This window comes from Enterobacter sp. MGH120 (assembly GCF_001037725.1).
Taxonomy (GTDB): domain Bacteria; phylum Pseudomonadota; class Gammaproteobacteria; order Enterobacterales; family Enterobacteriaceae; genus Enterobacter; species Enterobacter hormaechei_C.
The window spans coordinates 882,448-940,118 of sequence record NZ_KQ089940.1 but is presented as its reverse complement, the minus strand read 5'-3'; the positions used below and the strand labels follow the sequence as shown (position 1 = coordinate 940,118).

General features: G+C 54.9%; 52 protein-coding genes and 1 rRNA gene (1 of these 53 running past the window's edge). 27 read left to right on the top strand and 26 right to left on the bottom strand.

The window, feature by feature from the left end; translation table 11 throughout:
- From gltB to SK54_RS04435, 4 genes are all read left to right on the top strand, one after another.
- Window positions 1-1,208: the 3' end of a glutamate synthase large subunit gene (gene gltB / locus SK54_RS04450; protein ID WP_048246801.1), read on the top strand. 3,253 nt of this gene lie to the left of the window's left edge; the window shows 1,208 of its 4,461 coding nt (coding positions 3,254-4,461); its start codon lies off the left edge, out of view; it ends in the stop codon at window positions 1,206-1,208.
- Window positions 1,209-1,217: 9 nt separating this feature from the next.
- Window positions 1,218-2,636 (top strand): glutamate synthase subunit GltD, encoded by a 1,419-nt coding sequence (gene gltD / locus SK54_RS04445; protein ID WP_017382721.1) that lies wholly within the window; start codon window positions 1,218-1,220, stop codon window positions 2,634-2,636.
- 187 nt (window positions 2,637-2,823) lie between these two features.
- Window positions 2,824-4,074, top strand: coding sequence for a cytosine permease (codB, locus tag SK54_RS04440; protein WP_017693905.1), 1,251 nt, complete (start codon window positions 2,824-2,826; stop codon window positions 4,072-4,074).
- The gene (locus tag SK54_RS04435; RefSeq protein WP_017693904.1) at window positions 4,064-5,356 is read left to right on the top strand and encodes a cytosine deaminase; all 1,293 of its coding nucleotides are present in this window, start codon (window positions 4,064-4,066) and stop codon (window positions 5,354-5,356) included. Before codB ends, SK54_RS04435 begins: the two co-directional genes overlap by 11 nt.
- 89 nt (window positions 5,357-5,445) lie before the next feature.
- Here SK54_RS04435 and nanQ read toward each other — a convergent pair whose 3' ends face one another.
- The 10 genes from nanQ to zapE all read right to left on the bottom strand — a co-directional run bounded on the left by nanQ (window position 5,446) and on the right by zapE (window position 14,080).
- Complete coding sequence (gene nanQ, locus SK54_RS04430; RefSeq protein ID WP_023295505.1) at window positions 5,446-5,913, bottom strand: N-acetylneuraminate anomerase; 468 nt, start codon at window positions 5,911-5,913, stop codon at window positions 5,446-5,448.
- Entirely contained in the window at window positions 5,913-6,785 is an 873-nt protein-coding gene (locus SK54_RS04425; RefSeq protein ID WP_015571999.1) for an N-acetylmannosamine kinase, read from the bottom strand. The genes nanQ and SK54_RS04425 overlap by 1 nt, the downstream gene beginning before the upstream one ends.
- An 88-nt stretch (window positions 6,786-6,873) precedes the next feature.
- On the bottom strand, window positions 6,874-8,364 hold the full coding sequence (locus SK54_RS04420) for an MFS transporter (RefSeq protein WP_048246799.1): 1,491 nt from the start codon (window positions 8,362-8,364) through the stop codon (window positions 6,874-6,876).
- Window positions 8,365-8,476: 112 nt separating this feature from the next.
- Entirely contained in the window at window positions 8,477-9,370 is an 894-nt protein-coding gene (nanA, locus tag SK54_RS04415) for an N-acetylneuraminate lyase (RefSeq protein WP_017693901.1), read from the bottom strand.
- A 122-nt stretch (window positions 9,371-9,492) separates the two neighbouring features.
- Complete coding sequence (gene nanR / locus SK54_RS04410) at window positions 9,493-10,275, bottom strand: transcriptional regulator NanR (RefSeq protein WP_017382717.1); 783 nt, start codon at window positions 10,273-10,275, stop codon at window positions 9,493-9,495.
- A gap of 102 nt (window positions 10,276-10,377) precedes the next feature.
- Window positions 10,378-10,875 carry a ClpXP protease specificity-enhancing factor gene (gene sspB / locus SK54_RS04405; RefSeq protein WP_026080566.1) on the bottom strand — a complete coding sequence of 166 codons (498 nt, stop codon included), beginning with the start codon at window positions 10,873-10,875 and terminating at the stop codon, window positions 10,378-10,380.
- A gap of 5 nt (window positions 10,876-10,880) precedes the next feature.
- Window positions 10,881-11,519: a stringent starvation protein SspA gene (gene sspA / locus SK54_RS04400; RefSeq protein WP_003860438.1), complete on the bottom strand. Its 639-nt coding sequence runs from the start codon at window positions 11,517-11,519 to the stop codon at window positions 10,881-10,883.
- A gap of 307 nt (window positions 11,520-11,826) precedes the next feature.
- The gene (rpsI, locus tag SK54_RS04390; protein ID WP_003860436.1) at window positions 11,827-12,219 is read right to left on the bottom strand and encodes a 30S ribosomal protein S9; all 393 of its coding nucleotides are present in this window, start codon (window positions 12,217-12,219) and stop codon (window positions 11,827-11,829) included.
- A gap of 15 nt (window positions 12,220-12,234) precedes the next feature.
- Window positions 12,235-12,663 (bottom strand): 50S ribosomal protein L13, encoded by a 429-nt coding sequence (rplM, locus tag SK54_RS04385; protein ID WP_003860434.1) that lies wholly within the window; start codon window positions 12,661-12,663, stop codon window positions 12,235-12,237.
- Window positions 12,664-12,955: 292 nt separating this feature from the next.
- Window positions 12,956-14,080, bottom strand: a complete 1,125-nt coding sequence (zapE, locus tag SK54_RS04380) for a cell division protein ZapE (protein ID WP_048246797.1) — start codon at window positions 14,078-14,080, stop codon at window positions 12,956-12,958.
- 189 nt (window positions 14,081-14,269) lie between these two features.
- On the opposite strand from zapE, the gene zapG reads away from it, so the two are divergent.
- The 3 genes from zapG to degS all read left to right on the top strand — a co-directional run bounded on the left by zapG (window position 14,270) and on the right by degS (window position 17,366).
- Window positions 14,270-14,668: a Z-ring associated protein ZapG gene (zapG, locus tag SK54_RS04375; RefSeq protein ID WP_003860432.1), complete on the top strand. Its 399-nt coding sequence runs from the start codon at window positions 14,270-14,272 to the stop codon at window positions 14,666-14,668.
- A gap of 170 nt (window positions 14,669-14,838) precedes the next feature.
- The gene (gene degQ / locus SK54_RS04370; protein ID WP_023295506.1) at window positions 14,839-16,206 is read left to right on the top strand and encodes a serine endoprotease DegQ; all 1,368 of its coding nucleotides are present in this window, start codon (window positions 14,839-14,841) and stop codon (window positions 16,204-16,206) included.
- A gap of 92 nt (window positions 16,207-16,298) precedes the next feature.
- Window positions 16,299-17,366 carry an outer membrane-stress sensor serine endopeptidase DegS gene (gene degS, locus SK54_RS04365; RefSeq protein ID WP_003860430.1) on the top strand — a complete coding sequence of 356 codons (1,068 nt, stop codon included), beginning with the start codon at window positions 16,299-16,301 and terminating at the stop codon, window positions 17,364-17,366.
- Between the two features lie 51 nt (window positions 17,367-17,417).
- Here the strand turns inward: degS and mdh are convergent, their stop codons facing one another.
- Window positions 17,418-18,356, bottom strand: coding sequence for a malate dehydrogenase (mdh, locus tag SK54_RS04360; RefSeq protein ID WP_003860429.1), 939 nt, complete (start codon window positions 18,354-18,356; stop codon window positions 17,418-17,420).
- Window positions 18,357-18,753: 397 nt separating this feature from the next.
- On the opposite strand from mdh, the gene argR reads away from it, so the two are divergent.
- Both argR and yhcN read left to right on the top strand, forming a co-directional pair.
- Window positions 18,754-19,224: a transcriptional regulator ArgR gene (gene argR, locus SK54_RS04355; RefSeq protein ID WP_003860428.1), complete on the top strand. Its 471-nt coding sequence runs from the start codon at window positions 18,754-18,756 to the stop codon at window positions 19,222-19,224.
- 378 nt (window positions 19,225-19,602) lie between these two features.
- Window positions 19,603-19,866, top strand: coding sequence for a peroxide/acid stress response protein YhcN (gene yhcN, locus SK54_RS04350; RefSeq protein WP_006812160.1), 264 nt, complete (start codon window positions 19,603-19,605; stop codon window positions 19,864-19,866).
- 59 nt (window positions 19,867-19,925) lie between these two features.
- Here yhcN and SK54_RS04345 read toward each other — a convergent pair whose 3' ends face one another.
- The 5 genes from SK54_RS04345 to aaeX all read right to left on the bottom strand — a co-directional run bounded on the left by SK54_RS04345 (window position 19,926) and on the right by aaeX (window position 24,901).
- Entirely contained in the window at window positions 19,926-20,198 is a 273-nt protein-coding gene (locus SK54_RS04345) for a barstar family protein (protein ID WP_048246795.1), read from the bottom strand.
- Window positions 20,199-20,243: 45 nt separating this feature from the next.
- Window positions 20,244-21,698 carry an NAD-dependent succinate-semialdehyde dehydrogenase gene (locus SK54_RS04340; protein ID WP_017382714.1) on the bottom strand — a complete coding sequence of 485 codons (1,455 nt, stop codon included), beginning with the start codon at window positions 21,696-21,698 and terminating at the stop codon, window positions 20,244-20,246.
- 86 nt (window positions 21,699-21,784) lie between these two features.
- Window positions 21,785-23,752, bottom strand: coding sequence for a p-hydroxybenzoic acid efflux pump subunit AaeB (gene aaeB / locus SK54_RS04335; RefSeq protein WP_048246793.1), 1,968 nt, complete (start codon window positions 23,750-23,752; stop codon window positions 21,785-21,787).
- Window positions 23,753-23,757: 5 nt separating this feature from the next.
- Entirely contained in the window at window positions 23,758-24,690 is a 933-nt protein-coding gene (gene aaeA / locus SK54_RS04330) for a p-hydroxybenzoic acid efflux pump subunit AaeA (RefSeq protein ID WP_017382713.1), read from the bottom strand.
- 7 nt (window positions 24,691-24,697) lie between these two features.
- Window positions 24,698-24,901, bottom strand: a complete 204-nt coding sequence (aaeX, locus tag SK54_RS04325) for a p-hydroxybenzoic acid efflux pump operon protein AaeX (RefSeq protein ID WP_003860416.1) — start codon at window positions 24,899-24,901, stop codon at window positions 24,698-24,700.
- A gap of 179 nt (window positions 24,902-25,080) precedes the next feature.
- Here aaeX and aaeR point away from each other — a divergent pair, with 179 nt between their 5' ends.
- A complete protein-coding gene (aaeR, locus tag SK54_RS04320; RefSeq protein ID WP_003860415.1) occupies window positions 25,081-26,007 on the top strand; it encodes an HTH-type transcriptional activator AaeR in 927 nt (308 codons plus the stop codon).
- Between the two features lie 49 nt (window positions 26,008-26,056).
- On the opposite strand, the gene tldD is transcribed toward aaeR, so the two are convergent.
- The 8 genes from tldD to csrD all read right to left on the bottom strand — a co-directional run bounded on the left by tldD (window position 26,057) and on the right by csrD (window position 38,330).
- Window positions 26,057-27,502 carry a metalloprotease TldD gene (gene tldD / locus SK54_RS04315; protein WP_017382710.1) on the bottom strand — a complete coding sequence of 482 codons (1,446 nt, stop codon included), beginning with the start codon at window positions 27,500-27,502 and terminating at the stop codon, window positions 26,057-26,059.
- An 83-nt stretch (window positions 27,503-27,585) separates the two neighbouring features.
- Window positions 27,586-31,392: an AsmA2 domain-containing protein YhdP gene (gene yhdP / locus SK54_RS04310; protein WP_048246792.1), complete on the bottom strand. Its 3,807-nt coding sequence runs from the start codon at window positions 31,390-31,392 to the stop codon at window positions 27,586-27,588.
- A gap of 42 nt (window positions 31,393-31,434) precedes the next feature.
- Window positions 31,435-32,904 (bottom strand): ribonuclease G, encoded by a 1,470-nt coding sequence (gene rng / locus SK54_RS04305; protein ID WP_003860405.1) that lies wholly within the window; start codon window positions 32,902-32,904, stop codon window positions 31,435-31,437.
- Window positions 32,894-33,487: a Maf family protein gene (locus tag SK54_RS04300; protein WP_003860403.1), complete on the bottom strand. Its 594-nt coding sequence runs from the start codon at window positions 33,485-33,487 to the stop codon at window positions 32,894-32,896. Before SK54_RS04300 ends, rng begins: the two co-directional genes overlap by 11 nt.
- A 9-nt stretch (window positions 33,488-33,496) precedes the next feature.
- Window positions 33,497-33,985 (bottom strand): rod shape-determining protein MreD, encoded by a 489-nt coding sequence (mreD, locus tag SK54_RS04295; RefSeq protein ID WP_003860402.1) that lies wholly within the window; start codon window positions 33,983-33,985, stop codon window positions 33,497-33,499.
- Window positions 33,985-35,001 carry a rod shape-determining protein MreC gene (mreC, locus tag SK54_RS04290; RefSeq protein WP_003860400.1) on the bottom strand — a complete coding sequence of 339 codons (1,017 nt, stop codon included), beginning with the start codon at window positions 34,999-35,001 and terminating at the stop codon, window positions 33,985-33,987. Before mreC ends, mreD begins: the two co-directional genes overlap by 1 nt.
- 62 nt (window positions 35,002-35,063) lie before the next feature.
- Window positions 35,064-36,107 carry a rod shape-determining protein MreB gene (gene mreB / locus SK54_RS04285; RefSeq protein WP_000913396.1) on the bottom strand — a complete coding sequence of 348 codons (1,044 nt, stop codon included), beginning with the start codon at window positions 36,105-36,107 and terminating at the stop codon, window positions 35,064-35,066.
- Window positions 36,108-36,389: 282 nt separating this feature from the next.
- Window positions 36,390-38,330, bottom strand: a complete 1,941-nt coding sequence (gene csrD, locus SK54_RS04280) for an RNase E specificity factor CsrD (RefSeq protein WP_015572014.1) — start codon at window positions 38,328-38,330, stop codon at window positions 36,390-36,392.
- A gap of 183 nt (window positions 38,331-38,513) precedes the next feature.
- On the opposite strand from csrD, the gene SK54_RS04275 reads away from it, so the two are divergent.
- The 14 genes from SK54_RS04275 (at window position 38,514) to SK54_RS04210 (ending at window position 51,448) form a co-directional block, all read left to right on the top strand.
- Window positions 38,514-39,488 (top strand): acrylyl-CoA reductase (NADPH), encoded by a 975-nt coding sequence (locus tag SK54_RS04275; protein ID WP_017382706.1) that lies wholly within the window; start codon window positions 38,514-38,516, stop codon window positions 39,486-39,488.
- A gap of 77 nt (window positions 39,489-39,565) precedes the next feature.
- Window positions 39,566-40,567, top strand: a complete 1,002-nt coding sequence (gene msrP / locus SK54_RS04270; RefSeq protein WP_015572016.1) for a protein-methionine-sulfoxide reductase catalytic subunit MsrP — start codon at window positions 39,566-39,568, stop codon at window positions 40,565-40,567.
- Window positions 40,568-41,167 carry a protein-methionine-sulfoxide reductase heme-binding subunit MsrQ gene (gene msrQ / locus SK54_RS04265; protein ID WP_048246790.1) on the top strand — a complete coding sequence of 200 codons (600 nt, stop codon included), beginning with the start codon at window positions 40,568-40,570 and terminating at the stop codon, window positions 41,165-41,167.
- A 234-nt stretch (window positions 41,168-41,401) separates the two neighbouring features.
- Window positions 41,402-41,854, top strand: coding sequence for a type II 3-dehydroquinate dehydratase (aroQ, locus tag SK54_RS04260; RefSeq protein ID WP_032649680.1), 453 nt, complete (start codon window positions 41,402-41,404; stop codon window positions 41,852-41,854).
- Between the two features lie 21 nt (window positions 41,855-41,875).
- Window positions 41,876-42,340, top strand: a complete 465-nt coding sequence (gene accB / locus SK54_RS04255) for an acetyl-CoA carboxylase biotin carboxyl carrier protein (protein ID WP_015572018.1) — start codon at window positions 41,876-41,878, stop codon at window positions 42,338-42,340.
- Window positions 42,341-42,350: 10 nt separating this feature from the next.
- Complete coding sequence (gene accC / locus SK54_RS04250) at window positions 42,351-43,700, top strand: acetyl-CoA carboxylase biotin carboxylase subunit (protein ID WP_003860388.1); 1,350 nt, start codon at window positions 42,351-42,353, stop codon at window positions 43,698-43,700.
- A 108-nt stretch (window positions 43,701-43,808) separates the two neighbouring features.
- Window positions 43,809-44,051, top strand: coding sequence for a YhdT family protein (locus SK54_RS04245; protein WP_003860385.1), 243 nt, complete (start codon window positions 43,809-43,811; stop codon window positions 44,049-44,051).
- Window positions 44,041-45,492, top strand: coding sequence for a sodium/pantothenate symporter (gene panF, locus SK54_RS04240; RefSeq protein WP_048246788.1), 1,452 nt, complete (start codon window positions 44,041-44,043; stop codon window positions 45,490-45,492). The genes SK54_RS04245 and panF overlap by 11 nt, the downstream gene beginning before the upstream one ends.
- Before the next feature lie 11 nt (window positions 45,493-45,503).
- On the top strand, window positions 45,504-46,385 hold the full coding sequence (gene prmA, locus SK54_RS04235) for a 50S ribosomal protein L11 methyltransferase (protein ID WP_015572021.1): 882 nt from the start codon (window positions 45,504-45,506) through the stop codon (window positions 46,383-46,385).
- A gap of 137 nt (window positions 46,386-46,522) precedes the next feature.
- Entirely contained in the window at window positions 46,523-47,263 is a 741-nt protein-coding gene (locus SK54_RS04230) for a carbonic anhydrase (protein WP_017382702.1), read from the top strand.
- 330 nt (window positions 47,264-47,593) lie between these two features.
- Window positions 47,594-48,559, top strand: a complete 966-nt coding sequence (dusB, locus tag SK54_RS04225; RefSeq protein WP_015572023.1) for a tRNA dihydrouridine synthase DusB — start codon at window positions 47,594-47,596, stop codon at window positions 48,557-48,559.
- 23 nt (window positions 48,560-48,582) lie between these two features.
- A complete protein-coding gene (fis, locus tag SK54_RS04220; RefSeq protein WP_000462905.1) occupies window positions 48,583-48,879 on the top strand; it encodes a DNA-binding transcriptional regulator Fis in 297 nt (98 codons plus the stop codon).
- A 178-nt stretch (window positions 48,880-49,057) separates the two neighbouring features.
- On the top strand, window positions 49,058-49,222 hold the full coding sequence (locus SK54_RS04215; protein WP_003860373.1) for a DUF2556 family protein: 165 nt from the start codon (window positions 49,058-49,060) through the stop codon (window positions 49,220-49,222).
- Window positions 49,223-49,363: 141 nt separating this feature from the next.
- Window positions 49,364-51,448 (top strand): putative bifunctional diguanylate cyclase/phosphodiesterase, encoded by a 2,085-nt coding sequence (locus SK54_RS04210; RefSeq protein WP_017693890.1) that lies wholly within the window; start codon window positions 49,364-49,366, stop codon window positions 51,446-51,448.
- Here the strand turns inward: SK54_RS04210 and envR are convergent.
- On the bottom strand, window positions 51,443-52,090 hold the full coding sequence (gene envR, locus SK54_RS04205) for an acrEF/envCD operon transcriptional regulator (protein ID WP_048246786.1): 648 nt from the start codon (window positions 52,088-52,090) through the stop codon (window positions 51,443-51,445). The two genes, SK54_RS04210 and envR, sit on opposite strands and share 6 nt — an antisense overlap.
- A gap of 396 nt (window positions 52,091-52,486) precedes the next feature.
- Here envR and SK54_RS04200 point away from each other — a divergent pair, with 396 nt between their 5' ends.
- The 3 genes from SK54_RS04200 (at window position 52,487) to SK54_RS04190 (ending at window position 57,221) form a co-directional block, all read left to right on the top strand.
- A complete protein-coding gene (locus SK54_RS04200; protein WP_015572026.1) occupies window positions 52,487-53,626 on the top strand; it encodes an efflux RND transporter periplasmic adaptor subunit in 1,140 nt (379 codons plus the stop codon).
- A gap of 11 nt (window positions 53,627-53,637) precedes the next feature.
- Window positions 53,638-56,751 (top strand): efflux RND transporter permease subunit, encoded by a 3,114-nt coding sequence (locus SK54_RS04195; protein ID WP_017693888.1) that lies wholly within the window; start codon window positions 53,638-53,640, stop codon window positions 56,749-56,751.
- A 248-nt stretch (window positions 56,752-56,999) separates the two neighbouring features.
- On the top strand, window positions 57,000-57,221 hold the full coding sequence (locus tag SK54_RS04190) for a lipoprotein (RefSeq protein ID WP_003860364.1): 222 nt from the start codon (window positions 57,000-57,002) through the stop codon (window positions 57,219-57,221).
- A 335-nt stretch (window positions 57,222-57,556) separates the two neighbouring features.
- Here SK54_RS04190 and rrf read toward each other — a convergent pair.
- Window positions 57,557-57,671: ribosomal RNA gene (gene rrf / locus SK54_RS04185) — 5S ribosomal RNA — on the bottom strand.

Genomic DNA, 57,671 nt, shown 5'->3' with positions numbered 1-57,671 from the left:
TGGGAGCGGAAAGCTTCGGCTTTGGTACCGGCCCAATGGTTGCGCTCGGCTGTAAATACCTGCGTATTTGCCACCTGAACAACTGTGCAACGGGCGTTGCTACCCAGGACGAAAAGCTGCGTAAAAATCACTACCACGGCCTGCCGTTCAAAGTGACCAACTACTTTGACTTCATCGCCCGTGAAACCCGCGAGCTGATGGCGCAGCTGGGCGTGAAGCGTCTGGTAGACCTGATTGGCCGTACCGACCTGTTGAAAGAGCTTGAGGGCTTCACGGCCAAGCAGCAGAAGCTGGAGCTGTCTAAGCTGCTGGAAACCGCTCAGCCGCATCCTGGCAAAGCGGTTTACTGTACCGAGAACAACCCGCCGTTCGACAACGGCGTTCTGAACGCACAGCTGCTGCAACAGGCGAAGCCGTATGTGGATGAGAAGCAGAGCAAAACGTTCTGGTTTGATATCCGCAACACCGACCGTTCCGTGGGTGCGGCCCTCTCCGGTTACATCGCGCAAACGCACGGTGACCAGGGTCTGGCGTCGGATCCGATTACCGCGCACTTCAGCGGTACCGCGGGTCAGAGCTTCGGCGTGTGGAACGCAGGCGGAGTTGAGTTATACCTGACCGGCGATGCCAACGACTACGTCGGAAAAGGCATGGCGGGCGGTCTGCTGGCGGTGCGTCCTCCGGTTGGTTCAGCCTTCCGCAGCCATGAAGCGAGCATCATCGGCAATACCTGTCTGTACGGCGCAACCGGCGGTCGTCTGTTTGCCGCGGGCCGTGCGGGCGAACGTTTTGCGGTGCGTAACTCCGGCGCCATCACCGTGGTGGAAGGCATCGGCGATAACGGCTGTGAATACATGACGGGCGGAATTGTGTGCGTCCTGGGTAAAACCGGCGTGAACTTTGGCGCGGGCATGACGGGCGGTTTTGCCTACGTCCTGGATGAAGACGGTGAGTTCCGCAAACGCGTGAACCCGGAGCTGGTGGAAGTGCTGGACGTTGATACGCTGGCCATCCACGAAGAACACCTGCGCGGTTTAATTACCGAACACGTGCAGCATACCGGTTCTTCGCGCGGCGAAGAGATCCTGGCCAACTGGCCGGCGTTCTCTGCGAAATTCGCGCTGGTGAAGCCGAAGTCCAGCGATGTTAAAGCCCTGTTGGGTCACCGTAGTCGTAGCGCAGCAGAGCTGCGCGTGCAGGCGCAGTAAGGAATTCAGATGAGCCAGAACGTTTACCAGTTTATCGACCTTCAGCGTGTTGATCCGCCAAAGAAACCGCTGAAGATCCGTAAAATTGAATTTGTTGAAATCTATGAGCCGTTTTCAGAAGGCCAGGCCAAAGCACAGGCAGACCGCTGCCTGTCCTGCGGTAACCCTTACTGCGAATGGAAGTGTCCGGTCCATAACTACATCCCGAACTGGCTGAAGCTGGCCAACGAAGGGCGTATTTTTGAAGCCGCCGAGCTGTCTCATCAGACCAACACCCTGCCGGAAGTGTGCGGCCGCGTGTGCCCTCAGGATCGTCTGTGTGAAGGCTCCTGTACGCTGAACGACGAGTTTGGCGCGGTAACCATCGGCAACATCGAACGCTATATCAACGATAAAGCGTTCGAGATGGGCTGGCGCCCGGATATGACCGGTGTGCGTCAAACCGACAAGCGCGTAGCGATTATCGGCGCGGGCCCGGCAGGCCTGGCCTGTGCGGACGTGCTGACCCGTAACGGCGTGAAGGCGGTGGTCTTTGATCGCCACCCGGAGATTGGCGGCCTGCTGACCTTCGGTATCCCGGCCTTCAAGCTGGAGAAAGAGGTGATGACCCGCCGCCGCGAAATCTTCACCGGCATGGGCATTGAGTTCAAACTCAACACCGAAGTGGGCCGCGACGTGCAGCTCGACGACCTGCTGAAAGATTACGACGCCGTGTTCCTGGGCGTAGGCACTTATCAGTCCATGCGCGGTGGTCTGGAGAACGAAGATGCGCCAGGCGTGTACGACGCGCTGCCGTTCCTGATTGCGAATACCAAACAGCTAATGGGCTACGGCGAGACCGCCGATGAGCCGTTCGTCAGCATGGAAGGCAAACGCGTGGTGGTGCTGGGCGGCGGTGATACCGCAATGGACTGCGTGCGTACCTCCATTCGCCAGAATGCGGCGCATGTCATCTGTGCCTACCGCCGTGACGAAGAGAACATGCCGGGCTCTAAGCGCGAAGTGAAAAACGCACGTGAAGAGGGCGTCGAGTTCCAGTTCAACATCCAGCCTCTGGGTATTGAAGTGAATGCCAACGGTAAAGTGAGCGGCGTGAAGATGGCGCGCACGGAGATGGGTGCGCCAGATGCGAAAGGCCGTCGTCGCGCGGAGATCGTGGCCGGTTCTGAACACGTGATCCCGGCTGACGCCGTGGTGATGGCGTTTGGTTTCCGTCCTCACAGCATGGAGTGGCTGGCGAAGCACAGCGTAGAGCTGGACTCTCAGGGCCGCATCATTGCGCCAGAAGGCAGCGATAACGCGTTCCAGACCAGCAACCCGAAAATCTTCGCCGGTGGCGACATCGTTCGCGGCTCTGACCTGGTGGTCACGGCGATTGCCGAAGGCCGTAAAGCGGCTGACGGGATCATGAACTTCCTGGAAGTGTAAGCCCCTCTGACTCCCCGGCAGAAGCATAAAGCGGAACGCTGGGGAGCCTGTTTTCAGTAGCCTACCCTTAAGTTAATGGTGCCTTTTTAAGCAAAAAAGCAGCGTAAATCCCGACGTAAACGTTTGCTTTCGTGAAAAAAATGTATATTATGCGGCGGATTTTTTGGCCAAAATTCAAGGAGGCATTGTGTCGCAAGATAACAATTATAGCCAGGGCCCCGTCCCTCTGGCGGCGCGGAAAGGCGTGGTTCCACTCACTTTTGTGATGTTAGGGTTAACGTTTTTTTCCGCCAGTATGTGGACCGGAGGCACGCTCGGTACCGGTCTTTCCTATAATGATTTCTTCCTCGCAGTTCTCTTCGGCAATCTCCTCCTCGGTATTTACACTGCTTTTCTTGGCTACATTGGCGCAAAAACCGGCCTCTCAACCCATCTTCTTGCGCGTTACTCGTTCGGTATAAAAGGTTCCTGGCTTCCCTCCATGCTTTTAGGCGGTACGCAGGTAGGATGGTTTGGCGTCGGCGTAGCGATGTTTGCCATCCCGGTGAGTAAAGCCACGGGCATCGACGTGAACATCCTGATTGCGGTTTCCGGCCTGTTGATGACGTTAACCATTTTTTTTGGCATCTCTGCACTGACGATTTTATCCATCATCGCCGTACCCGCTATCGTCATCCTGGGTAGCTACTCCGTCTGGCTGGCGGTGGACGGCGTGGGAGGATTGGACCACCTCAAATCCATTGTGCCGCAGACGCCGCTCAACTTTTCCAGCGCGCTGGCGCTGGTTGTAGGCTCGTTTATCAGCGCAGGCACGCTGACCGCCGACTTCGTCCGCTTTGGCCGCAATGCCAAAGGTGCCGTTCTGGTGGCGATGGTGGCATTTTTCCTTGGCAACTCGCTGATGTTTATCTTCGGTGCGGCAGGCGCTGCCGCCGTAGGACAGGCCGATATTTCTGACGTGATGATCGCCCAGGGACTGCTGCTGCCGGCCATTGTCGTTCTTGGCCTGAATATCTGGACCACCAATGACAACGCGTTGTACGCCTCTGGTTTGGGTTTCGCCAATATTACTGGCCTTTCCAGCCGTACGCTGTCGGTGGTTAATGGCATTATCGGTACGCTGTGCGCGCTGTGGCTATACAACAACTTCGTTGGCTGGCTGACCTTTTTGTCGGCAGCGATTCCGCCGGTTGGCGGGGTGATTATCGCCGACTACCTGATTAATCGCCGCCGCTATGCCAGCTTCGACCACGCAAAATTTGTGTCCGTTAACTGGATTGCCATTTTCTCGGTCGCCCTGGGTGTTGCTGCCGGGCACTACATTCCGGGAATTGTCCCCGTTAACGCAGTATTGGGTGGCGTCTTCAGCTATTTGGTGTTAAACCCATTCGCCAAACGTACCCTTGCTAATCCTTCGGAGGTTTCCCATGCAGAATAATTCCCTCACTATCCGTCAGGCCCGTTTGCAGGGGCAAGAGGGTTTATGGCAAATCACGATTGAGGACGGACGCTTCAGCCGTATCGATCCTCAGGAAACCGCCTCTGCGCCAGTCGGTCAGGTGCTGGACGCCGAATGCGGGCTGGTTATCCCTCCTTTCATCGAGCCGCATATCCATCTGGATACAACGCAAACGGCGGGTGAACCGAACTGGAACCAGTCCGGCACGCTTTTCGAGGGAATCGAGCGCTGGGCCGAACGCAAGGCGATGCTTACCCACGAAGACGTTAAAACTCGCGCGATGCAGACCCTGAAGTGGCAAATCGCCAACGGCATTCAGTACGTACGTACACACGTTGACGTCTCGGACCCCACCCTTACGGCACTGAAAGCCATGCTGGAGGTGAAGCAGGAAGTCGCCCCGTGGGTCGATATGCAAATTGTGGCATTCCCGCAGGAAGGCATTCTTTCTTATCCGAACGGTGAAGAACTGCTTGAGGAAGCCGTGCGTTTAGGGGCGGATGTCATCGGCGCAATCCCCCACTTTGAATTTACGCGTGAATATGGCGTTGAGTCGCTGCATAAAACGTTTTCCCTGGCCAGAAAGTACGACCGACTGATCGATGTCCACTGTGATGAAATTGATGATGAACAATCGCGCTTCGTTGAAACCGTTGCCGCACTGGCACATCGTGACGGAATGGGTTCACGCGTGACCGCCAGCCATACCACGGCGATGCACTCCTATAATGGCGCGTATACGTCCCGACTGTTCCGCCTGTTAAAAATGTCAGGCATTAACTTCGTGGCAAACCCGCTGGTTAACACGCATTTGCAGGGCCGTTTCGATACCTATCCCAAACGCCGAGGCATCACACGCGTCAAAGAAATGCTGGAAGCGGAGATCAACGTCTGCTTTGGTCATGACGACGTTTTCGATCCGTGGTATCCGCTGGGAACCGCGAATATGCTTCAGGTTCTGCATATGGGGCTGCACGTTTGCCAACTGATGGGTTACGGGCAAATAAATGATGGGCTTAACCTGATCACTACCCACAGCGCGAAAACGCTCGATTTGCAGGACTATGGCGTGCTCGTTGGGAATACAGCAAACCTGGTGATTCTCCCGGCAGAGAATGGGTTTGATGCAGTTCGTCGCCAGACGCCGGCACGATACTCTGTTCGCCACGGCAAGGTGATTGCCGAGACGGTGCCCAGCCAGACAACCTTGCACCTGACGCAGCCGGAAGCGGTGACGTTTAAGCGCCAGAATATCGAATAACATTGCCGGATGGCGGCTGCGCCTTATCCGGCCTGCAAATTACGTTATGCCCGCAGGCCTGATAAGCGAAGCGCCATCAGGCCTATAAACTACGTATCCAGCAAGCGGGCGCGTACCTTCACCACGACTTTCTTTATCTCGCCTGGCTCAAGGATTGCGCATCCTGGCTTATGTGGCTCTCCCGGCATAAATACGGCGCACATCCCCGGCCGGAGGGTGACACACTGTTCACCTGCAATCTCACTGCACAACTGATAATCTTCTTCAGGATGAAAATCTTCACGCTGGCGTGCCGAGCCCGTCACGCCAAAGAGGATGCGCTCTTCTCCCGTCAATAACACCTGGATATCAATATATTGCTCATGCAGTTCCGCTTTCTTCTGGTCTGGAAACTGCGTGGCAAACGTCATCACGTTCATGAAGATATCCTCACCGCGAAGCTCATAACGTCCTGCCGCTTTTTCCAGCGGACGGGCAGCCAGCGCGAGGGTTAGCGCCTCCAGAAGAACGGGATGCAACCCCGTGGAGGGAAGCGTCCGAATCTCACCAAAAAACATCATCTTTCTCCCTGAGCTAACAGCGCCGCGCCCAGTAAGCCCGCATCGTGTCGATAGTGCGCGGCGGTTAATTCAACGTGATAAACAGAAGGATGCTCCTCAAGATACGCGCGGACCCGCGCCAGATACCCTCCTGCCAGCCCGATGCTGCCGCCAATCACCACGCGCTGGCAGTCCATCACCGCTTTCGTGTCGGCAATAAGCCGCGCAAGTACCTGTGCAGAACGTTGGACCAGTTCCGCCGCCTGTTTATTTCCCTCTGCCGCGCGCGCAAAAATCGTTTTTGCATCGCATCCTGCAAGCTCTCCCCTGGCTGCGGCGGCAATACCGCGACCAGACGCGATGGCTTCCACGCACCCCACGCGACCACAGCCGCATTGCGGGCCGTTTGGATCGGCGAGCGTATGCCCAAGATGCCCAGCCAGTCCGCCGCTTCCGGTCACGAGTTTCCCGTTACTGACTACGCCGCCCCCCACGCCCGTTGAAACAGTCAGGAATACCATGTCTTTAATTTCCTTCGCACTAACGTGATATTCCGCCCATGCCGCAGCCTGAGCATCATTGATCGCCAGGGTCGGCAAACCAGCAATGTCTTCGAGCGTCTGCACCAGCGGAAAATGGTGCAATCCTCCGAGATTTTGCGGGTTAATCGCCAGCAGATTGCCGTCCTGAATGATTCCGGTTGAGGCAATGGCCGCACGCGTTGCCTGGGTCTGTAACGGCTTGACCAGCTCAGCCAGCGCCTCACGCAGTGCGTCAGGCGTCTTACTGGCGGGCGTAGGGCATTCGCGTCGCGCGTGGATCTGTAAACCGTCATCCACCAGGGCGGCGGCAAGTTTAGTTCCACCTATGTCTATCGCCAGTGTCGTCATAGCACCGCCCCGCTCGGAAATGTTTTTATCCCGTTGTGACATACCTCATCCCTTACGAATGTGCCCGGTACAGGTCCGGGCAAGCGGATTAACTTTTGCTTTTCGCTAAAGCGCTTTTATCACCGCCAAACGGGACGGCTCCGCTGAAAGGTTTACCGTCAATAGCGTCATGCGTACGCAGGGCTTCTGGCCTGATCCAGCGCTGAACGCGGGAGGGCATATCCAGACCAATAAGCAAGATCACCACAAACGTCAGGCCAAAGGAGAGCGATCCCAGGGCCGTGCCCAGCGCCATATCCTGCGACAGCAGCGCGCCAATCACCGGGGCAATCGCGCCGCCCAACGCGCCAACGTTGTAGGTAAAGCCCAGACCCGCCGCACGCTGGTCGGTATCGAAATAGCCGCCGATGAGTTTGGGTAAGATCCCGGAGATCCCCTGCCCCAGCATCTGCTGGAAAAAGAGTAACAAGCCCAACACCCAGACATTGGCGCCGCCGATCGCAAAGACGGGAACAATCAGGAGCTGTGAGGCCAACAGGCTACAGACATAGGCCTTGCGGGTGCCAAGCCAGTCACCGAGAAAACCACCCACGCAGCAGCCTACCGCCGCACCGAAGCCGCTAAAGAACAGCACCTTCGCCACCGTTGACGGATCATAGGCCAGGTCGGTTTTCAGATAAGTGGGTAATAGCGCCTGAATCGGCCAGGAGTAGAGAAAGGCGAAGAGCACGACAACCATCAACGTGACGCCCGTCGGCCAGCGTTTACCGCTGCTTTGCACCATAAAGCTGATAAAGACGATGGCGCAAAGCAGGCCGAGAATAACGACCAGCCCCGCGTTGTTGAGTTCGCCTGCAAAACAGAACCACAGCGCCGTACCGGCAAACAGCGTCATCGCCATATTGATGACGCGGTATTTGCCGCGATACAGAATATCAACCATGGTGCGCACCGGGGCTTTGCCTTCGTGCTTCGCTTTCCAGTCCTCAGCTTCCGGAATATTTTTCCGCAGCCACAGGGCAAAGACGATGGGCAGAATGCCGATAAAGAACAGCGCCCGCCAGCCCCAGACGGGCACGACAAGGCTGTAGACCTGGGCCGCAGCCACGGCGCCGACGGAGAAACCGGAAATCAGAAAACCACTCGCCTTGTTGCGCAGGTGCTTTGGCCAGCTTTCAATCACATAGGTTGCGCTGGAGCCATATTCCCCCGCCATCCCCATGCCTATCACCATGCGGGCGATAAACAGGGTGACGTAACCCGGCGCAAAACCGCAGGCCAGCGTACCGCAGGAAAAGAGCACGATGCTGGTGATCATCGCCAGCTTGCGGCCATAGCGGTCGCCCATGGCGCCCAGCAGCAGGCCGCCGAACCAGCGCGATATAAAGGCCGCCGAAATCAGGCTCGCCGCTTCCACTGTCGTCAGGGCAAACTCGCTTTTTATTTCTGTCAGGACTAAGGCTATCAATACAAAATCGAAGCCATCAAGCAGATATCCCAGCCAGGCGGCGGAGAAGGCGCGCCACTGAGGACGGGTAAGATGGCGGTACCACGGGATGCTTTGGGTAGACTTACTCATTTCACTCTCCCGACGATTTCTCTGTCGTTTTGCCGGATGGCGGCTGCGCCTTATCCGGCCTACGTAGCATGTTTTTGTAGGCCGGATAAGGCGAAGCGCCCCCGGCTATGCGTTAGCGTTTTTCCGCCATTAGCTGCTCCGCCAGCGCTTTCAGCGCTGGCACGAATTTTTCATCCACAGGGGCAAACGGCTTACGGCACAGCGGCACGGATACCACGTCCATATAGTGCAGAACCGTTTTCAGACCACGGAACACCCCGGCTTTAATCAGCAGATCGATCACCGTGTTGCATTCGCTTTGCAGGCGCTGTGCGGTGGCGTTATCCCCTTCACGAACCGCTTTAGCGATCGCCTGGTAGCGCCAGCCCATAATGTTGTAGGTGCTGCCGATCCCCCCGTCCGCGCCGGCCAGCAGGCCGGAGGCGAAGATCTCGTCATAACCGTTGTAGAGCACCAGATCCGGATGTTCACGACGGATCTGCTCCATCTGGAAGAGATCGCCGGAGGTTTGCTTCAGCGCGCCGACGCCGGGCAGCGTTACCAGCGTGTTGATCTGATCCAGCGTTAACTTAACGCCGCTTAGCGCAGGGATGTTATAAACCACCATCGGCAACCCCTCCGCGGAGTCAATAATTGCACGATAGTGGTCGCAATGTTCTTCAAAGCTAAAGGGATAGTAAAACGGTGTGACGGCGGACACAGCGTCAAAACCGACGCGGGCGGCGGCCATGGCTAACTGCTGGCTTTCCGCCGTGCTGACGCAGCCAACATGGGCGATGAGCGTGATTTTCCCCTTCGCCTCTTCCGCCACAATCTCCATCACCTGCTCTCGTTCCGAAAGGCTCTGTACAAAGGCCTCTCCCGTTGAACCGCCGACGTACAGCCCATCGATACCCTGTTCAATATTGAACCGCACCAGACGGCGCAGGCTTTCTTTATCCAGCATCTGCTCAGAGTTAAACGGGGTCAGGAGTGCGGCCATTACGCCGCGTAATTGCGTTGCCATAGTTACCTCAATCGATCGTGTGTTTGTTATAACGACATACCTTTATACCTGTTATACCAGATCAATTAAGCAGCAGTAGAATACAGAACGCTTATATTGCGATCTGCTTCACTAAAGGATCGTTATTTTTTGGCTTTTGAATGCTGGCCGAAAGCGTGCCAGGTGGCGGAGACGCTGTTAAGGTGAGTTTGCAACGCCCGATCCGCTTCATCCGGATCCCGGCGGCGGATCGCATCCACAATTGCGATATGCTGGCGATAGCTGACTTCATTATGCTGATAAAGCTCTGCGTCCGGTACTTTAGGACGCGCCGCAATTAACCAGTCTAGCAGCGCAACGTGGATCGCATTGAAGATCGGATTGCCGGGGATCTCCGCCAGCACGCGGTGAAAATCGACATCGGAACGAATAAATAGCGTGTTGTCATCCAGGGACTGGCTGTTGATCTCCAGGGCTTTCGTGAGCTGCGCAATCTGATCGTCAGTGGCATATTCTGCGGCATAACGAACGAGGCTGGATTCAAAGAACAGGCGAAGCTGCTCGAAATGGGCAATACCGCCGGGCTGGGTCAGAAAGTCTTTCGCCATTCCCGACAATTCACTGATGATGGTATCGGCAGACGGCATGGTTACGCGGGCACGTTCACCGTTGTTAATCTGCACCAGCCCTTTACGCTTTAGCGCCGCCAGCGCTTCGCGCACCGAGGGGCGACCCACGTTGAAGAACTCCATCAGTTCGCGCTCGGAGGGTAACTGCTCTCCCTGGGCAAATTCCTTCCGACGGATCATCTGCTCCAGCTCTTCTTCCACCATATCAGACAGTTTTTTGCGCGCCAGCGGCCGACGGCGCAGGCTGCGACCAATGGTTTCATCAGAGTTTTCAGCTTTAAGATCAGTCGGTTTCATTGCAGTCCGGTGCCATTGAAGGAAAACAGTTCATCATAACACAGGAAATTAGAGGGGGCGAAAAGGGACGGAAAGCAAAACAGGCCCGTCGGGCCTGTTTGTTTATTTCACAACGCGCAGTGCGGGACGACCACCGCGTGGTGGTGGCTCGTCATCCGGATCGGTGTCATCATTATGATCGGGTTTATCGCCATCGATGACAGACATTACCGTGTCGCTTTCGCGTTCATCGGATGCCTCATCATCATTCAGGCTGGCAACCTCTTCATCATAAGCCGCTTCCGGCTCAAACATGGTGCCCGCACCGTTTTCACGGGCGTAGATAGCCAGCACAGCTGCCAGCGGCACGGAAACCTGACGCGGCACGCCGCCGAAGCGCGCATTAAAGCGCACTTCGTCGTTCGCCAGCTCCAGGTTACCCACTGCGCGTGGCGCAATATTCAGTACAATCTGTCCGTCGCGCGCGTATTCCATTGGAACCAGCACGCCCGGCAACGTCACATCCACAACCAGGTGCGGCGTGAGCTGGTTATCCAGCAGCCATTCATAGAAGGCGCGCAGCAGATACGGACGGCGTGGTGAAAGTTGTGACATTTCCACAGTCATTAGCCTCGGCCGAGACGCATTTCACGTTCCGGTTCAGTTAAAGATGCCAGGAAAGAGTCGCGCTCAAAGACGCGAGTCATGTAGCCTTTCAGCTCTTTCGCGCCAGGGCCGCTGAACTCTACGCCCAGGGTTGGCAGACGCCACAGCAACGGAGCCAGGTAGCAATCCACCAGGCTGAACTCGTCGCTCAGGAAGAAAGGCTTTTGACCAAATACCGGCGCAATCGCCAGCAGCTCTTCACGCAGCTGTTTACGTGCAGCATCCGCTTCAGAAGAGGAACCGTTGACGATAACGTTCATCAGCGAGTACCAGTCTTTCTCGATACGCTGCATGTACAGGCGGCTTTCACCACGCGCAACAGGATAAACAGGCATCAGCGGCGGATGCGGGAAACGCTCATCCAGGTATTCCATAATGATACGGGATTCCCACAGGGTCAGCTCGCGATCCACCAGCGTCGGTACGCTTTGGCTCGGGTTGAGATCGATCAGATCCTGAGGCGGGTTATCCTTTTCCACATGCTCGATCTCAAAACTGACACCCTTCTCGGCCAGCACGATACGAACCTGATGGCTATAAATGTCAGTAGGACCAGAAAACAGCGTCATTACCGAACGTTTGTTGGCAGCGACAGCCATGAAAACCTCCAGGTATATTCAGAATTTTTACTGCTACCAGCCCAACGGGGCCAGCCAGATGATGTATCGCCCATCCCAGAGAAGACACATTGTTCAAGAATCGAACAAAAATCGAGTATTCACCGATATTTGGGCAGAAAATTGGATGATAGTTTACCAGATTTTGATGGCTTTGTGGTGAGGGGATTCCGGAAATGTGGAAAAAGAGAAGATATATGAAATGTTACTGTGGATAACCTGCGCATTATCCATAAAAAAACCCGCCGAAGCGGGTTTTTCGCCAATCGTTCTGCGTAAGCAGAATGGATTAACGTTTGGAGAACTGTGGACGACGACGTGCTTTACGCAGACCCACTTTCTTACGTTCAACCTGACGAGCGTCACGAGTAACGAAGCCAGCTTTACGCAGTTCAGAACGCAGGGATTCGTCGTACTCCATCAGCGCGCGGGTGATACCGTGACGGATCGCACCTGCCTGACCGGAGATACCACCACCTTTAACGGTGATGTACAGATCCAGTTTTTCTACCATATCAACCAGTTCCAGCGGCTGGCGAACTACCATGCGGGCAGTTTCGCGACCGAAGTATTGTTCCAGAGAACGCTGGTTGATTACGATTTTACCACTGCCCGGTTTGATGAAAACGCGAGCTGCGGAACTTTTGCGGCGACCAGTGCCGTAGTATTGATTTTCAGCCATTGCCTATAATCCCGATTAGATGTCAAGAACTTGCGGTTGCTGTGCCGCGTGGTTGTGCTCGTTGCCTGCGTAAACTTTCAGTTTACGGAACATAGCACGACCCAGCGGGCCTTTTGGCAGCATGCCTTTAACCGCGATTTCAATCACACGCTCAGGACGGCGGGCAATCATCTCTTCAAAGGTCGCTTCTTTGATACCACCGATGTGGCCGGTGTGGTGGTAGTACATTTTGTCAGTACGCTTGTTGCCGGTAACAGCAACTTTGTCAGCGTTCAGAACGATGATGTAATCACCGGTATCAACGTGCGGAGTGTATTCCGCTTTATGCTTACCGCGCAGGCGACGAGCCAGTTCAGTAGCCAGACGGCCCAGAGTTTTACCGGTCGCGTCAACAACATACCAGTCGCGCTGTACGGTTTCTGGTTTAGCTGTAAAAGTTTTCATTAAAAGCTTACCCAAATAATAAGTTACACGTTGGTGAACACCCAAACGTTTAGTCAGTTGAGGTTCACACGACAAAGTCCGGCAAACCTACCCCTTCGAATAGCACATGCCGACACATAGAAAGTTTCGGGAAAAAAACCTTCTCGTAACGTGGGGTCGCAAGATTATAGAGAAGTTGAGGTCAAAGATCGACCCTTAAATGTGATTTGGAATGGGTTTTTCGGGGTCAGGTATTGTGCGGTCTGGTGCCCTCACCCCCAGCCCCTCTCCCACAGGGAGAGGGGAGCATTTATTACGGCATATGCTCACGCTTGAGGTACTCTTCGCTCTGCATCTCTTGCAGGCGCGACAGGCAGCGCTGGAACTCAAACTTCAGGCGCTCGCCCTGATAAACCTCATATAAAGGCACCTCGGCGCTGACCACCAGCTTAACGTGGCGCTCGTAAAACTCATCTACCAGCGCGATGAAGCGGCGCGCTTCGCTCTCCATGAGTGGGGTCATAACGGGCACATCCCACAACATAACGGTATGGAACAGACGCGAAAGTGCAATGTAGTCATGCTGGCTGCGGGCGTCCACGCAGAGCGTTGCAAACGAGACGGCCAGCGTCTGGTTTTCTACGCCAAGCGTCGGCAACGGACGATGATTAATCTCCAGCGCTGGCGCGTTACCCCGCGGCGCTCCCGCCAGCGCCAGCCACAGTTTATCCATCTCGCGGGCTGTGTCGGCGTTCAACGGCGAAAGCCACAGGTGTGCCTGCGTTAATGTGCGCAGTCGATAATCGACGCCGGCATCGACGTTCATGATGTCGCAGTGCTGTTTGATAGCATCAATGGCCGGCAGGAAACGCGCCCGCTGGAGACCATTGCGATAAAGCTCATCCGGCGGGATATTGGAGGTCGCCACCAGAGTGATCCCACGCACAAACAGCGCTTTCATGAGGCCCCCCAACAGCATGGCATCCGTAATATCGGAAACGAAGAACTCGTCGAAGCAGAGCACGTCCGTTTCCGCCTTAAAGCGATCGGCCACAATGTCCAGCGGGTCGGTTTCGCCCTGGAGCGCCGTCAGCTCTTCATGGACCCGCAGCATAAAACGGTGAAAGTGCAGGCGCTGCTTACGCGTGCCGGGCAGGCTCTGGTAGAACATGTCCATCAGCCAGGTCTTACCCCGCCCAACGCCGCCCCACATATATAAGCCACGAACCGGTGCGTTCACCGTGGGCTCTTTTTTGCCCAGTAAACGGCCGAATGCCGCCTTCAGCCCACTGCTCTGCACCGCATCGGCGGGTTTCGCCAGAAGTTCCTGATAAATCGTGTCCAGGCGGTTAACCGCTTCACGCTGGACATCATCCGGCTGGTGTGTGCCCTCGCTCAGGGCCAGTTGGTAACGCGATGAAGGGGACAGGTTTTGCATGATGTTGTTGTTATTCCTTTAGTTAAACCTCACCAGCGCGCGTGGCTGATGAAAAAAAGGCCGTTCTACACTACGCGATGATACGTCAGGATTCCACTTCTGCGGAAATAGCGGTTATAGTGGCATAATCAGGCACAGGCAGGAGCCGAGCCAACACCCTACGGAACAACAAGACAACGGGAGAAGTTCATGACCTGGGAATATGCGCTAATCGGTTTAGTCGTCGGCATCATCATTGGTGCTGTGGCCATGCGTTTCGGTAACCGCAAATTGCGTCAGCAGCAGTCACTGCAATACGAACTGGAAAAGAACAAAGCCGAACTGGAAGAATATCGCGAAGAGCTGGTCAGCCACTTTGCCCGTAGCGCTGAGCTGCTGGACAACATGGCGACAGATTATCGCCAGCTCTACCAGCACATGGCGAAAAGCTCCAGCAGCCTGCTGCCGGAAATGACCGCGGAGACCAACCCCTTCCGCAATCGTCTGGCTGATTCTGAAGCCGGTAACGATCAGGCTCCGGTTCAGATGCCACGCGACTATTCAGACGGCGCGTCCGGCCTGCTGCGCGGTGGCGTAAAACGCGATTAATCGCACAACCTGAATAAATTTTACGGGCGCACCTTATGCGCCCATCCTTTCTTCCCGTCCCCAGCTATTATTTAGTCAAACACCTCATTGTTCAGCGGTTGAAAATTCAATAACATCAAGATGTTTTTGGGGCCGTTCTTTTTCATTCCAGGATACGAGAGTCAGCATCAATGAAGAAAAAAAACCAGCTGTTGAGCGCCTTAGCGTTAAGTGTCGGGTTATCACTCTCGGCGTCCTTCCCCGCCAGTGCGGCACTGCCTTCGCAGGTGCCTGGACAAGAAGCCATTCCCAGCCTTGCGCCGATGCTTGAAAAAGTCCTGCCTGCGGTAGTCAGCGTTCAGGTGGAAGGGACGGCACGCCAAAGCCAGCGTATTCCTGAAGAGCTGAAGAAATATTTTGGCGAAGACGCGCCGGATCAGCAGGCTCAGCCATTTGAAGGCCTGGGCTCAGGGGTGATTATCGACGCGGCTAAGGGCTATATCCTGACCAATAACCACGTGATCAGCCAGGCCGATAAAATCAGCGTTCAGCTGAACGATGGTCGGGAGTTTGACGCCAAACTGATCGGCGGTGACGATCAGAGTGATATCGCCCTGCTACAGGTGCAAAACCCCAGCAACCTGACCCAGATCGCCATTGCAGATTCCGATAAGCTGCGCGTCGGTGATTTTGCCGTCGCGGTCGGTAACCCGTTCGGTTTAGGCCAGACCGCCACCTCCGGGATTGTCTCCGCCCTGGGGCGCAGCGGCCTGAATCTCGAAGGGCTGGAAAACTTCATCCAGACCGATGCCTCCATCAACCGGGGCAACTCCGGCGGTGCGCTGCTTAATCTGAACGGCGAGCTGATCGGCATCAACACCGCTATCCTCGCGCCAGGCGGCGGCAGCATCGGGATTGGTTTTGCCATTCCGAGTAACATGGCGAAAACCCTATCTCAACAGCTGATTCAGTTTGGCGAGGTTAAGCGCGGTCTGCTGGGCATCAAAGGCATGGAGATGAGCGCCGATATCGCCAAAGCCTTTAAGCTCAACGTCCAGCGCGGGGCGTTTGTCAGCGAAGTGCTGCCCAACTCAGGCTCTGCGAAAGCGGGCGTGAAATCCGGCGACATTATTGTCAGCCTGAACGATAAACCGCTGAGCAGCTTCGCTGAATTACGATCACGTATTGCCACCACGGAGCCGGGCGCTAAAGTGAAGCTGGGCCTGATCCGTGAGGGCAAACCGCTGACTGTGGAAGTGACGCTGGACAAGAGCACCTCCTCTTCCGCCAGCGCAGAACAGATCTCCCCGGCTCTACAGGGCGCTACGCTGAGCGACGGTCAGCTTAAAAACGGCACGAAAGGCATTTCTGTCACTACCGTTGAGAAGAGCAGCCCGGCCGCGCAGGCAGGTTTACATCAGGACGACGTGATCGTGGGCGTGAACCGCACTCGCGTGCAGTCTATTGCCGAAATGCGTAAGGTGCTGGAGAGTAAACCGGCGGTCATTGCCCTGCAAATTATCCGTGGCAACGACACCCTCTACATTTTACTGCGTTAACCATTTGCGACTCCGGACATCGCCGCTGCGTGTGATGTCCGGATAACTCATGTTATGCTGCAAACCGTTCCTTTTTTAACGACACACGCATCATGCTTTTAAAGCTCTTTCGTTCAATTGTCATTGGTTTGATCGTTGCCGGTCTGCTGCTGGTGGCTATGCCATCTTTACGCCAGTTCAACAAACTGTCGGCTCCTCAGTTCGACAGCACGGATGAAACGCCTGCGACGTACAATCAGGCGGTACGCCGTGCCGCCCCCGCCGTGGTTAACGTCTATAACCGCGGGCTTAACAGTTCCGCTCATAACCAGCTGGAGATCCGCACGCTCGGTTCCGGTGTGATCATGGATGACCGGGGCTACATCATCACCAATAAACACGTCATTAACGATGCCGACCAGATTATCGTCGCCTTACAGGATGGCCGCGTGTTTGAAGCCCTGCTGGTGGGGTCGGACAGCCTTACCGACCTGGCGGTGCTGAAGATCAACGCCACGGGCGGTCTGCCGACAATCCCGATTAATCGCAAACGCACGCCGCACATCGGCGATGTGGTGCTGGCGATCGGTAACCCGTACAACCTGGGCCAGACCATCACTCAGGGGATCATCAGCGCGACCGGTCGTATCGGCCTGAACCCGTCAGGGCGGCAGAACTTCCTGCAAACCGATGCCTCGATCAACCACGGTAACTCCGGCGGTGCGCTGGTGAACTCTCTGGGCGAACTGATGGGCATTAACACCCTCTCCTTCGACAAGAGCAACGACGGCGAAACGCCGGAAGGGATTGGCTTTGCCATTCCGTTCCAGCTGGCGACCAAGATCATGGACAAGCTGATCCGTGATGGCCGCGTGATCCGTGGCTACATCGGTATTGGCGGGCGTGAAATCGCGCCGATGCATACGCAGGGCGGTGGTATCGATCAGATCCAGGGGATTGTGGTCAACGAAGTGGCGCCTGGCGGCCCGGCGGCCAACGCAGGTATCCAGGTGAACGACGTTATCCTTTCCGTCAACGGTACGCCAGCGGTCTCTGCGCTGGAAACCATGGACCAGGTGGCTGAGATTCGCCCGGGCTCCATCATCCCTGTTGAAGTCATGCGTAATGACAAGAAGCTGACGATTCAGGTCACCATCCAGGAATACCCGGCCACTAACTGACGGGCATAAAAAAACGGAGCTTAACGCTCCGTTTTTTTTACCGGGATAAGATCACTTGTTAACGAATTCTTCGCCCAGCGTAATGTCTTTCTTCAGCGTATCCAGCATGCCTTCCATCGCGTTTTGCTCAAACGCGCTCAGCGTGCCGATAGACTTACGCTCTTCAACACCGTTTTTACCCAGCAGCAGCGGCTGAGAGAAGAAGCGCGCGTGTTCACCGTCGCCTTCAACATAGGCGCATTCAACAACGCCTTTTTCGCCCTGCAACGCGCGAACCAGAGACAGGCCGAAACGTGCCGCCGCCTGGCCCATAGACAGGGTTGCAGAACCGCCACCCGCCTTCGCTTCCACCACTTCGGTGCCTGCGTTCTGAATACGTTTGGTCAGGTCAGCCACTTCCTGCTCGGTGAAGCTCACGCCCGGGATCTGCGACAGCAGAGGCAGGATGGTCACGCCAGAGTGACCGCCGATAACCGGCACTTCCACTTCCGTTGGCTGCTTGCCTTTCAGCTCAGCCACGAAGGTATTGGAGCGGATGATATCCAGCGTAGTTACGCCGAACAGTTTGTTCTTGTCGTAAACGCCCGCTTTCTTCAGCACTTCTGCTGCGATAGCAACGGTGGTGTTCACCGGGTTGGTGATGATCCCGATGCACGCTTTCGGGCAGGTTTCAGCAATCTGCTGAACCAGGTTTTTCACGATGCCCGCGTTGACGTTGAACAGGTCTGAACGATCCATACCCGGTTTACGCGCAACACCCGCGGAGATCAGCACCACGTCGGCACCCTGCAACGCAGGACGCGCATCTTCACCGGAGAAGCCTTTGATTTTCACAGCTGTCGGGATGTGGCTCAGATCAACCGCCACACCTGGGGTTACCGGAGCAATATCGTACAGGGAGAGTTCTGAGCCTGAAGGCAGTTGGGTTTTCAGTAGTAGGGCAAGCGCCTGGCCGATACCACCAGCAGCGCCGAGGACTGCGACTTTCATCCTAAACTCCTTATTATGGTTAACTTAAGTATCTGTAACTCCGTTGCGGCGACCATAATTCAGCACGTCATTAATTACAATTTTCATCGCTAAAGAATTTGAGGTCGCACGTCTTTCGCCTTCACCTGAATACTATCGGGATGCAGGCAACAACGAATTAAGAGGGGGTTACAATACACCCTGCCACGCCACCAAAACAACATCATTTTGATAACATTTAATTTACTTTTAAGCTTATTTGCGCGGCGTGACCCAGGCATGTTTTCCGATAACGAAATCTGATAAAATCTCTCCCTTTCATAACATTATTTCAGCCTGGCGCCAGGTAGATAATTTGCATAAAAATTCATCCACATGCATAATAATGTTGTTTCTATCGTCATATTCCGGGTGACTTATGCGAAGCTCGTCTAAGCAAGAAGAATTAGTGAAGGCGTTTAAAGCGCTACTCAAAGAAGAGAAATTCAGTTCTCAGGGAGAAATTGTTCAGGCGTTGCAGGAACAAGGCTTCGACAACATCAACCAGTCGAAGGTCTCTCGCATGTTAACCAAGTTTGGTGCGGTGCGTACGCGCAACGCCAAAATGGAAATGGTTTATTGCCTGCCTGCTGAACTTGGCGTGCCAACGACCTCCAGCCCGCTGAAAAACCTGGTTCTGGACATCGACTATAACGATGCCGTGGTCGTGATCCACACCAGCCCGGGCGCAGCCCAGCTGATTGCCCGCCTGCTGGACTCGCTGGGTAAAGCAGAGGGGATCCTCGGGACCATCGCCGGCGATGACACCATTTTTACCACCCCGGCAAATGGTTTCTCGGTGAAAGACCTCTACGAAGCGATTCTGGTCCTGTTCGAACAGGAGCTGTAATTGTCTGCCCCGTAGCGCCTGGCTGCGGGGATCATTCTGCTTTTACCGCGTTTTACCCTGCTTTTCTCTGCCTGCTACTTTTGCAAATAGTGCTTTTTACCGCCTGTTAACATTCATTCAGTGAATGATCTGCCGCAAAATCGCACAAAAAATCAAATTAACATACCCCTTTGATTTAAATAAGAAAAAACCACAAACCTCGCATTGTGACGCCCTTTTTTATGCATTCTCGTTATAAAAAATGAATTTTTTAACGCGTAATAACAGACGAAACCATTAGTCTGGTATTAATTTTTTACGTGATTAGTGTATACTTGATTTTGTGATGAGGGTCACAGAACAAAGACCCCAGTAAAATAATTGACGAGGTAAATAATCATGAAAATTAAAACCACTGTAGCTGCCCTGAGCGTACTGTCAGTCCTGTCATTCGGTGCGTTTGCAGCCGACACCATCAATGCTGAACAGGCACAATCCCGTCAGGCTATCGGGACTGTTTCTGTTGGCGCCATCGGTACGTCTCCGATGGACATGCACGAAATGCTGAACAAAAAAGCGGAAGAACAGGGTGCGTCATCCTATCGCATCATCGAAGCGCGCAGTGGCGACCACTGGCACGCTACCGCAGAACTGTACAAATAAACCCTCGTCGTATCTCATCATACGACTTGCCCCTGACCTCCCGGTCAGGGGCTTTTTTATCACTGGCGCACGTTGAAACGCAGTTGCCCTTCCAGCTCCTCCTCCGCTTCATCAAACAGTAAAATCAATGCGCCAAAGCGTCTGCGCAGTTTTTCAGGCAGATGGGTAAATTCGATTTCCAGCGGTAACGGCAGATGATTGCCGGTAACCACATCCCACAGCATATCAAGATTGCTTACGCTGCCCCGCTCCAGGTCGAACGCCCGAATAAACTCGCGATAGAAGTCTTCCTGACTCTCAATTTCGTCAAAATCAAAGGTATAAATTTTCATTGCCAGCCACCCGGTACAGGCGGGCGGCAAATGCCGCCCTGTCTATTATAATCCCCCGATATGCAGGGTTTTGACTTCCAGAAACTCCTCCAGCCCCAGCACGGACCCTTCGCGGCCCAGCCCGGACTCTTTTACGCCCCCAAACGGACCCAGCTCGGTCGAGACCGCACATTCGTTAATTCCGATCATGCCGCTCTCAATGGCCTGTGAGACGCGGAACACGCGCGAAAGATTCTGGGTATAAAAGTAGGCTGCCAGCCCGTAAGGCGTATTGTTAGCGCGCATAACCACTTCGTCTTCCGAGGTGAAGCGGAAGCAGGCGGCAACGGGACCAAAGGTCTCCTCTTCTGCCAGCTTCATGCCTTCATGGCAGTCACCGAGTACGGTTGGCATCCAGAAGTTGCCGCCAAGTTCGTGCGGTTTACCCCCAGCCAGCACCGTGGCGCCCTTCGCTACCGCATCTTCGACGTGCTCACGGACTTTTTCGACAGCCGAAGGCTCAATCAGCGGGCCGACAACGACGCCCTCGTCCAGACCGTTACCCACCTTCAGCGCCTTCACCGCATCGGCAAGTTGATTGACAAACTTGTCATAGACCGTCTCCTGAATATAGAAACGGTTTACGCTGACGCAGACCTGCCCGGCGTTACGGAACTTATTGGCAATCGCGCCTTTGACGGCGGCCTCAATATCCGCGTCCTCGAAAACGATATATGGCGCATTACCGCCCAGCTCCATCGATACCTTTTTCATGGTCTCTGCGGAATTGCGAACCAGCGTTTTCCCGACGGCGGTTGATCCGGTAAACGAGATTTTGCGCACGTCATGGCTGGCCATAATGGCGTCACTAATTTCTGAGGTGCTCCCCGCGACCGCATTCAGCACACCATCCGGCACACCGGCCTGCTTCGCCAGCGTCAGCAGCGCAAAGGCGCTCAGCGGCGTGTTGTTTGCAGGCTTGATGACGCCGGTACATCCTGCTGCCAGCGCCGGGCCGAGCTTACGGGTGAGCATGGCCATCGGGAAATTCCATGGCGTGATAGCAGCAACCACCCCGACAGGTTCACGAGTGGCCAGAATACGGGAGCCGGGTTTAACCGGAGGAATGATTTCACCGTTGGCGCGCTTAGCCTGCTCCGCAAACCACTGAATGAAGCTGGCAGCGTAGTCCACCTCACCTTCAGCCTCTTTCAGCGGCTTGCCCTGCTCGGTAGTCATCAGCCGCCCGAGCCAGCTTTTGTTCTCGATAATCAGTTCATACCAGCGATAGAGGATCGTGGAGCGCTCTTTTGCCGTTTTTGCGCGCCATGCGGGAAAGGCCTTCGTCGCGGCCGCAATGGCCTCTTCGGTTTCGGCTTTCCCTGCTTTCGCCACTTTCGCGACCACCTCACCCGTGGCCGGGTTTAGCACATCAAACGTGGTGTCGAGTGTTTTCCAGATACCGTTAACCAGATACCCGGTCTGAAAAAGGATACTGTCCTGAAGAGCCTGGGTTGTCATGTGTCCTCCCTTCCTGAATGTTTGAACCTGCAAGAATAAGTATAGCCACAAAAAAACCGACGCTTTTGGCGTCGGTTTTCTCTTCATTAGCTGTCTGTCAGCGCATTTTGGTAGCGGTGCAGCATAAACACCAGCCGCTCTACCGGCTCGGTAACCTGCGGCGGCGCTTCCCAGATCCGCAGTTTCTCCTGGTAGATATCCAGTTCCTCCAGCAGTTGCTTAAAGTAGCGGCGACGTTTGTCATCACTCGATGCCGATATCACATGGTCCGCCGTTCGCCGTAGCTGGCGGTGGTAGGCGGACAAATCATCGTTGATCGGCACTGGCGCGTTCCGCAGACGCTGGTGCGCGATAATCATGGTTAACGCCAGGCGGAAGCGGGCGACATCGCCCGGGAATTTATTCAGCAACAGGAACAGCTGCTGATAGAGCGCCGGCAGGTGGTTCTCCTTGCGCCGCGCGGTGTTGGTAGTCAATGACGATACGGCGGCCGACACAAACTGATTCAGCAGCACACGCCCTGTCCGCGCCTGAGAGTTATCCCGCACCAGCAGGATCACCATCATCGCCAGGAAACAGCCCACCAGCTGACCTAATGCGCTATCCAGGAACTGGCTGAAATGGAAGGTCATCGGGTTATCCAGCACGATGATGTTAATCGTGCTCGCCAGCGCACCCAACGATCCCAGACGGCGTTTTTGTACCTCAATCCCGATAAAGAACGCCATCACCGCCAGGCTGATGCAGAGCAAAAGCATGCTTTGCTGCGTCGAGGGGATAATCACCAGGAAGTAGAGCGCGCCAATGGGTAACGCCGCAAAGGTGCCGTACAGAAAATCGATCGCGACCATGCGCGGGTTGGGCAGACGCATCGCCAGCGCGGTGACGACGGCAATCATCACCATCGCGCCGCTGCCGGACGTCCAGCCGGTCCACAGCCAGAACAGCGTGCCGAGTATACAGGCCAGGGTGGTACGCCAGAAATTAACCATCGCATGGTGGCGCTCGGCGGACTCCGGTTTGATCACCACTTCGCCCTGCAATACCTCTTCTTCCGCCGCACTGATTTTGGTGTTGCTAATCACGCCGCGTTTCAGGAGCAGGTAGCGCGTTGCGGCGCCAACCCAGGTATAAATGGTGACTGGCGTATCCCGTTCTCCTGTCCAGGCAATCACACGACGCATGCGTTTAAGCTGTCGATGCACGTCCTGCACCGTCTCCACGGGCTCATCAAACAGTTCGCGGAAAGTATCCGTTACCACTTCGGGGCGGGTGTTCTGAATCAGGTAGGTTTCACACGCCTGGGTGATCAGCGTTAACGAGACGGTATTGATCGCTTTCAGACGACGATTGGCCCGCTCCCAGCGGGAAGACTCCATGTTGAGATTACTGCGCATCCCTTCCAGCGCCTGCGTGCGGCGCACCAGCGCGCTCCAGGCCTTGTCGACCTCTTCGCTGTCGCCGTGCTTAATGCACAGCTGCATAAGCTGGTACTGAGCAACAATCAGCGCGTCCAGCTCACGATCGACTTCCTGCTTGATGGATCGCGGAGAGAAGAGCAGATCTGCGACAATCGCGCAGACGATACCAATGACAATCTCGCTACAACGTTCCACGGCGAACTGCGGAGCAAGCAGCGGTTCACTCTGAATGGTGATGATAATAATCAGCGCGGTATACCCCGCCAGACCCCAGGCGTACGAGTTCTCCACCTTCACCAGCGAAGAGACCCAGGTGCAAAAACCCGCCCAGATACAGCACACAATCAGCATCAGCAGCGGCGTGCGGATCATCAGGATGATAATGGTCAGGGCGGCGATACAGCCGATAAAGGTGCCGATAATACGCAGCATCCCGCGATAGCGAATTGCCCCGGAGTAAGGTTCGCCACCCGCCGCGAAGGCTGGACCGGCGGCGACGATCGCGGCGGTCAGAACGGCCCAGCGCGGCGTTTCAAGCTGGAAATGGAAGCCAACAAACAGCGCCAGCACAATGGCGCATGCCAGCTTCACGGCGAAGCGGATGTGCTGGCTGGCGATGGAAAAAATGCCCATAGCGATCAACCAAACTCGCGCAGGCGATGGGCGATTTGACGGAAGATAGAATCCTGGCTGGCATCACGGTCTTTTTCACCCGTGATCACCACCGTCGCGGTGGTGCCTGCGGGCCAGAGGTTGCTCTGCTGCTCATCCAGACGAATGCGTACCGGTACGCGCTGCGCCAGGCGAACCCACTCGAGGTTAGAATCGACGGTCGCCATCCCTTTTGTATCATTGGTACTGCTGGAGTTGGTCACCCCCGCGGCCACGCTGTCCACGGTTCCCTTCAGGACCCGGTTGCTGCCGAGCGGCGTGATTTCGGCGCGATAGCCCGGACGCACGCCTTCCAGCTTGGTCTCTTCCATATAGGCGAGGACGTAGAAGGAGTTCTGTTTCACCAGCGCCACGGCAGTAGAGCCGCGCGTGATAAACTCACCCGCATAGACGTTGAGGTTGGTCACCCAGCCATCGGACGGGGCGCGGATAACGGTACGCTCCAGATCGAGCTTCGCCAGATCGCGCGTCGCCTGCGCTTTTGCCAGCTGATGCAGCACGGTTTGCAGCACGTTATTGGACTGATCAATCTCTTCCCGGGACATGGCCTGGATGCCCAGCTTGTTACGGCGACCTGCTTCACGGCGTTTTTCAGCGGCCAGCGCGTTGTAATACGCCACGTCGGCTTCCGCTTCTTCCAGCGCTTTTTGATAGCGCGGCTGGTCGATGGTGAACAGCACCTGATCTTTTTTCACCAGTTGGTTATCGTGGACGTTGACCGCCGTAATGAGACCGGCGACATCGGGCGCTATCGCGACCACCTCCGCGCTGAAACGCGCATCGCGCGTCCACGGGGATTCGGTGTAATAAACCCAGGCGCGAAAAATAGCGATGAACGCCAGGATGACCAGCGCCATAGTGATGGCAGTGCGGGAGATTTTTCTTGTTAGCGTTTTCACATCAACCTCAGACAAACATGCGCGATATTAAATAGAACAGGCAGCAATACAGCGCGGTATTGAACAATGCAGGATGCCAGACGAAATCATAAATCCCGGTAGGGACCAGCACCTTGCGCACCAGCCAGAAGATCGCCAGTGATAAAAGAAGCTCGAAAAATATCGGTGGGAACGACAAACCGAACACCACGATAACGGGAAACAGACTCATGTTGACCTTGATTAAAGAGAGTGCAGGTTACTGGATTTTTAAGCTCGCGCCGCCGCAGGAGAGCAAGAATTGCCGGGCGAGAGTGGCGCAGCCGTTATGTAATTAATAATATATTAACGTAACTGTTATGCTGTTATCTATCATATGTGATCTAAATCACTTTTAAGCCAGAGTGAATAATGGAACGTCTAAAACGCATGTCCGTCTTTGCGAAAGTGGTTGAGCAAGGCTCTTTTACCGCCGCAGCACGTCAGCTACAAATGAGCGTCTCATCCATTAGCCAGACAGTGTCAAAACTGGAAGATGAGCTCCAGGTGAAACTACTCAACCGCAGCACCCGCAGCATCGGGCTGACGGAAGCGGGTAAAATTTACTATCAGGGCTGCCGTCGAATGCTGCATGAGGTGCAGGACGTTCACGAGCAGCTCTATGCCTTTAACAACACGCCTATCGGCACGCTGCGTATCGGGTGTTCTTCAACTATGGCACAAAATGTTCTCGCTGCCATGACGGCGGAAATGCTTAAAGAGTATCCCGGTTTAACCGTTAATCTGGTAACGGGCATTCCGGCACCGGACCTGATTGCCGATGGGTTAGACGTGGTGATCCGCGTTGGCGCGTTGCAGGACTCGAGCCTGTTCTCGCGTCGACTGGGCAGCATGCCGATGGTGGTCTGCGCGTCGAAAAGCTATCTGGCACAGTATGGCGTGCCGGAAAAACCTGCCGACCTGAGCAACCACTCGTGGCTGGAATACAGCGTTCGGCCAGATAACGAATTTGAACTGATCGCGCCGGAAGGGCTTTCCACTAAACTGCTGCCTGAAGGCCGCTTCGTGACCAACGATCCGATGACCATCTCACGCTGGCTGGTGGCCGGGGCCGGGATCGCCTACGTACCGCTGATGTGGGTGATCAACGAGATCAACAGCGGCGTGCTGGAGATCCTCTTCCCGCGCTACCAGTCCGATCCGCGTCCGGTGTACGCGCTCTATACCGAAAAGGACAAGCTGCCGCTGAAGGTGCAGGTCTGTATTAACTATCTGACGGACTATTTTGTGGAAGTGGCGGAGCTGTTTCAGGGCATGCGAGGCAGAAGGAAAGAGTAGGCTTTTCCCCTCTCCCCGTTGGGGAGAGGGTTAGAGTGCGGGGGAAAATTTACGCCGTGCCGCCCACCGTCAGATTATCAACTTTCAACGTAGGCTGACCGACGCCCACAGGCAGGCTCTGGCCCTCTTTGCCGCAAACGCCCACGCCGTTATCCAGTTTCAGGTCGTTACCGACCATGGAAATCTGCTGCATGGCCTCAATGCCGGAGCCAATCAGGGTTGCGCCCTTCACCGCTTTGGTCACTTTGCCCTTCTCAATCAGATACGCCTCTGAGGTAGAGAAGACAAATTTGCCGGAGGTGATATCCACCTGACCGCCGCCAAAGTTTGGCGCAAAGATACCGTAATCAACGGATTCGATAATCTCCTGCGGCGTGGACTGGCCCGGCAGCATGTAAGTATTGGTCATGCGCGGCATCGGCAGATGTGCGTAGGATTCACGACGGCCGTTACCCGTCGGCGCAACGCCCATCAGGCGCGCGTTAAGCTTGTCCTGCATGTAGCCTTTCAGTACGCCGTTTTCGATCAGCACGTTGTACTGACCCGGCGTACCTTCATCGTCGATAGAAATCGAGCCGCGACGGTCGAGCATGGTGCCATCATCCACCACGGTACACAGCTCTGAGGAGACAAGCTGCCCCATCTGACCGCTGAATACGGACGTCCCGCGACGGTTGAAATCACCTTCCAGGCCGTGACCGACCGCTTCGTGCAGCAGCACTCCCGGCCAGCCTGCACCCAGTACCACCGGCAACGTACCGGCGGGTGCAGCCACGGCAGACAGGTTGACCAGCGCCATGCGCACGGCTTCTTTTGCCCATGCATCCGCGCGGGCTTCGCCGTCGACATCGCCCAGGAACCAGTCATAACCAAAACGACCGCCGCCACCGCTGGAGCCGCGCTCGCGCTTACCGTCGTCTTCAACCTGCACGCTGATAGAGAGACGCACCAGCGGGCGAACATCCGCCGCCAGGGTACCGTCCGTCGCCGCCACCAGGATCAGTTCATAAACACCGGTCAGGCTGGCAGAGACTTCCTGCACGCGTTTATCCGCCGCGCGAGCCACTTTGTCCACGCGACGCAGGATGTCCAGCTTCTCTTCGCGGCTCATGCTTTGCAGCGGGTCGATGCTGGTATAGAGCGCAGCGTGCTGCACTTCACCCAGCGTTTTCACCCGTCCGTCGCCCGTATCGCGCACAATGGTTCGCGCCGCCTGCGCGCTCTGCTCCAGCGCGGCCAGGCTTATCTGGTCTGCATAGGCAAAACCGGTTTTTTCGCCGCTGACGGCGCGCACGCCGACGCCCTGGTCAATGTTATAAGAGCCATCTTTAATGATGCTGTCTTCTAAAACCCAGGATTCGTGATAGCTCGACTGGAAATAGAGATCGCCGTAGTCGAGGCGGCGTTCGGTCAGTTGACCAAGAATGGAGAACAGGTCCTGATGGCTCAGGCCGTTCGCTGCGAGCAAATGTTCACTTACCAGGTTCAGACTCATCTATTGCTACTCGTTCGTTGCCGCCAGTGGCGGTATAAAGATCGTATTTATTGAGAGTGAGGCAATTACCTGCCCACGTCAAATCATTGCTGTGCTTCTTTGCGCGGCTGGCGCAGCACCTCATTAATCTGTGGTTTATCAACCGGCCCGGTAATGCGATAGCGCAGAATCGAGACTTTGCTCCAGAGCGGTCCCAGCACTTTACTGGCCGCAAACACCGCCGCTCCGACGATCGGATTGACCACAAAGGCTGCCGCAACGCCCACGCTTGCGGAAATCTCCGGCGCCACCACGGCTTCCATATCCAGCTCGCGGCGCACGAGATCCACTGACCCTTTCATCGCGATATCCGCTTCCAGGCCGTCCACCAGCGTGTCGTCGGTGTGCAGAACGCCGTCTTTGATCCACGCCGTGCTGCGAATGGAATCGTAGTAGAAACCTTCGCTGAAGGTGTCGCTAAAGTCGAAGCGCAGCTTGCGCAGCAGCGCGTCAAAACTCAGCAGACGCAGGATCTGCCCGGCGCGCCCCGTGCTCACATCGGCAATCTCCCCCTTACCGAAGTGGGTTTTCAGGATGCCGTTAAGCGAAGCTTCATCGGGTGTCCATGGCGCTGCACGCCAGTGCAGATCGTAATTCACATCGAAGGACGATCCGCGAAGCGGCGTGCTAATGCCGAAGAAGTTAGCTGCGGCGTCCAGCTTGTTGCCTTTAATATCGCCTTTCAGCGAGGTGCGCTGTTCACCCGGTTTGTTCACCCATTCGCCAGCGGCAGTCATGCGGCCAAAGCCGGTATCCACCAGCCCACCAGAGAGGCTCAGCGTATTGCCCTGAATAGCAAAATCACCGTCGATACGGCCATATTTTTGCCCCCACAGCCAGCACTCCGCACAGCGCAACTGGAGATCGGGCCAGCCGCTGAAATCCACGCGCGACGTCCCACTGCCACTGACAGGAGAAGCGCTTGTCGACTCTGCTTTAGACGCCGTAAAGGTCGGATTGTAATAGAGATAACGGATAGCCGCCTGCCATGGCGCGTGATCGCGCATGGTCAACGAACCGTTGATCTCACGCCCCTGCGCCTCGACCTTTGAGCCGTTTACCGTCGGCCGGGAGACAATACTCAGGTTGTTCCACTGCTGCCCGCCCAGCGTCAGCGCAGGCGTGCGCAAGGTAATGGACTGTGGGAACTGCGCCGTTTGGTCGACGTTTTGCCCGACACCTTTCTGGAACAGTGCCAGCCACTCTGCGCCATCCATCGGCGGGAGATTCAGTTCAACGCCCGCCTGCTCCGGCAGCGGCGGCGTGGTACGGCTGTCCGTCGTCCAGATCGCTCTGTCCAGCGTCAGCTTGCGGTTAAGCAGCCAGCGGCTGTTGAAGTGGTTTGTTCCACCAGCGTTTCCGGTTAAATCGAAGCTGTTAAGGTTGCCCGCAACCTTAACGTTGACGGGCAATGCTTCACCGCTTTTCTTATTCAGCGGCGCGGGAAGTTGGCTGCTGAGGTTTTTCAGATCGCCCGTAATGTCGACGTTATAGCGCGCACCGGCATGATAAGGCAGGTCGATGGCGACCTTGCCATTCCATGACACCGCGCCGTCCACCGCATTCTCAATCGGCTTCGGCAGAACATCCATGCGTGACGGCTGCCAGTTCGCGTCCAAATTGACCGCCACCTGGTAGGCTTTATCGCCCTCGGTGGTGGAGAAATCGATATTGACGGGTTGATTGAACCAGGTCGCTTTCAGCGGCTCACTTTTCAGCGTGCCGTTAACAAAGCTGAACTGACCGCTGAGGTTTTTCAGCGTGCTGTCCAGCGGCTTGATATAGAGGCTGTTGTTATTAAGGCGAACGTCGCCTTTGGCGGTGGTCATTTCACCGTCCAGCGGGATATCCAGATGTAAGCGAGCATTCACATCGCCATCTAACTGCAACTGCTGAAGGGTGGCTGCCAGGGAGTCATTCAGCGGCGTATCTTCAAAGTACGGGCCAACCGCTTTACCTGGCCCCTTAATATCCGCATCAATCAGCAGTTTCTCTTTGGAGTAATCCGGGATGTTTGCCGTCAGGTTGCTTGCCGTTACGCCGCCCAGCGCAACGCTGTCCGTCTTCATCCACAGGCCGTCATTCAGGAAGTTGAGTTCAATATCCAGATTCTTCAGCGCCGGCCAGTCCGGCTGGAAGGCATAGGTGGCGTTGCGTAGAGGCACCAGAACCTGGAACTGGCCTTCGTTGTGCTTATACGGGAACAGGTGCGGGTTGCCGCCGTAGACCAGCGTGGCGTTATCCGCCTGGCCGCCCTGAATAGCGCCGCTGAGATAGTCCACCAGCGCTTTCCCCATCAGGTTTTCCGGGAAGTAGCGCCACGCCTGCGAACCGTCATCCGTGCTGATGCCCGCCAGAATACCCAACCACGGCTCATCGCCTTCAGGCTGTAGATAACGGAAATTACCGCGGGCATGTACCGCTTTGGCTTTCACATCGATATCGCGGCCATCGAGCTGAAAACCTTTGTCATTTTTCAGCCAGTTGAGGGTGGCATTTCCCTTTTCGATCTCCAGTGGCGCACGGAAGACCGTTTCGTACGGCATTTTCGCGTCCTGCATTTCTGCCGTCAGCCTGCCGTTTTCCACGCTTCCTTCCAGTTTACCGCTGAAGTGCTCGGCACCCGGCAGCAGTTTCCACTGTTTCCATGCGAGATTTTTCCATGCCGCCTGAAAACGCGTCTTTTCCGTAGCCTGGAGCGGAATATCCAGCGCCAGCCGGTTTATCTGCCCGCTCGGCTGCGTCGCCAGCCAGATTTCGCCCAGCTCCGGGGAGAGTTTTGCGGCCATTGAACGCAGCCCTTCGATCGCCGTCAGATCCAGGTTACTGGCGCGGATACGCAGCTCGTCGCTGCGTTTACCGTTTATCCCGCCGACGTCCTGCTCCGGCATCCACGCCAGCGTCAGCGCGCCGCGCGGCCAGGGTTTGTTATCCATGGAGATGCGCGTATCCGGAATAGCGAACTGCCAGCCGCCTTTATCCTGCGTCACGTGTGCGGTGAGGTTATCGACGGAAAGTTGATGCTGATGGTTTTCCCCTTTCCAGCTCGCGCCCCCCTGCTTAAGCCAGATATCGCCGCTGGCGAACGTCCCGTTCGTCAGGGTCATCCAGCCTTCCAGGCTGAAGCGCGCGGTCTCCAGCTGCATGTTCTGCTGTAGCCACTCACCGAGCCACGGCTTCACGTCCACGTCGTCCGCCTGTAGCCACACCCTGCCGTTGTTCAGCAAGCCATTGTCGTCACGCAGATCCATCCGCACCTGCATAACGCCGTGCTGCCCGTTCAGGCTGGAGAGATTCACCTGCCCCTCGGCGCGGTGGCGATCTTTCCCGTTTAACCATGTCAGCTGTGGGATCGCCAGCTCAGCGCGCTGGCCGGAAAGAGTAATAAAGCTCACTTCGCTGTCGCGCAGATCGAAATGATCGAACTGCCGCAGGAACAGATCGCTGATACGGCTGGTTTCCAGCCCCCGATCGCTGTCGCCGCTTCGCAGCGGCGTGTTAGTCATCAGCTGAAGTTGCCAGAAGGTGAGATCGCGAAACTGCCAGCGCAGATGCAGCAGGCTTTGCCAGACATCCAGCGCCAGGGTGACGCGTTTGATTTTGAGGTGGCCGCCATCTTTCAGGCCGGCGCTGATATCCCGGGCATCTAGCGTCGGGCCAAAGTTCTGCCAGCTTGCCTCGATATGACTCACGTCCACCGGCAGGCCGGTGGCGGATTCGATTTTTGCCAGGATCTGCGGACGCCAGCTGTCCAGATGCGGCAAGGCGAGACGCAGCCCGCTCACGAGCAACGCGACAATCACGACCAGCATTGCCCCTGTAAGCAGTAAAATCCCCGGCAATCGCCTCACGCGTCTCTCCTTGTCAGCCTTAAATCTCGCAGCGAACTGCGTTTACATCATGACGACGTCAAACTGCTCCTGGTTATAGAGCGGCTCAATTTGCACTTTTACCTGTTTGCCGACAAAGATTTCCACTTCTGCCAGCGCGTGCGACTCTTCCCCTTTCAGGGCCTCCGCCACCGCAGGGGAAGCATAGACCAGAAAACGGTCTGAGTCGTAGGCATGATGGACACGGACAATCTCACGCATGATCTCGTAGCAGACCGTCTCCACCGTCTTTACCGTTCCGCGTCCATGGCAGGTTGGACACTCATTACACAGGACATGTTCCACGCTTTCGCGGGTCCGTTTCCGGGTCATTTCCACCAGACCGAGCTGCGAGAAGCCATTGATGCTGGTTTTCACGCGGTCCTTACTCAGCGCCTGCTCCAGGGAGTGCAGCACGCGACGGCGGTGATCTTCATTGTTCATATCGATAAAGTCGATGATGATAATGCCGCCCAGATTACGCAGACGAAGCTGACGCGCGATGGCCTGCGTCGCTTCTATGTTGGTGTTGAAGATGGTGTCATCGAGGTTGCGATGGCCGACAAACGCGCCGGTGTTGATGTCGACGGTGGTCATCGCTTCGGTTTGATCGATGATCAGATAGCCACCCGATTTCAGCTCAACCTTACGCTCCAGCGCACGCTGGATTTCGTTTTCAACGTCATAGAGGTCAAATATTGGCTGGCGTCCGGTGTAATGCTCCAGCAGACCCGGCATTTCCGGGATGTATTCGGCGGTGAACTCCAGTAAGGCTTCGTACGTCAGACGGGAGTCCACGCGGATGCGGTCAAGCTGGGCGTCGGCGAAATCGCGTAATACGCGCTGAGCGAGCGCCAGCTCACCGTACAGCCTGTAGCGGGTCTGGTTGCGTTTTTTACGCTCCATCACTTTGGTCCAGACGCGCTTCAGATAGGCCGCATCCGAGGCCAGATCTTCTTCGCTGATCCCTTCCGCCGCGGTACGGATAATAAACCCGCCCTGCTCGTCGCAGTAGGCGCTGACCACCTTTTTCAGGCGCTCACGCTCGCTTTCGCTCTCAATACGCTGTGACACGCCGACGTGCGACGCCCCCGGCATAAAGACCAGATAGCGTGAAGGCAGGGTGATGTCGGTGGTCAGACGCGCGCCTTTGGTGCCAAGCGGATCTTTTACCACCTGTACCATCAGATCCTGGCCCTGACGCACCAGCTCAGAGATGTCGCGCACGGCAAATTGCTTTTGCTCTTCGCCTGCCACGCATTCGGTGTGCGGCATGATATCGGAGGCATGTAAAAACGCCGCCTTATCGAGCCCAATATCTACAAAAGCCGCCTGCATACCCGGCAGGACACGACTGACACGACCTTTGTAGATATTGCCTACGATTCCGCGTCGCGCTTCACGCTCAATATGAATTTCCTGGAGAATGCCACCATCAATGTAGGCCACACGGGTTTCCGATGGCGTTACGTTTACCAACAATTCAGCCGTCATAATTATCCCTTCCCTCACGCAGTGAGTTAAAATTGCTCAGCAACTCATACGTTTCCACCAGCGGTAAGCCGACTACGGCGTGATAGCTGCCATTTATCTTCCTGACAAAACAGCCACCCAACCCTTGAATACCGTATGCACCTGCTTTATCCATAGGTTCACCGCTGGCGATATAGCCGGCGATCTCCTCGTCGGTGAGGACTCTGAACGTCACTTCCGTTACCACAAGGCAATCCAGAACGTACTGGCTATCAGCCAGCGCTACCGCCGTCATCACCTGATGGGTTTGTCCGGACATATTACGCAGCATCCGCGCCGCATGGTCTGCGTCGCGAGGTTTCTCAAGCACCTCACCATTGAGAATGACGATGGTATCCGCACCCAGCACCGGTAAGTCACGCGGCACGCATGCAACGCCCGCCTGCGCTTTTTCACGCGCCAGACGAGAGACATACTGCTGAGCGCTTTCACCCTCAGCGCGTTTTTCTTCGATACCGGTAACGATGCGTTCGAAGGAGACACCCAACTGCGCGAGCAGTTCCTGGCGACGCGGAGAACCGGAGGCAAGATACAAAGACGTCATAGAAACCTTTTATTGCACGGCAAACTGCTGGCGAATTTTACGCATCAGCAGGAACAGCCACGGCCAGAGCACACCGTTTACTACACTACTCCAGAACACTTCCGGTCGGAAAGAGACGTTGATCACTAAAAACTCTGCCCAGAAAACAACGATATCCGCAGCGAGCGACAACAACATCACTACCAGCGCCTGTTGCCAGAGCGCAAGGTTACGAAAGAGCTGGAATTTGAGTGCGACGAGATACGCAATAATGCTCATGGATAAGGCGCGGACGCCAAGCGTAGAGCCACTGATAAGATCCAGTATGGCACCCATCACAAAACCTGTGCCGACATTTACGCGGTGCGGCAGGGCAAGGATCCAGTAGAGCAAAATGAGCAATACCCAGTTTGGCCGGAAAACAAGAATGTCGTCCGGCCAGGGCATAATTTGCAGCAACAGTGCAACGAGGAATGAGAGCCAGATTACCCAGCGCCCCTGGCTACGATAACTGGCCACTACTGCCCTCCACCCGAGACTTGCGGCGGTGGGGGTGCATCCGGCAGCGGCTGCGTTAACCCCGTCGCCGGAGCCGGTACGGGTGCAGGTGGTCCCATCGCATCCGGCGCAGGTAGCACCTGCGGCATCATCTGCATCAGGCGTTCGTTGGCCACGCGATGCACATCTTCCGGGGTCATCGGGTTAGCGCCGTTACGATCGGCGCCCCACAGCAGCAACAGGTAGCGCAAACGCTGCAAGCCGGCCGTTGGACGCGCCTGAATCACGGTGTAGGCACGTTGAGTGTCGAGCTTCACGGAAGAGACAACCGCAACCGGGTAGCCCTCAGGGAAACGACCGCCCAGACCTGACGTCACCAGCACGTCGCCCACGCGGATATCCGTGTTGGCGGGCAGGTGTTCCAGTTGCAGATCGTCCGTGCAGCCATTACCGGCGGCAATCACGCGAATATCGTTACGCAGCACCTGAATCGGCAGTGCATGGGTGGCATCGCAAATCAGCAACACGCGGCTGGTCAGTTTGGCAACCGCCACAACCTGGCCCACGACGCCCTTATCGCTGATGACAGGCTGACCTTCGTATACGCCGTTCACGCTGCCTTTATCAATCACCACCTGATCGCTGTACGGATCGTTTACGGTGGAGATTACCTGGGTGACCATTTTCTGTTCATCCTGGCGCAGCGGCGAGCCAAGCAGTTCGCGCAGACGGGCGTTTTCCTGCTTATATTGCCCCAGCATCAGCAGCTCGCTATTTTTCAGCAGCAGTTCCTGGCGTAACGCACGGTTTTCGAGTTCGAGCTGGTCACGCGATGAGAGCGTTTGCGACACGGAGTCGAGCAGTTCACGGGGACCATTTGAAATAAAGTAGAAAGGACTGACGGCGGTATCCATGTACGTTCGGATCTGGCTGAACGTACCGAGGCGGCTATCGGCAATAATGACCCCGAGCGCAACCAGAACCGCCAGGATCAGGCGAAACTGTAGCGACGGGCCACGGCTAAAAATTGGCTTCATAGGCTATGCGTATTCTCGCGTCAGAGAGAAAGGGTAGCGAATTGCTACCCTCTCACACCCGACTACTCTTCGCTAAACAAGTCGCCGCCGTGCATGTCGATCATTTCCAGCGCCTTGCCACCACCACGGGCGACGCAAGTCAGTGGATCTTCTGCAACTACGACAGGAATACCTGTCTCTTCCATTAACAGGCGGTCGAGGTTACGCAGCAGCGCACCACCACCGGTCAGAACCATACCGCGCTCGGAGATATCGGAAGCCAGCTCTGGCGGGCACTGTTCCAGCGCAACCATCACCGCGCTCACGATGCCGGTCAGCGGCTCCTGCAACGCTTCCAGGATTTCGTTGGAGTTCAGGGTGAATCCGCGTGGCACGCCTTCAGCCAGGTTACGACCGCGAACTTCGATCTCGCGTACTTCATCACCCGGATAGGCAGAACCGATTTCATGCTTGATGCGCTCTGCGGTTGCTTCACCGATCAGAGAGCCGTAGTTACGGCGAACGTAATTGATGATGGCTTCGTCGAAACGGTCGCCGCCGATACGCACGGAAGAGGAGTAGACCACACCGTTCAGGGAGATAACGGCCACTTCAGTGGTACCGCCACCGATATCCACCACCATAGAACCGGTAGCTTCAGAAACCGGCAGACCCGCACCAATTGCCGCAGCCATCGGTTCTTCAATCAGGAACACTTCACGCGCACCTGCGCCCTGAGCGGATTCACGGATCGCACGACGTTCAACCTGGGTCGCGCCAACCGGCACACACACCAGCACGCGCGGGCTTGGGCGCATGAAGCTGTTGCTGTGAACCTGCTTGATGAAGTGCTGAAGCATTTTTTCGGTCACGAAGAAGTCAGCAATAACGCCGTCTTTCATAGGGCGGATCGCGGCGATGTTGCCCGGCGTACGGCCCAGCATCTGCTTCGCATCATGACCTACTGCGGCCACGCTTTTTGGCGAGCCGGCACGATCCTGACGAATGGCCACAACGGAAGGCTCATTCAATACGATGCCTTGTCCTTTTACATAAATAAGGGTATTCGCGGTACCCAGGTCAATGGACAGGTCATTGGAAAACATGCCACGAAATTTTTTCAACATACTAAGGGATAATCCTGAAAGCTGGGGCGGAAAACAAAATCCGCTTACTTTACCAACCACACGCAGCAGCGACAAGGCGCAAAAATCGTCTGCTACGGTGAAAATTAGTGCAGCACGTTTCCTTTGTTACAAATTCATCCCCTGAATCCCTCAGGGCTGAGTAAACAGCAGCGTCCCTCACTTTCACTTGTAACCCACTAAAGGTCGTTCACTGGCTTTTATGCTCGTCTTACTCAAAGCTACAGGCGCGATATTCTACGTGAAAACAAAGTAAACGGCAGGTCAAACAGAGTATCTTTGCAAATATTTTTTCACATTGGTGTCAAGCGGCTGAGAGGCGGCAAAAAAATCCCCCTGACCGCCCGTCACGCCGCGCTCTGTCAACATCTGCCATTCACTACGTGAACGTACGCCTGTGGCAAATACTTGCGTTTGCGTTCCTTTGCACGCTTCCACCAGGCTTTGTACCAGCAGCTGGTTTTCCGTGCGTTTTTCAATATTCCTTACCAGACCCGGATGCAGCTTCAATAATTCAACATCCAGCTCTTTGATCCAGCGGGTGCTCACCAGCGTCAAACCCGCCTGGGTTACCGCCACGCGAGCCCCAAGCGCATTGATTAAACGCACTACCGGGCGCAACCGGCTGATGTGTTGACCCACATCTGCCTCTGCAAGTTCAAAAATAATGCGTTTGCGTTGCGATTTTTCGCATTGCATTAACGTGTCACGTAACCAGCGCTGGAAACGCGGACGGATCAGCGATTCGACGGTCACCTGTAAAGCCAGATTTTCTTCAGGCCAGTACGATAAAAACGGAATGAGACGGGTGATTTGCTGACGGTCATACTCTTCGGACAATCCGAATTGCAACACCATGGGCAGATATTCCGCGGAGATAACCTCTTCAGTGCCATCAAAAATACGGCACATCAGCTCACGATGATGAACATGACCACTCTTCATGACCGCCGGTTTTTGATAGATGCGTGGTCCCCCCCGGCTCAGCATCTGTTCAATCAGGGTTCGCCAGCGCACGTTGCCGCGCCCTTTCTCCGGCAGCGTATCATCATAGACTGCCCAGCCGTTCGCCCCCTGCAATACGGCGTTACGCGTGGCCGCTTCCGCATGTTCCATCACCTGCTCCGTCGACTGACCGCCGCGCCAGGCACAGATGCCCATATGCACCATATCGTCTCTGTCGAGCATTTTGCTCTGGGGCAGCGCATCGACGGCTTTCAGCAGCTGGCTGGCGATACTCTCGGACTCCTTTAAGGTGCGATGCGGCAGCAAGACGGCAAAATCGCTGCGGTGGTAGCGTGCCAGTAACGCGCCGGGGTAGCGCATAATAAAGGTGGACAGCAGGTTAATCAGCGTAAAGAGGTTCTCTTCCGCCACGCGCTGACCCCAGGTATCACGGAGCAGATCGAAGTCGGGCAGGCGAATCATCATTACCACGCCATGCGTACCCACCTTTTCGGGGTCATCAAGAAGGGTAGCCAGCTGATTATCAAAGAAGAGACGGTTGTTGAGGCCCGTTTTGTTATCCTGCGCGGCGTAAGAGCGAATCAATGTGTCCATACGGCTACGCTGATCGCTGGCAAACTGGATTTCGGAGAGCAACACGTCCAGGGCGCTACTGGTGCGTGATGGCCATTCATAAACCGATCCCCGCACCTGTGGACCCCGTTCGCCATTCAGTATCCGCACGGAGCGTGTTTCCAGCAGTTCCTGGCCGGAAAGTTGACGACGCTGCCAGCGAACGGCGAGGAAAATCAGCAGTACGATAAAGGCAACGGCGATGGTTAAGGGCGCGGTGGTCATAAGCGAGCGTAAATAGTTGCTCATCGGATCCTGGTACATCAGATGAATTGTCATACCCGGATGTTTAAGTGAATTAACCGTGACGTCCCGATACTGTTCTACCGTGCCGGCAGGACGATAGCTGCCCTGGCGGGTATGGCTGAAAACGGTCTGCTTCCCCTGTTTAATGTCGATCTGCACGATATCCACAGGCACCATTAACTCATCCAGCTCACGCGAAAGCGCCGGGAAGGAGGTTGCAATCAGGCGAGTGTCGATAACCGATGCAACCGATTCAACCCGGTTAACCAGCTTATCCTGGATGGCATTGTAAAAGCTCAGCGAGCAGCCGATTAGCGTGACAAATATGGTCAGCCCCGTCAGCAAGGTGATAAAAGCTGAGAACTTCGTCGTTAATCGCATCCTTGAGATTACTCCGTGGGTTGAAGGGGGTGCAAGTGAGCACTAACTTGCATTTCAAATGCGGCATACTACCAAACCTGGCGTATCTGGCAATTTATTGCGTTAAATCGGCACTGCGTTTCATTGAGCGAGTATAGTCATCAGAACATATTTTCCCATCATCAAACCTAGTGAGGACCCAGTATGCAGGCTTTGATCTTAGAACAGCAGGACGGCAAAACCGTTGCCTCAGTGCAAGCCATCGAGGAGAGCCGCCTGCCGGAGGGCGACGTGACCGTAGATATCGACTGGTCCAGCCTGAACTATAAGGATGCGCTGGCCATTACGGGAAAAGGTAAAATCATCCGAAATTTCCCGATGGTGCCAGGAATCGACTTTGCAGGCCGCGTACATACCAGTGAAGATCCACGTTTTCACGCCGGACAGCAGGTGCTGCTCACCGGCTGGGGCGTAGGTGAAAACCACTGGGGCGGACTGGCAGCGCAGGCGCGCGTAAAAGGTGACTGGCTGGTCCCGATGCCGAAAGGCCTGGACGGTCGTAAGGCGATGATCATCGGCACGGCAGGTTTCACCGCCATGCTGTGCGTGATGGCGCTGGAAGAGGCCGGGATCCGCCCTGACTCTGGCGAAATTGTCGTCACCGGCGCCAGCGGCGGCGTGGGCAGCACGGCCGTCACGCTGCTGCACAAGCTGGGGTATCAGGTTGCTGCCGTCTCAGGCCGCGAAAGTACGCATGATTATCTACGTCAATTGGGCGCAAGCCGCATTCTGAGCCGCGACGAATTTGCCGAGACCCGCCCGCTGGAAAAACAGGTCTGGGCTGGCGCAGTAGATACCGTCGGCGACAAAGTGCTGGCGAAGGTGCTGGCGCAAATGAATTACGGCGGCTGCGTGGCGGCCTGTGGTCTGGCGGGCGGTTTTGCCCTGCCGACGACGGTGATGCCATTTATTCTGCGTAACGTGCGTCTTCAGGGTGTCGATTCGGTCATGACCCCAGCCGAGCGGCGAGCTGAGGCCTGGGAACGTCTGGTGCAGGATCTGCCAGCCTCATTCTTTGACCAGAGCGCCACTGAGATTACCCTGAGCCAGGCGCCAGAGTTCGCCAGTAAAATCATGGACAATCAGTTCCACGGTCGTGCGCTGGTTAAAATCGCCTAATCTTCAAATTTTCGTGACATATTCGCGCTAACCCTCCTCCTCCGTCATGCTTAGAAAAACGCCTGACGGAGGATGCCATGAAAACCCGAAAACTGACGGAAGCCGACGTAACGTCTGAATCTGTCTTTATGCTACAGCGCCGCCAGATCCTGAAAATGCTTGGCATCAGCGCCACCGCCCTGACGCTCACCCCTGCGGCCCATGCCGATCTGCTCGACTGGTTTAAGGGCAACGATCGCCCGAAAGCCCCCTCCGGCGCACCGCTTAACTTCACCAAACCGGCGCAGTGGCAGAATAAACTGGCGCTGACGCCGGAAGATAAAGTCACCGGCTATAACAACTTCTATGAGTTTGGTCTCGATAAGGCCGATCCTGCCGCCAACGCCGGGAGCATGAAAACCGATCCCTGGACGCTGAAGATAGATGGCGAGGTGGCAAAACCGCTGACGCTGGATCATCATGACCTCACCACCCGCTTCCCACTTGAAGAACGCATTTACCGTATGCGCTGTGTGGAAGCCTGGTCGATGGTGGTGCCGTGGGTAGGTTTCCCTTTGCATAAACTGCTGGCGCTGGTTGAGCCCACCAGCAACGCGAAGTATGTTTCCTTCCAGACGCGCTACGCCCCGGACGAGATGCCAGGCCAGAAGGATCGGTTTATCGGCGGCGGGCTGGAGTATCCCTACGTTGAAGGTTTACGTCTCGACGAAGCCATGCATCCGCTTACGCTGCTCACCGTCGGGGTTTATGGCAAAGCGCTGCCACCGCAAAACGGGGCGCCCATTCGCCTGACCGTACCGTGGAAATACGGTTTCAAGGGCATCAAATCGATCGTCAGCATTAAGCTCACCCGTGAACGCCCCCCCACCACCTGGAACCTGGCAGCGCCTGACGAGTATGGTTTTTTTGCCAACGTTAACCCGCACGTTGACCATCCGCGCTGGTCGCAGGCGACGGAACGTTTTATCGGCTCCGGCGGCGCGCTGGATGTTAAACGCCAGCCAACGCTGCTGTTTAACGGCTATGCGGATGAGGTGGCATCCCTCTACCGTGGGCTGAATTTACGGGAGAACTTCTAAGTGCGTTTAACGGCAAAGCAGATAACCTGGCTGAAGGTACTCCTGCATTTAGCAGGATTGCTCCCCTTTATCTGGCTCTTCTGGGCAGCCAGCCAGGGACAGTTCAGTGCCGATCCGGCGAAAGATATTCAGCATTTTACGGGTCGGATGGCTCTGAAATTTTTGCTGGCGACCTTGCTCGTCTCACCGCTGGCGCGCTACGCTAAACAGCCATTATTGATACGCACCCGTCGGCTTTTAGGGCTATGGTGTTTTGCCTGGGCGACGCTGCATCTCACCAGCTACGCCCTGCTGGAACTGGGCATTAACAACCTGGCACTCCTTGGCAGCGAACTGGTGACGCGTCCCTATCTGACGCTGGGTATCGTAAGCTGGCTGGTTTTACTGGCGCTGACGCTGACATCCACGCAGTATGCGCAGCGAAAACTGGGTCGACGCTGGCAACTGCTGCACAACTTCGTCTATCTTGCCGCGATCCTCGCCCCGATTCATTACCTGTGGTCGGTGAAGATTTTATCCCCTCAGCCGGTCATCTACGCCCTGCTGGCCCTGGCCCTTTTAGCGTGGCGTTACAAGAAGTTCCGCCAGTGGTTGCGATAGTTCACGAAACTGTGCGTTTTCCCGCAGATTATTTATCAACCGCGAATCTTTTTCGGATAGCGGTTGATAATCTTCCCTGATAAGACCAGTATTTAGCTGCCAAATGCTACGAAATCGTTATAATGTGCGACTTCGGTTTTCCGGACAGGGGTTTTAGGCCTCTGAAAGGGTGACAATTGCGCTTTGAGGGTATATGTTGTTTTTTACCCGAAAATCGCAGGAGATAGCGGCACAATGCCTGACAAATTCCAAATTTTAGTATTGAACGGTCCGAACCTGAACATGCTCGGCACCCGTGAGCCAGAGAAGTACGGCACGCTGACATTGAGCGAAATTGTTAACCGTCTGAGTACGGAAGCAGCCCCGCTGAATGTGGATTTGGACCATTTTCAGTCAAACGCGGAGTACGCAATCATCGACCGTATTCATCAGGCTAAAGACACTGTGGACTATATCCTGATCAATCCGGCCGCGTTTACGCACACCAGTGTTGCTATACGCGACGCACTGCTCGCGGTGAGTATCCCGTTTATCGAGATCCACCTGAGTAACGTGCACGCCCGAGAGCCGTTCCGCCACCATTCCTACCTGTCAGATATCGCCGCTGGCGTGATTTGTGGGCTGGGTGCAGACGGCTATTCATACGCTTTACAGACAGCGGTAAAACGCTTGTCACAATCACACTAAACAAGAGTACGGAACCCACTCATGGATATTCGTAAGATTAAAAAACTGATCGAGCTGGTTGAAGAATCAGGCATCTCCGAACTGGAAATTTCTGAAGGCGAAGAGTCTGTACGCATCAGCCGTGCAGCCCCGGCCGCTAGCTTCCCGGTAATGCAGCAAGCTTACGCTGCGCCAGTGCAGCAGCCTGCGCTCTCCGCAGCCGTTGCACCAGTGGCAGCAGAAGCGGCACCTGCGGCTGCAACAGAAATCAGTGGTCACATCGTACGTTCCCCAATGGTTGGTACTTTCTACCGCACCCCGAGCCCGGACGCGAAGGCGTTCATCGAAGTGGGTCAGAAAGTCAACGTAGGCGATACCCTGTGCATCGTTGAAGCCATGAAAATGATGAACCAGATCGAAGCAGACAAATCAGGTACTGTGAAAGCGATCCTGGTCGAAAGTGGTCAGCCGGTAGAATTTGACGAGCCGCTGGTCGTCATCGAGTAACGAGGCGAACATGCTGGATAAAATTGTTATCGCCAACCGTGGCGAGATTGCACTGCGTATTCTTCGTGCCTGTAAAGAACTGGGCATCAAGACCGTGGCCGTGCACTCAAGCGCGGATCGCGATTTAAAACACGTATTGCTGGCGGATGAGACGGTCTGTATCGGTCCGGCTCCGTCCGTAAAAAGCTATCTGAACATCCCGGCGATCATCAGCGCCGCCGAAATCACTGGCGCGGTCGCGATTCACCCGGGTTATGGTTTCCTCTCTGAGAACGCCAACTTTGCTGAGCAGGTTGAACGCTCTGGCTTTATCTTCATTGGCCCGAAAGCCGACACCATTCGCCTGATGGGTGACAAAGTGTCTGCCATCACCGCGATGAAAAAAGCCGGCGTGCCAACCGTACCGGGCTCTGACGGCCCGCTGACCGACGATATGGATGCTAATCGCGCCCATGCTAAACGCATTGGCTATCCGGTGATCATCAAAGCGTCCGGCGGCGGCGGCGGTCGCGGTATGCGCGTTGTACGCAGCGATGCTGAACTGGCGCAGTCCATCTCCATGACCAAAGCGGAAGCGAAAGCGGCTTTCAGTAATGACATGGTGTACATGGAAAAATACCTGGAAAACCCACGCCACATCGAAATTCAGGTGCTGGCTGACGGTCAGGGCAACGCGATCTATCTGGCAGAACGTGACTGCTCCATGCAGCGTCGTCACCAGAAAGTGGTCGAAGAAGCGCCAGCGCCGGGCATTACGCCTGAACTGCGTCGCTACATCGGTGAGCGTTGCGCCAAAGCGTGTGTCGATATCGGCTATCGCGGGGCGGGTACCTTTGAGTTCCTGTTCGAAAACGGCGAGTTCTACTTCATTGAGATGAACACCCGTATTCAGGTTGAACACCCGGTTACCGAAATGATCACCGGCGTAGACCTGATCAAAGAACAGCTGCGTATCGCAGCCGGTCAGCCGCTGTCCATCAAACAGGAAGAAGTTGTGGTTAAAGGCCATGCGGTAGAGTGCCGTATCAACGCCGAAGACCCGAATACCTTCCTGCCAAGCCCGGGTAAAATCACGCGTTTCCACGCGCCGGGTGGCTTTGGTGTGCGCTGGGAGTCCCATATCTACGCCGGTTACACCGTACCGCCGTATTATGACTCAATGATCGGTAAGCTGATCTGCTACGGCGAAAACCGTGACGTGGCCATTGCCCGCATGAAGAACGCCCTTCAGGAGCTGATCATCGACGGGATCAAAACCAACGTTGATCTCCAGATGCGCATTATGAGCGACGAGCACTTCCAGAATGGTGGGACTAACATCCACTACCTGGAGAAAAAACTCGGTCTGAACGAGAAGTAAGAGACCAGTGTTGCTAAAAGGCCGGATTATCCGGCCTTTTTTATTTCTGGGGATCGCTAAGCCCCATCATGTACAATCCCCGCTTTCTTCATCCACAAGGGACAAAAAATGGACAAACGTTTTGTTCAGGCCCATAAAGAAGCGCGCTGGGCGCTGTGGCTGACCCTTCTCTATCTCGCCGCGTGGTTAGTAACTGCTTACTTACCTGATTCGGCGATTGGCATTACCGGCCTCCCGCACTGGTTTGAAATGGCCTGCCTGCTGCTGCCGCTGGTGTTTATCCTGCTGTGCTGGGCGATGGTGAAATTCATCTATCGCGATATTTCACTGGAGGACGATGATGCAGCTTGAAGTCATTCTGCCCCTTATCGCTTACCTGTTCCTGGTGTTTGGCCTGTCGGTTTATGCGATGCGTAAACGTTCGACCGGCACCTTTCTGAACGAGTATTTCCTCGGGAGCCGCTCAATGGGTGGCGTCGTGCTGGCCATGACGCTGACCGCCACGTACATCAGCGCCAGCTCGTTTATCGGTGGCCCCGGCGCCGCTTATAAGTACGGGCTGGGCTGGGTACTGCTGGCCATGATCCAGCTGCCTGCCATCTGGCTCTCTCTGGGCATACTGGGTAAAAAGTTTGCCATTCTGGCCCGTCGCTACAATGCCGTAACGCTGAACGATATGCTGTTTGCCCGCTATCAGAGTCGCTTGCTGGTATGGCTGGCAAGCCTGAGTCTGCTGGTGGCGTTTATTGGCGCAATGACGGTGCAGTTTATCGGCGGGGCGCGACTGCTGGAGACGGCAGCCGGGATCCCCTATGAGACGGGCCTGGTCATTTTCGGTGTGAGTATCGCGCTGTATACCGCGTTTGGCGGGTTCCGCGCCAGCGTACTCAACGACACGATGCAGGGGATGGTGATGCTCATTGGCACCCTCGTTCTGCTGGTAGGTATCGTGCATGCCGCAGGAGGCCTGAGTCATGCGGTTGAAACCCTGGAAGCGATCGATCCGAAACTGGTCTCGCCGCAGGGGGCGGATGACATCCTCTCTCCAGCCTTTATGACCTCGTTCTGGGTACTGGTGTGCTTTGGCGTGATTGGCCTGCCGCATACCGCCGTGCGCTGCATCTCATATAAAGACAGCAAAGCGGTGCACCGCGGGATCATTATCGGGACAATTGTGGTGGCGATCCTGATGTTCGGTATGCACCTGGCGGGTGCGCTGGGACGCGCGGTGATCCCTGACCTTACCGTACCGGATCTGGTCATTCCAACCCTGATGGTGAAAGTGCTTCCGCCGTTTGCCGCCGGGATTTTCCTCGCCGCACCCATGGCGGCCATTATGTCGACCATCAACGCTCAGTTGCTGCAAAGTTCCGCTACGATCATTAAAGATCTCTATCTGAATTTGCGCCCTGAACAGGTCGAAAATGAGCGACGCCTCAAGCGTATGTCGGCGGTTATTACCCTGGTGCTGGGGGCGTTGCTGCTGCTGGCCGCATGGCGTCCACCGGAGATGATCATCTGGCTGAACCTGCTCGCCTTTGGTGGGCTGGAGGCCGTTTTCCTGTGGCCGCTGGTGCTGGGGCTGTACTGGGAACGCGCGAATGCCGCGGGTGCATTAAGCGGCATGATTGTCGGGGGCGTCCTGTATGCCGTTCTCGCCACGTTTAAAATACAGTATCTGGGCTTCCATCCGATCGTGCCTTCGTTACTGTTAAGTTTACTGGCGTTTGTGGTGGGAAACCGTTTTGGTCGACCGGTGCCACAAACTGCCCTGTTTTCTACTGATAAATAAAGAGTTTTGCCATGCCGTGGATCCAATTAAAACTGAACACAACCGGCGCGAACGCCGAAGAACTGAGTGATGCGCTGATGGAGGCCGGTTCGGTCTCTATCACCTTCCAGGACACGCATGACACGCCGGTCTTTGAGCCGCTGCCAGGCGAAACGCGCCTGTGGGGTGATACGGACGTTATCGGCCTGTTCGATGCAGAAACCGACATGAAAGAGGTCGTGGCGATTCTGGAAAACCATCCGCTGCTGGGCGTGGGTTTCGCGCATAAAATTGAACAGCTGGAAGACAAAGACTGGGAACGCGAGTGGATGGACAACTTCCATCCGATGCAGTTTGGTCAGCGTCTGTGGATCTGCCCAAGCTGGCGTGAAGTTCCCGATAAAAACGCCGTCAACGTGATGCTGGATCCGGGTCTGGCGTTCGGCACCGGCACCCACCCGACAACCTCCCTGTGCCTGCAATGGCTGGATGGCCTGGATCTGGAAGGCAAAACCGTGATCGACTTCGGTTGCGGATCCGGGATCCTTGCTATCGCGGCGCTGAAACTGGGCGCGGCAAAAGCCATCGGGATCGACATCGATCCGCAGGCGATTCAGGCCAGCCGTGATAACGCCGAGCGTAATGGCGTTTCCGATCGCCTTGAACTGTATCTGCCCGATGCACAGCCAGAGGCGATGAAAGCCGATGTAGTGGTCGCGAATATCCTGGCTGGCCCGTTACGCGAGCTGGCGCCGTTAATCAGCGTGCTGCCGGTTGAAGGCGGTCTGCTGGGCCTGTCCGGTATCCTTGCCAGCCAGGCAGACAGCGTCTGTGAAGCCTACGCCGATCTCTTCGCGCTCGACCCGGTGGTCGAGAAAGAAGAGTGGTGTCGCATCACCGGCCGTAAAAAATAAGCGTTTGGCGTGGTCGTCTGACCACGCCTTTTCCCTTCGGTTTTTTCTCCCGCCTTCTTCCTTTCTTCGATAAAATAACCGCACAAATCATAATGTTACTCATTGATTTGGATAATAAAATTCACAGGAAGAATATGATGAAACACATTTCAGGCAAGGCAGCGCTGCTGGCGCTGAGCATGATTTCGGCTACGGCTTACGCATCACACTGGAGTTATCAGGGAGAAGGCGCACCGGAACATTGGGGCGAACTGGACGAGGCGTACAAGACGTGTAAAAGCGGAATGTATCAGTCGCCGGTCAACATAGATAACACGGTCAAAGCCCACATCTCTCCGCTGGAAACGCACTATATCGACGGCCCGGTCATTCTGACAAACAACGGCCATACTATCCAGGCAAGTGAAAATGCCGATACACGCGACAGCATCACGCTTGATAAACAGCGCTGGACGTTACAGCAGTTCCATTTCCATGCGCCATCCGAAAACACGGTGCACGGTAAAAAATACGCAATGGAAATGCATCTGGTCCATAAAAACGCTGACGGCGAACTGACGGTCGTTGCCGTTATGTTCGATCAGGGCGCGGCAAACACTGAACTGGATAAACTCTGGGGCGTGATGCCTGGACAGGTTGACCAGAACGTAACGATTAAGCCAACCCTCGATATGAATAAATTACTGCCCACGGATAAAACCTACTGGCGTTTTAGCGGCTCTCTGACCACGCCACCATGTTCAGAAGGGGTGACATGGCTGGTGCTCAAGCACCCGCTGACCGTCTCTGCTGAACAGCTGCAAAAATTCACTCACACCATGCACCATGAAAACAGCCGCCCGGTTCAACCGCTTCATGGCCGTCTGGTTGTTGAATAAGTCGATTTTTTTACGCTGATATCCTGTGCTGAAATGCGACGCAGATCGCAAAGAAGCGCCATAATCTGCTGCTTATAGCAGCAGATTATCCCGGACAATTTATTCATTTATTCAGAAATGATGAGAAGTTACGGGAAATTGTAAGCGCCCACAAAATGTTCATTTATTCATAACACAATGATTTAAATAGCGAATAATCTTATCCAAAAAGAATGACTGGCGATTCCTTGATCTACAACAGAGGATTGTTCAAAGTTTGGCCTTTCATCTCGTGCAAAAAATGCGTAATATACGCCGCCTTGCAGTCACAGTATGGTCATTTCTTAACTCATGCGCATCGGACACCACCAGCTCAGAAATCGCCTGATCGCAGCCCCAATGGCAGGTATTACCGACCGGCCGTTCAGGACGCTGTGTTACGAGATGGGAGCAGGCCTGACCGTTTCCGAGATGATGTCGTCTAACCCGCAGGTTTGGGAAAGCGATAAGTCCCGCCTACGGATGGTGCACATTGATGAACCAGGTATCCGCACCGTGCAAATTGCCGGAAGCGTGCCTGAAGAGATGGCAGATGCCGCGCGTATTAACGTGGAAAGTGGCGCCCAGATTATTGATATCAATATGGGTTGCCCGGCCAAAAAGGTGAATCGCAAGCTTGCAGGTTCAGCCCTTCTGCAATACCCCGACCAGGTGAAGTCAATCCTGACGGCGGTTGTCAGCGCAGTGGACGTTCCTGTTACGTTGAAGATTCGCACGGGTTGGTCGCCGGAACACCGTAACTGCGTAGAGATTGCCCAACTGGCCGAAGACTGTGGCATTCAGGCCCTGACCATACATGGACGCACTCGCGCCTGTTTGTTCAACGGTGAAGCTGAATACGACAGCATTCGGGCAGTTAAGCAGAAAGTTTCCATTCCGGTTATCGCGAATGGCGACATTACTGACCCGCTTAAAGCCAGAGCTGTGCTCGACTATACGGGAGCTGATGCTCTGATGATAGGACGTGCCGCTCAGGGAAGACCCTGGATCTTTCGGGAAATCCAGCATTATCTGGACACTGGGGAGCTGCTTGCCCCACTGCCTCTGGCAGAGGTTAAGCGCTTGCTTTGTTCGCATGTTCGGGAACTGCATGACCACTACGGCCAGGCAAAAGGGTACCGAATTGCGCGTAAACACGTCTCCTGGTATCTCCAGGAGCACGCTCCAAATGACCAGTTTCGGCGCACATTCAACGCCATTGAGGATGCCAGCGAACAGCTGGAGGCGTTGGAGGCATACTTCGAAAATCTTGCGTAATGAAATAAAGAGCTGACAGAACTATGTTCGAACAACGCGTAAATTCTGACGTACTGACCGTTTCTACCGTTAACTCTCAGGATCAGGTGACTCAAAAGCCCCTGCGTGACTCGGTTAAACAGGCACTGAAGAACTATTTTGCTCAACTGAACGGTCAGGATGTTAATGACCTGTATGAGCTGGTACTGGCTGAAGTTGAACAGCCACTGTTGGACATGGTGATGCAATACACCCGTGGTAATCAAACCCGCGCTGCCCTGATGATGGGCATCAACCGTGGTACCCTGCGTAAGAAACTGAAAAAATACGGCATGAACTAATTTCGATTAGCTAACTGCTTGTTTAAAAAGGCGCTCTTCGGCATGGGGAAGCGCCTTTTTTATCGTCCGGACGGGCAACCGTCAATGCTTTGTAAACCTTCTCTTTCCCCACTTTTCAACGCCCGCTTTTCGTGTATATTTCCAGCAACTTACAGGCTCTCTTTTCACGGAATGACACATGATTCGTAAATACTGGTGGCTGGTCGTTTTTGCTGTCTCTGTTTTCATTTTTGATGCGCTGCTGATGCAGTGGATTGAACTGATGAGCACCGAAACCGATAAATGTCGCAATATGAATTCCGTGAACCCGCTTAAACTGGTCAACTGCTCAGAGCTGGACTAACCGCTTCCATCCTGTCCCCCCCCCTGTTATCACTCAATAAAAACAGGGATTTAAATCACTTTTCGTCATTTCCTGACGATGATAATGTCTGTGCCCTTTCCAACCGCTCTTGCTTAACGTCTCACAACGAGTGAACAGACCATGCTGGTTAGCCAATACAACCAAATCCTCGTAGTCATCTCCTTTGTTGTTGCCATTCTTGCCGCCTATACCGCGCTGAATATGGCTGCGCGCGTTGCCGGAAGCCAGGGCATCGCTGCACGCGTCTGGCTGGCAGGTGGCGGTGTTTCGATGGGGATTGGCGTGTGGGCGATGCATTTCATCGGTATGCTGGCGATGGATCTTTCCATGAGCATGAGTTACAACGCGGTCCTGACCGTGCTTTCGATGGTTATCGCCATCAGCTCGTCAATGTTTGCCCTGTGGCTCGTTAGCGGCGAGCAGCTACGTTTGCGCCGGCTGCTGCCTGGCGCCGTCGTGATGGGAACGGGCATTGTTGCCATGCACTACACTGGTATGGCAGCCCTGGAGGTCACACCGGGTATTGTCTGGGATAAAACGTGGGTGGCTATCTCCGTGGTCATTGCCCTTGCCGCTTCACTGGCCGCTCTTTGGCTGACGTTCCGTTTACGTCAGGAAGCCGCACGAATGGCGTTGATGCGGCTGGGGGCGGCGATCACCATGGGCATCGCTATCGCTGGCATGCATTACGCCGGCATGGAAGCAGCACAATTTCCAATGTCGACGATGGTCCACCATCATGGCATTAACGGGAGCTGGCTGGCGATACTGGTTAGCGTGGTCGCGCTCGCTATTCTGGGGATTACGCTGCTGGTGTCGATGTTCGATGCCCGCCTTCAGGCTCGTACCTCGCTGCTGGCCTCATCACTGGCAGAAGCTAATCGTGAACTCGCACAGCTGGCGTTACATGATACGCTGACGCGATTACCCAATCGTATTCTGCTTGAGGATCGCCTCGATCAGGCCATCAGCAAGGCCGATCGCGAAGGAAGCCCTTTCGCGCTGATGTTTATGGATCTTGATGGCTTTAAAACCGTCAACGATGCCTATGGTCATGATGTCGGTGACAAGCTTCTGGTTGCGGTGACTCAGCGTTTGCTGTTGCAGTTGAAAGGTCAGTATACGCTGGCGCGTATCGGTGGGGATGAATTCGTCCTGCTGGCCGAAACCGCCACTCCGGATGATGCTGCCTCACTGGCAAATTCACTGGTGCGCGTCATTGATAGCCCGTTCCATCTCGATCCTTATGAACTGATGGTCACCCTGAGCATTGGCATTGCGCTCTATCCACACGATGGCAAAACCGATCGTGAACTGATGTTTAACGCTGATGCTGCGATGTACCACACGAAACATATGGGTCGTAACGGCTATCACTTCTTCCAGCCGTCAATGAATACGCTGGCGCAGACGCATCTACAGCTGATGAATGATCTGTGGCAGGCCATCGACCGTAATGAGTTACGCCTGCTTTATCAACCTAAATTCCACGCTCCTGCCGGGCCAGTCCTCGGGTTCGAAGCGCTGTTACGCTGGCAGCATCCCAAACAGGGGTTACTCTCCCCTGACCTGTTTCTACCGCTGGCAGAGAAAACGGGGCTGATTATTCCGATTGGAAACTGGGTAATCGACGAGGCCTGCCGCCAGCTGCATGAATGGCATCTTCAGGGCCACACGGACTGGTCAATGGCGGTGAATCTTTCTACATTGCAGTTCGAACAGCCGTCGCTGGTTAAAACAGTTCTCGATTGTCTGACGCGCCATAGCGTACCACCCGGCATGTTGATCCTGGAGGTGACCGAAACCACGGCAATGAACAATCCGGACGAAAGCGTTCGTGTCCTGACAGCGCTGACGGATGCGGGAGTAAAAGCCTCGATAGACGATTTTGGCACCGGTTACTCAAGCCTTCTGTATCTTAAGCGACTCCCCGCCTGCGAGTTGAAAATCGATCGTGCTTTTGTGAAAGAGTTAAGTGGTGAGAGCGAAGATGCGACGATTGTCTCGGCGATTGTCGCCCTGGCAAAAACGCTGAATCTGAAGGTCGTGGCGGAAGGGGTCGAAACCGCAGCGCAGCAAACCTTTCTGACAGAACTGGGATGCAATACGCTACAGGGTTACCTGCTGGGCAAACCGATTACCGCGCAAGCTATTATGGAACAGTGCCAGCACGGGGAGATGTCGCCACCCCGGACGCGGTCATGAGGCTGTATCGTAAACCACTGGCGCCACTCGGGTGATATTTAGTGTCGCCAGAATATTATCCACCAGCGCCGGTGCTTGTTTGTACAGATTAAAATTGTTGCTATCCATTAACCAGTTTTTAATGACACCGCTAAAAAAGGCGTGGAAAACAATCAGCGCCAGTTCAATATTGGTTTGCGAAGAGATAACGTTACGAGCAATGCATCGCTTTAGCGTCTTGCGAAGATAATCATCGTTTAAACCGATCCGCTTGCGTATTTCACATTCTGAAATCACATCGTCATGAAATTCACACTTATGATACAAAATTTGTAAAAGCGCATATTGCCGCGGCTCGCTCGCAATATATTGCAGTGCGACAATAAATTGTTCACGAAGCATTAACAAAGGGTCGTCATTTTCGGAAAGTATTAACCTGTCACGAATCATCTCACGCATCGGCAATTGCTGATCCCATATTGCAGTAAATATTTCCGCTTTACTCGAGAAATGCCAGTAAACCGCCCCGCGAGTGAGTTGAGCAGCATCGGCGATGTCGGTAAGCGTGGTGCTGGACACGCCACGCGTCGCGAATAGCCCGATAGCGGCTTCAATCAGCTGCTGGCGGGTCTTTTGAGCCTCTTCTTTCTTTTTGCGCGCCATAACCTGCTACTCATTACTCATAAGATTGATACGTTATCAAAGGATATTGCCGTGGTCGTGTAGTCAAAATATTAACCAAAACCCGTGTTAATTTTGCACAAAAAAAGTCAATTCATTTAATTTATAATTCACGTGAATAAATCGAATACATAAAATTCATAAAATATATGAATAGCATTCACCGAAAACATTTCGTTGATTATCCTGACAGAAAAAGAATGCCGAATGCACTGTGTCAGATTCCGATTTTTACTTTTAAAAGCTCCATCAGCACTTATAAATTAAAAAACATTAAACACCCTCATTATTATACGCGGCTACATTTCTATTTTTTGCCTCACACCCTTTCACCGATTCATGGCATATATCGGCTCAAGGGTAGTTTAAGGAACAGTAATGACGAATCACTTCAGATGCTTACCCTTATCCGGTTTCATTGTCTGTGCCGCGCTGCTCACCGGGTGCGATGGGCAAGAAAACCCACAGCAGCATGCGCAAGCTCCTCAGGTCAGTGTTCATATTGTTAAAAGCGCGCCACTGGCCGTAACGACAGAATTGCCCGGCAGAACTGACGCGTATCGTGTTGCGGAGGTTCGTCCTCAGGTAAGTGGTATCATTCTGCACCGTAATTTTACCGAAGGCAGCGACGTTAAAGCGGGTGAATCCCTTTATCAAATCGATCCGGCCACCTATCAGGCAGCCTACGACAATGCGAAAGGTGAACTGGTAAAAGCACAGGCGGCGGCGAATATCGCCCATCTGACGGTGAAACGTTACGTTCCGCTGGTTGGTACGCAATATGTGAGCAAGCAGGAGTACGATCAGGCGGTGGCAACTGCCCAGCAGGCGGATGCGAGCGTGGTTGCCGCGAAGGCTGGCGTTGAAAGCGCGCGGATCAACCTGGCCTATACGAAAGTCACATCCCCAATCAACGGGCGTATAGGTAAATCCAGCGTCACCGAAGGGGCGTTAGTCACTAATGGCCAGGCAACTGCACTGGCGACGGTTCAGCAACTCGATCCCATTTATGTCGATGTGACGCAATCCAGCAGCGATTTTATGCGCCTGAAGCAGCAGACGAGCCTGCAAAAGGGAGACACCAGCAGCGTCGAGTTGCTGATGGAAAATGGCCAGCCTTATCCGCTGAAAGGGACGCTCCAGTTCTCTGATGTCACGGTAGATGAAAGTACCGGCTCAATCACCCTTCGCGCCCTCTTCCCTAACCCACAGCATATGCTGTTACCGGGTATGTTTGTCCGTGCGCGCATCGATGAAGGTACGCAACCTGATGCCATTCTGGTTCCTCAGCAGGGGGTAACCCGTACACCACGCGGAGATGCCACCGTGCTTGTGGTAAATGAGAAAAACCAGGTGGAATCACGCACTGTCGTTGCACCGCAGGCGATTGGCGATCGCTGGCTGATCACGGAAGGCCTCAAAAACGGCGACCGCGTCATTATCAGCGGCCTGCAAAAAGTTCGCCCTGGCGTCACCGTCGTGGCTATTCCTGATACCGCAGCGACTCCAGCCAGTTAAGGAATAACGACATGGCTAATTTCTTTATTCAACGGCCTGTTTTCGCCTGGGTACTCGCCATCATTCTGATGATTGCGGGCGGGCTGGCCATTTTAAAACTACCGGTCGCGCAATATCCGACCATTGCGCCGCCGGCGGTTGCGGTGACAGCAACCTACCCGGGCGCTGATGCCCAGACGGTACAGGACACCGTCACTCAGGTTATCGAACAGAACATGAACGGTATCGATAATTTGATGTACATGTCGTCCACCAGTGATTCCGCTGGTAACGTCACCATTACGCTGACGTTCGAGTCGGGTACAGATCCTGATATTGCGCAGGTGCAGGTTCAGAACAAACTCCAGCTCGCCATGCCGCTGCTGCCACAAGAAGTGCAGCAGCAGGGGATCGGCGTGGAGAAATCCAGCAGCAGCTTCCTGCTGGTTGCAGGCTTTGTGTCGGACAATAAAAACCTCACGCAGGATGATATCTCCGACTATGTCGCTTCTAATGTAAAAGATGCGATCAGCCGTACTTCCGGCGTCGGTGACGTGCAGCTGTTCGGTGCCCAGTATGCAATGCGCATCTGGCTGGACAGCAACGCGATGAACAAATATCAGCTCACGCCGCTGGATATCATTAACCAGCTAAAAACGCAGAACGACCAGATTGCTGCGGGCCAGTTGGGCGGAACACCGTCCGTACCTGGGCAGCAACTGAACGCCTCAATTATTGCTCAAACGCGTCTGAAATCGCCGGAGGAGTTTGGTCGTGTGACGCTGAAGGTGAACCAGGACGGTTCAATGGTCCACCTGAAAGATGTGGCCCGCATTGAGCTGGGTGGCGAAAACTACAACATGGTCACCAAAATCAATGGCCAGGCAGCAACGGGGCTGGGGATCAAGCTGGCGACTGGCGCAAACGCGCTGGATACCGCTGCCGCCATCAAGAGTAAACTGGCGCAGTTGCAGCCCTTCTTCCCTCAGGGCCTGAAAGTCGTGTATCCGTACGACACCACACCTTTCGTGAAGATCTCAATCCATGAGGTGGTGAAGACACTGTTTGAAGCGATTGTTCTCGTGTTCCTGGTGATGTACTTGTTCCTGCAAAACCTGCGGGCAACGCTTATTCCGACGATCGCCGTGCCCGTGGTGTTACTGGGCACCTTTGCGGTACTGGCTGCGTTCGGGTTCTCCATTAACACCCTGACGATGTTCGGGATGGTATTGGCGATAGGTCTGCTCGTCGATGACGCCATCGTGGTGGTCGAGAACGTAGAACGCGTCATGGTTGAGGACAAGCTGCCGCCAAAAGAGGCGACGCAGAAGTCGATGGAGCAAATCCAGGGCGCTCTGGTGGGCATTGCCATGGTGCTTTCGGCGGTATTTATTCCGATGGCATTCTTTGGTGGTTCAACCGGGGCTATCTATCGTCAGTTCTCGCTGACCATTGTCTCCGCGATGGCCTTGTCGGTACTGGTGGCGTTGATATTAACGCCTGCTCTTTGTGCCACGCTGCTCAAACCGGTTTCCAGCGAACATCATGAAAAGAAAGGTGGTTTCTTCGGCTGGTTTAACGCGCTCTTTGATAAGAGTGTGGAGCACTACAGCAACAGCGTAAGCGGCATTTTACGTAAGACCGGCCGCTATCTGCTGGTTTACGTCATCATCGTCGGCGGCATGGCAGTTCTGTTCCTGCGCCTGCCTTCCTCCTTCCTGCCGGAAGAGGATCAGGGGGTGTTTATGACGATGGTTCAGTTGCCGGCAGGGGCGACGCAAATGCGTACTCAGCAGGTACTCGATCAGGTTCAGGATTATTACCTGACGAAAGAGAAAGCGAACGTTGAATCGGTCTTTACCGTAAACGGTTTTAGCTTTAGCGGACAGGGGCAGAACTCCGGTATCGCTTTCGTCAGCCTGAAGCCATGGGAAGAACGTCCGGGCAAGGAAAACGGCGTTGAGGCGATTGTCAGCCGCGCGACGAAAGCGTTCAGCCAGATCAAAGACGGTCTTGTATTTCCGTTTAACCTGCCTGCCATTATTGAACTGGGTACCGCAACAGGCTTTGACTTTGAACTGATTGACCAGGCAAACCTGGGGCATACGCAGTTAACCCAGGCGCGTAACCAGCTGCTGGGCATGGTGAGAGAACATCCTGACTTACTGGTTCGCGTGCGTCCTAATGGACTGGAAGATACGCCACAGTTCAAGCTGGACGTCGATCAGGAGAAGGCACAGGCGCTGGGTGTGAGCGTGTCTGACGTCAATCAGACGATTTCAACAGCGCTGGGTGGCACCTATGTGAACGACTTTATCGATCACGGACGGGTGAAAAAAGTTTATGTCCAGGCTGATGCTCGCTTCCGTATGTTACCCGGAGACATTAACGGCCTGTATGTGCGTAGCGCTAACGGCGAAATGGTGCCTTTCTCTGCCTTTAGCAGCTCTCACTGGGTGTACGGTTCACCGCGTCTGGAACGTTACAATGGGATGCCATCAATGGAGATCCTCGGTGAGTCTGCCCCTGGCAAAAGTACCGGTGAGGCAATGGCGTTGATGGAAAGCCTTGCGTCAAAACTGCCTTCCGGCATCGGCTACGACTGGACGGGGATGTCTTATCAGGAACGACTTTCCGGGAATCAGGCTCCGGCGCTGTACGCCATCTCACTGATTGTGGTGTTCCTGTGTCTGGCGGCCCTCTATGAAAGTTGGTCAATTCCCTTCTCGGTCATGCTGGTTGTGCCGCTGGGGGTGATCGGCGCGCTTCTGGCTGCATCAATGCGAGGGCTGAACAATGACGTTTACTTCCAGGTTGGTCTGCTTACGACAATTGGTTTATCAGCCAAGAACGCCATACTGATCGTTGAGTTCGCCAAGGATCTCATGGATAAAGAAGGCAAAGGGATTATCGAAGCCACGCTTGAAGCCTCGCGTATGCGTCTGCGTCCTATCCTGATGACTTCCCTGGCATTCATCCTTGGTGTTATGCCTCTGGTCATCAGCAGCGGTGCTGGTAGTGGGGCACAAAATGCGGTCGGGACGGGCGTGATGGGCGGGATGCTGTCAGCCACCCTGTTGGCCATTTTCTTTGTTCCTGTTTTCTTTGTGGTTGTCCGGAGACGGTTTACAAAGCACAAGGATTAATGAAAACCATAAAGGCACCTCTGGTGCCTTTTTTATTTCCTGAAAACAATGTAAAAACACTTCCCCTCTTCACATTTCCTCCATTAATAATCAGTGCCCGCGCTTTTTTCTTCATAATTTTTACAATCCACACAAATTGAGATTATTCCCCGTGCTGCATGGTATTAGTGCGGTGGTAAAATAATCATCAGTTCGTTAATTGCTGTATCGGCTCTTTAGCGAATAAGCGATCATATTGAGGTAACATCATGAAAAGATTCCTTTCCGTTGCACTTCTCGCTGCGCTGCTTGCTGGTTGCGCGCACGACTCTCCATGTGTACCGGTATACGACGATCAGGGGCGACTGGTTCACACCAATACCTGTATGAAGGGCACTACCCAGGATAACTGGGAAACAGCAGGTGCGATTGCTGGTGGCGCCGCGGCAATCGCTGGCCTGACACTCGGTATTGTCGCCCTGACTAAATAAGGCTTCTAAAAGCGCGGCCATCGCCGCGCTTTTATTTTTCCCTGATATAAGGAACGTATATTCCTCATCACGAATAGCATCAGATATTAATTAAATTCAATACGCTACCTTACTCCCCGCTATACCCCATACCTGTACATAACATTTAATTGATTTAACGCTGCTGCGAGCCAGCATAATGCATTCCACAACTTCAGTTTCAGTAGGGTAAAACGCTTTAATACGTCCGTAAGGTATTAATGGCGACAGCAGGAATATCGAATGAGGGAATTGGTTTGGCTGGAGCGATAACGCAAAAAGGCCATCCTTTCGGATGGCCTTTCTACTTGTTTGATGTCTGGCAGTTCCCTACTCTCACATGGGGAGACCCCACACTACCATCGGCGCTACGGCGTTTCACTTCTGAGTTCGGCATGGGGTCAGGTGGGACCACCGCGCTAAAGCCGCCAG

Excerpts from the sequence above, each read along its gene's own strand:
- gltD (WP_017382721.1), top strand. The coding sequence starts at position 1,218 with ATGAGCCAGAACGTTTACCAGTTTATCGACCTTCAGCGTGTTGATCCG.
- SK54_RS04435 (WP_017693904.1), top strand. The coding sequence starts at position 4,064 with ATGCAGAATAATTCCCTCACTATCCGTCAGGCCCGTTTGCAGGGGCAA.
- nanQ (WP_023295505.1), bottom strand. The coding sequence starts at position 5,913 with ATGTTTTTTGGTGAGATTCGGACGCTTCCCTCCACGGGGTTGCATCCC.
- SK54_RS04425 (WP_015571999.1), bottom strand. The coding sequence starts at position 6,785 with ATGACGACACTGGCGATAGACATAGGTGGAACTAAACTTGCCGCCGCC.
- SK54_RS04420 (WP_048246799.1), bottom strand. The coding sequence starts at position 8,364 with ATGAGTAAGTCTACCCAAAGCATCCCGTGGTACCGCCATCTTACCCGT.
- nanA (WP_017693901.1), bottom strand. The coding sequence starts at position 9,370 with ATGGCAACGCAATTACGCGGCGTAATGGCCGCACTCCTGACCCCGTTT.
- nanR (WP_017382717.1), bottom strand. The coding sequence starts at position 10,275 with ATGAAACCGACTGATCTTAAAGCTGAAAACTCTGATGAAACCATTGGT.
- sspA (WP_003860438.1), bottom strand. The coding sequence starts at position 11,519 with ATGGCTGTCGCTGCCAACAAACGTTCGGTAATGACGCTGTTTTCTGGT.
- rpsI (WP_003860436.1), bottom strand. The coding sequence starts at position 12,219 with ATGGCTGAAAATCAATACTACGGCACTGGTCGCCGCAAAAGTTCCGCA.
- rplM (WP_003860434.1), bottom strand. The coding sequence starts at position 12,663 with ATGAAAACTTTTACAGCTAAACCAGAAACCGTACAGCGCGACTGGTAT.
- zapE (WP_048246797.1), bottom strand. The coding sequence starts at position 14,080 with ATGCAAAACCTGTCCCCTTCATCGCGTTACCAACTGGCCCTGAGCGAG.
- zapG (WP_003860432.1), top strand. The coding sequence starts at position 14,270 with ATGACCTGGGAATATGCGCTAATCGGTTTAGTCGTCGGCATCATCATT.
- degQ (WP_023295506.1), top strand. The coding sequence starts at position 14,839 with ATGAAGAAAAAAAACCAGCTGTTGAGCGCCTTAGCGTTAAGTGTCGGG.
- degS (WP_003860430.1), top strand. The coding sequence starts at position 16,299 with ATGCTTTTAAAGCTCTTTCGTTCAATTGTCATTGGTTTGATCGTTGCC.
- mdh (WP_003860429.1), bottom strand. The coding sequence starts at position 18,356 with ATGAAAGTCGCAGTCCTCGGCGCTGCTGGTGGTATCGGCCAGGCGCTT.
- argR (WP_003860428.1), top strand. The coding sequence starts at position 18,754 with ATGCGAAGCTCGTCTAAGCAAGAAGAATTAGTGAAGGCGTTTAAAGCG.
- yhcN (WP_006812160.1), top strand. The coding sequence starts at position 19,603 with ATGAAAATTAAAACCACTGTAGCTGCCCTGAGCGTACTGTCAGTCCTG.
- SK54_RS04345 (WP_048246795.1), bottom strand. The coding sequence starts at position 20,198 with ATGAAAATTTATACCTTTGATTTTGACGAAATTGAGAGTCAGGAAGAC.
- SK54_RS04340 (WP_017382714.1), bottom strand. The coding sequence starts at position 21,698 with ATGACAACCCAGGCTCTTCAGGACAGTATCCTTTTTCAGACCGGGTAT.
- aaeB (WP_048246793.1), bottom strand. The coding sequence starts at position 23,752 with ATGGGCATTTTTTCCATCGCCAGCCAGCACATCCGCTTCGCCGTGAAG.
- aaeX (WP_003860416.1), bottom strand. The coding sequence starts at position 24,901 with ATGAGTCTGTTTCCCGTTATCGTGGTGTTCGGTTTGTCGTTCCCACCG.
- aaeR (WP_003860415.1), top strand. The coding sequence starts at position 25,081 with ATGGAACGTCTAAAACGCATGTCCGTCTTTGCGAAAGTGGTTGAGCAA.
- tldD (WP_017382710.1), bottom strand. The coding sequence starts at position 27,502 with ATGAGTCTGAACCTGGTAAGTGAACATTTGCTCGCAGCGAACGGCCTG.
- rng (WP_003860405.1), bottom strand. The coding sequence starts at position 32,904 with ATGACGGCTGAATTGTTGGTAAACGTAACGCCATCGGAAACCCGTGTG.
- SK54_RS04300 (WP_003860403.1), bottom strand. The coding sequence starts at position 33,487 with ATGACGTCTTTGTATCTTGCCTCCGGTTCTCCGCGTCGCCAGGAACTG.
- mreC (WP_003860400.1), bottom strand. The coding sequence starts at position 35,001 with ATGAAGCCAATTTTTAGCCGTGGCCCGTCGCTACAGTTTCGCCTGATC.
- mreB (WP_000913396.1), bottom strand. The coding sequence starts at position 36,107 with ATGTTGAAAAAATTTCGTGGCATGTTTTCCAATGACCTGTCCATTGAC.
- csrD (WP_015572014.1), bottom strand. The coding sequence starts at position 38,330 with ATGCGATTAACGACGAAGTTCTCAGCTTTTATCACCTTGCTGACGGGG.
- SK54_RS04275 (WP_017382706.1), top strand. The coding sequence starts at position 38,514 with ATGCAGGCTTTGATCTTAGAACAGCAGGACGGCAAAACCGTTGCCTCA.
- msrP (WP_015572016.1), top strand. The coding sequence starts at position 39,566 with ATGAAAACCCGAAAACTGACGGAAGCCGACGTAACGTCTGAATCTGTC.
- aroQ (WP_032649680.1), top strand. The coding sequence starts at position 41,402 with ATGCCTGACAAATTCCAAATTTTAGTATTGAACGGTCCGAACCTGAAC.
- accB (WP_015572018.1), top strand. The coding sequence starts at position 41,876 with ATGGATATTCGTAAGATTAAAAAACTGATCGAGCTGGTTGAAGAATCA.
- accC (WP_003860388.1), top strand. The coding sequence starts at position 42,351 with ATGCTGGATAAAATTGTTATCGCCAACCGTGGCGAGATTGCACTGCGT.
- SK54_RS04245 (WP_003860385.1), top strand. The coding sequence starts at position 43,809 with ATGGACAAACGTTTTGTTCAGGCCCATAAAGAAGCGCGCTGGGCGCTG.
- panF (WP_048246788.1), top strand. The coding sequence starts at position 44,041 with ATGCAGCTTGAAGTCATTCTGCCCCTTATCGCTTACCTGTTCCTGGTG.
- prmA (WP_015572021.1), top strand. The coding sequence starts at position 45,504 with ATGCCGTGGATCCAATTAAAACTGAACACAACCGGCGCGAACGCCGAA.
- SK54_RS04230 (WP_017382702.1), top strand. The coding sequence starts at position 46,523 with ATGAAACACATTTCAGGCAAGGCAGCGCTGCTGGCGCTGAGCATGATT.
- dusB (WP_015572023.1), top strand. The coding sequence starts at position 47,594 with ATGCGCATCGGACACCACCAGCTCAGAAATCGCCTGATCGCAGCCCCA.
- fis (WP_000462905.1), top strand. The coding sequence starts at position 48,583 with ATGTTCGAACAACGCGTAAATTCTGACGTACTGACCGTTTCTACCGTT.
- SK54_RS04215 (WP_003860373.1), top strand. The coding sequence starts at position 49,058 with ATGATTCGTAAATACTGGTGGCTGGTCGTTTTTGCTGTCTCTGTTTTC.
- SK54_RS04210 (WP_017693890.1), top strand. The coding sequence starts at position 49,364 with ATGCTGGTTAGCCAATACAACCAAATCCTCGTAGTCATCTCCTTTGTT.
- envR (WP_048246786.1), bottom strand. The coding sequence starts at position 52,090 with ATGGCGCGCAAAAAGAAAGAAGAGGCTCAAAAGACCCGCCAGCAGCTG.
- SK54_RS04200 (WP_015572026.1), top strand. The coding sequence starts at position 52,487 with ATGACGAATCACTTCAGATGCTTACCCTTATCCGGTTTCATTGTCTGT.
- SK54_RS04195 (WP_017693888.1), top strand. The coding sequence starts at position 53,638 with ATGGCTAATTTCTTTATTCAACGGCCTGTTTTCGCCTGGGTACTCGCC.
- SK54_RS04190 (WP_003860364.1), top strand. The coding sequence starts at position 57,000 with ATGAAAAGATTCCTTTCCGTTGCACTTCTCGCTGCGCTGCTTGCTGGT.